General features: G+C 71.6%; 53 protein-coding genes (1 of these 53 cut by a window edge). 42 read left to right on the forward strand and 11 right to left on the reverse strand.

Annotation, left to right across the window (positions count from 1 at the left end; all coding sequences use genetic code 11):
* The 8 genes from metH to Q9S36_RS38410 form a co-directional block, all read left to right on the forward strand.
* Positions 1-3537 (forward strand): methionine synthase (gene metH, locus Q9S36_RS38375; RefSeq protein WP_311290024.1); only part of this gene is annotated, 3537 nt, incomplete at its 5' end.
* Between the two features lie 162 nt (positions 3538-3699).
* Complete coding sequence (locus tag Q9S36_RS38380) at positions 3700-5637, forward strand: PAS domain S-box protein (RefSeq protein WP_311290025.1); 1938 nt, start codon at positions 3700-3702, stop codon at positions 5635-5637.
* 33 nt (positions 5638-5670) lie between these two features.
* The gene (locus Q9S36_RS38385) at positions 5671-6411 is read left to right on the forward strand and encodes an HAD family phosphatase (RefSeq protein ID WP_311290026.1); all 741 of its coding nucleotides are present in this window, start codon (positions 5671-5673) and stop codon (positions 6409-6411) included.
* A gap of 87 nt (positions 6412-6498) precedes the next feature.
* Positions 6499-8163 carry an ABC transporter substrate-binding protein gene (locus Q9S36_RS38390; RefSeq protein WP_311290027.1) on the forward strand — a complete coding sequence of 555 codons (1665 nt, stop codon included), beginning with the start codon at positions 6499-6501 and terminating at the stop codon, positions 8161-8163.
* Positions 8164-8253: 90 nt separating this feature from the next.
* Complete coding sequence (locus tag Q9S36_RS38395) at positions 8254-9264, forward strand: ABC transporter permease (RefSeq protein ID WP_311290028.1); 1011 nt, start codon at positions 8254-8256, stop codon at positions 9262-9264.
* Between the two features lie 62 nt (positions 9265-9326).
* On the forward strand, positions 9327-10259 hold the full coding sequence (locus Q9S36_RS38400; RefSeq protein WP_396653929.1) for an ABC transporter permease: 933 nt from the start codon (positions 9327-9329) through the stop codon (positions 10257-10259).
* 4 nt (positions 10260-10263) lie between these two features.
* A complete protein-coding gene (locus tag Q9S36_RS38405) occupies positions 10264-11283 on the forward strand; it encodes an ABC transporter ATP-binding protein (RefSeq protein ID WP_311290030.1) in 1020 nt (339 codons plus the stop codon).
* Positions 11280-12422, forward strand: coding sequence for an oligopeptide/dipeptide ABC transporter ATP-binding protein (locus Q9S36_RS38410; RefSeq protein WP_311290031.1), 1143 nt, complete (start codon positions 11280-11282; stop codon positions 12420-12422). Before Q9S36_RS38405 ends, Q9S36_RS38410 begins: the two co-directional genes overlap by 4 nt.
* A 35-nt stretch (positions 12423-12457) precedes the next feature.
* On the opposite strand, the gene Q9S36_RS38415 is transcribed toward Q9S36_RS38410, so the two are convergent.
* Positions 12458-13288: a RecB family exonuclease gene (locus Q9S36_RS38415; protein WP_396653930.1), complete on the reverse strand. Its 831-nt coding sequence runs from the start codon at positions 13286-13288 to the stop codon at positions 12458-12460.
* A gap of 162 nt (positions 13289-13450) precedes the next feature.
* Between Q9S36_RS38415 and Q9S36_RS38420 the strand changes: the two genes are divergently transcribed.
* The 4 genes from Q9S36_RS38420 to Q9S36_RS38435 all read left to right on the forward strand — a co-directional run bounded on the left by Q9S36_RS38420 (position 13451) and on the right by Q9S36_RS38435 (position 17863).
* Complete coding sequence (locus Q9S36_RS38420) at positions 13451-14626, forward strand: site-2 protease family protein (protein ID WP_311290033.1); 1176 nt, start codon at positions 13451-13453, stop codon at positions 14624-14626.
* 34 nt (positions 14627-14660) lie between these two features.
* A complete protein-coding gene (locus Q9S36_RS38425) occupies positions 14661-15638 on the forward strand; it encodes a tRNA (adenine-N1)-methyltransferase (RefSeq protein ID WP_311290034.1) in 978 nt (325 codons plus the stop codon).
* Between the two features lie 124 nt (positions 15639-15762).
* A complete protein-coding gene (gene arc, locus Q9S36_RS38430) occupies positions 15763-17508 on the forward strand; it encodes a proteasome ATPase (protein ID WP_311290035.1) in 1746 nt (581 codons plus the stop codon).
* Between the two features lie 7 nt (positions 17509-17515).
* Complete coding sequence (locus Q9S36_RS38435) at positions 17516-17863, forward strand: hypothetical protein (protein WP_311290036.1); 348 nt, start codon at positions 17516-17518, stop codon at positions 17861-17863.
* Positions 17864-18017: 154 nt separating this feature from the next.
* Here Q9S36_RS38435 and Q9S36_RS38440 read toward each other — a convergent pair whose 3' ends face one another.
* Complete coding sequence (locus tag Q9S36_RS38440; protein WP_311290037.1) at positions 18018-18641, reverse strand: class I SAM-dependent methyltransferase; 624 nt, start codon at positions 18639-18641, stop codon at positions 18018-18020.
* A gap of 3 nt (positions 18642-18644) precedes the next feature.
* Between Q9S36_RS38440 and dop the strand changes: the two genes are divergently transcribed.
* The 4 genes from dop (at position 18645) to prcA (ending at position 22334) form a co-directional block, all read left to right on the forward strand.
* Complete coding sequence (dop, locus tag Q9S36_RS38445) at positions 18645-20153, forward strand: depupylase/deamidase Dop (protein WP_311290038.1); 1509 nt, start codon at positions 18645-18647, stop codon at positions 20151-20153.
* 104 nt (positions 20154-20257) lie between these two features.
* Entirely contained in the window at positions 20258-20455 is a 198-nt protein-coding gene (locus Q9S36_RS38450; RefSeq protein WP_310252572.1) for a ubiquitin-like protein Pup, read from the forward strand.
* A 5-nt stretch (positions 20456-20460) separates the two neighbouring features.
* Complete coding sequence (prcB, locus tag Q9S36_RS38455) at positions 20461-21291, forward strand: proteasome subunit beta (RefSeq protein ID WP_311290039.1); 831 nt, start codon at positions 20461-20463, stop codon at positions 21289-21291.
* Positions 21292-21314: 23 nt separating this feature from the next.
* A complete protein-coding gene (prcA, locus tag Q9S36_RS38460) occupies positions 21315-22334 on the forward strand; it encodes a proteasome subunit alpha (RefSeq protein ID WP_311290040.1) in 1020 nt (339 codons plus the stop codon).
* 7 nt (positions 22335-22341) lie between these two features.
* Here the strand turns inward: prcA and Q9S36_RS38465 are convergent, their stop codons facing one another.
* Positions 22342-22752, reverse strand: coding sequence for a hypothetical protein (locus Q9S36_RS38465; protein WP_311290041.1), 411 nt, complete (start codon positions 22750-22752; stop codon positions 22342-22344).
* A gap of 126 nt (positions 22753-22878) precedes the next feature.
* Here Q9S36_RS38465 and pafA point away from each other — a divergent pair, with 126 nt between their 5' ends.
* From pafA to Q9S36_RS38535, 14 genes are all read left to right on the forward strand, one after another.
* Positions 22879-24240 carry a Pup--protein ligase gene (gene pafA, locus Q9S36_RS38470; protein ID WP_311290042.1) on the forward strand — a complete coding sequence of 454 codons (1362 nt, stop codon included), beginning with the start codon at positions 22879-22881 and terminating at the stop codon, positions 24238-24240.
* A 109-nt stretch (positions 24241-24349) separates the two neighbouring features.
* On the forward strand, positions 24350-25309 hold the full coding sequence (locus Q9S36_RS38475; RefSeq protein ID WP_311290043.1) for an FKBP-type peptidyl-prolyl cis-trans isomerase: 960 nt from the start codon (positions 24350-24352) through the stop codon (positions 25307-25309).
* Positions 25310-25346: 37 nt separating this feature from the next.
* Complete coding sequence (locus Q9S36_RS38480) at positions 25347-26315, forward strand: WYL domain-containing protein (RefSeq protein WP_311290044.1); 969 nt, start codon at positions 25347-25349, stop codon at positions 26313-26315.
* The gene (locus tag Q9S36_RS38485; protein ID WP_311290045.1) at positions 26312-27340 is read left to right on the forward strand and encodes a WYL domain-containing protein; all 1029 of its coding nucleotides are present in this window, start codon (positions 26312-26314) and stop codon (positions 27338-27340) included. The genes Q9S36_RS38480 and Q9S36_RS38485 overlap by 4 nt, the downstream gene beginning before the upstream one ends.
* A gap of 4 nt (positions 27341-27344) precedes the next feature.
* Positions 27345-27629, forward strand: a complete 285-nt coding sequence (gene tatA / locus Q9S36_RS38490; protein WP_311290046.1) for a Sec-independent protein translocase subunit TatA — start codon at positions 27345-27347, stop codon at positions 27627-27629.
* Positions 27630-27650: 21 nt separating this feature from the next.
* Positions 27651-28487, forward strand: coding sequence for a twin-arginine translocase subunit TatC (gene tatC / locus Q9S36_RS38495; protein ID WP_311290047.1), 837 nt, complete (start codon positions 27651-27653; stop codon positions 28485-28487).
* A gap of 43 nt (positions 28488-28530) precedes the next feature.
* The gene (locus Q9S36_RS38500; protein ID WP_311290048.1) at positions 28531-28923 is read left to right on the forward strand and encodes a hypothetical protein; all 393 of its coding nucleotides are present in this window, start codon (positions 28531-28533) and stop codon (positions 28921-28923) included.
* 23 nt (positions 28924-28946) lie between these two features.
* Positions 28947-29861 (forward strand): YegS/Rv2252/BmrU family lipid kinase, encoded by a 915-nt coding sequence (locus tag Q9S36_RS38505; protein WP_311290049.1) that lies wholly within the window; start codon positions 28947-28949, stop codon positions 29859-29861.
* On the forward strand, positions 29858-32650 hold the full coding sequence (locus Q9S36_RS38510; protein ID WP_311290050.1) for a DEAD/DEAH box helicase: 2793 nt from the start codon (positions 29858-29860) through the stop codon (positions 32648-32650). The genes Q9S36_RS38505 and Q9S36_RS38510 overlap by 4 nt, the downstream gene beginning before the upstream one ends.
* 21 nt (positions 32651-32671) lie before the next feature.
* Positions 32672-33610: a 5'-3' exonuclease gene (locus tag Q9S36_RS38515; protein WP_311290051.1), complete on the forward strand. Its 939-nt coding sequence runs from the start codon at positions 32672-32674 to the stop codon at positions 33608-33610.
* 10 nt (positions 33611-33620) lie between these two features.
* Entirely contained in the window at positions 33621-34073 is a 453-nt protein-coding gene (locus Q9S36_RS38520) for an Lrp/AsnC family transcriptional regulator (protein WP_396653928.1), read from the forward strand.
* Between the two features lie 16 nt (positions 34074-34089).
* Complete coding sequence (locus Q9S36_RS38525; protein WP_311290052.1) at positions 34090-34668, forward strand: TetR family transcriptional regulator; 579 nt, start codon at positions 34090-34092, stop codon at positions 34666-34668.
* Between the two features lie 9 nt (positions 34669-34677).
* A complete protein-coding gene (locus Q9S36_RS38530; protein ID WP_311290053.1) occupies positions 34678-35232 on the forward strand; it encodes a hypothetical protein in 555 nt (184 codons plus the stop codon).
* Positions 35229-35879 carry a maleylpyruvate isomerase family mycothiol-dependent enzyme gene (locus Q9S36_RS38535; protein ID WP_311290054.1) on the forward strand — a complete coding sequence of 217 codons (651 nt, stop codon included), beginning with the start codon at positions 35229-35231 and terminating at the stop codon, positions 35877-35879. Before Q9S36_RS38530 ends, Q9S36_RS38535 begins: the two co-directional genes overlap by 4 nt.
* Before the next feature lie 99 nt (positions 35880-35978).
* On the opposite strand, the gene Q9S36_RS38540 is transcribed toward Q9S36_RS38535, so the two are convergent.
* Together Q9S36_RS38540 and Q9S36_RS38545 are read right to left on the reverse strand one after the other, a co-directional pair.
* A complete protein-coding gene (locus Q9S36_RS38540; RefSeq protein WP_311290055.1) occupies positions 35979-36938 on the reverse strand; it encodes a type IV toxin-antitoxin system AbiEi family antitoxin domain-containing protein in 960 nt (319 codons plus the stop codon).
* Between the two features lie 179 nt (positions 36939-37117).
* On the reverse strand, positions 37118-38584 hold the full coding sequence (locus Q9S36_RS38545; RefSeq protein WP_311290056.1) for a lysine 2,3-aminomutase: 1467 nt from the start codon (positions 38582-38584) through the stop codon (positions 37118-37120).
* Between the two features lie 170 nt (positions 38585-38754).
* Between Q9S36_RS38545 and Q9S36_RS38550 the strand changes: the two genes are divergently transcribed.
* The 7 genes from Q9S36_RS38550 (at position 38755) to Q9S36_RS38580 (ending at position 45907) form a co-directional block, all read left to right on the forward strand.
* Complete coding sequence (locus Q9S36_RS38550; RefSeq protein ID WP_311290057.1) at positions 38755-39822, forward strand: L-erythro-3,5-diaminohexanoate dehydrogenase; 1068 nt, start codon at positions 38755-38757, stop codon at positions 39820-39822.
* A complete protein-coding gene (locus Q9S36_RS38555; RefSeq protein WP_311290058.1) occupies positions 39822-41408 on the forward strand; it encodes a lysine 5,6-aminomutase subunit alpha in 1587 nt (528 codons plus the stop codon). Before Q9S36_RS38550 ends, Q9S36_RS38555 begins: the two co-directional genes overlap by 1 nt.
* A gap of 88 nt (positions 41409-41496) precedes the next feature.
* Positions 41497-42240: an OAM dimerization domain-containing protein gene (locus tag Q9S36_RS38560; protein WP_311290059.1), complete on the forward strand. Its 744-nt coding sequence runs from the start codon at positions 41497-41499 to the stop codon at positions 42238-42240.
* Positions 42237-42629, forward strand: coding sequence for a hotdog domain-containing protein (locus tag Q9S36_RS38565; RefSeq protein ID WP_311290060.1), 393 nt, complete (start codon positions 42237-42239; stop codon positions 42627-42629). The genes Q9S36_RS38560 and Q9S36_RS38565 overlap by 4 nt, the downstream gene beginning before the upstream one ends.
* Positions 42630-43086: 457 nt before the next feature.
* The gene (gene lnt, locus Q9S36_RS38570; RefSeq protein WP_311290061.1) at positions 43087-44649 is read left to right on the forward strand and encodes an apolipoprotein N-acyltransferase; all 1563 of its coding nucleotides are present in this window, start codon (positions 43087-43089) and stop codon (positions 44647-44649) included.
* A gap of 26 nt (positions 44650-44675) precedes the next feature.
* Positions 44676-45398, forward strand: a complete 723-nt coding sequence (locus tag Q9S36_RS38575) for a polyprenol monophosphomannose synthase (RefSeq protein ID WP_311290096.1) — start codon at positions 44676-44678, stop codon at positions 45396-45398.
* Positions 45395-45907 (forward strand): FxsA family protein, encoded by a 513-nt coding sequence (locus Q9S36_RS38580; RefSeq protein WP_311290062.1) that lies wholly within the window; start codon positions 45395-45397, stop codon positions 45905-45907. The genes Q9S36_RS38575 and Q9S36_RS38580 overlap by 4 nt, the downstream gene beginning before the upstream one ends.
* A 26-nt stretch (positions 45908-45933) precedes the next feature.
* Here the strand turns inward: Q9S36_RS38580 and Q9S36_RS38585 are convergent, their stop codons facing one another.
* The 3 genes from Q9S36_RS38585 to Q9S36_RS38595 form a co-directional block, all read right to left on the reverse strand.
* Positions 45934-46314 (reverse strand): RNA polymerase-binding protein RbpA, encoded by a 381-nt coding sequence (locus Q9S36_RS38585; RefSeq protein WP_311290063.1) that lies wholly within the window; start codon positions 46312-46314, stop codon positions 45934-45936.
* A gap of 250 nt (positions 46315-46564) precedes the next feature.
* A complete protein-coding gene (locus Q9S36_RS38590) occupies positions 46565-47917 on the reverse strand; it encodes an MFS transporter (protein WP_311290064.1) in 1353 nt (450 codons plus the stop codon).
* Entirely contained in the window at positions 47914-48726 is an 813-nt protein-coding gene (locus Q9S36_RS38595; RefSeq protein ID WP_311290065.1) for a glycerophosphodiester phosphodiesterase, read from the reverse strand. Before Q9S36_RS38595 ends, Q9S36_RS38590 begins: the two co-directional genes overlap by 4 nt.
* 44 nt (positions 48727-48770) lie before the next feature.
* On the opposite strand from Q9S36_RS38595, the gene Q9S36_RS38600 reads away from it, so the two are divergent.
* Positions 48771-49022 carry a zf-TFIIB domain-containing protein gene (locus Q9S36_RS38600; RefSeq protein WP_311290066.1) on the forward strand — a complete coding sequence of 84 codons (252 nt, stop codon included), beginning with the start codon at positions 48771-48773 and terminating at the stop codon, positions 49020-49022.
* A gap of 274 nt (positions 49023-49296) precedes the next feature.
* Here the strand turns inward: Q9S36_RS38600 and Q9S36_RS38605 are convergent, their stop codons facing one another.
* Positions 49297-50820, reverse strand: coding sequence for a UDP-N-acetylglucosamine 1-carboxyvinyltransferase (locus Q9S36_RS38605; protein WP_311290067.1), 1524 nt, complete (start codon positions 50818-50820; stop codon positions 49297-49299).
* A gap of 109 nt (positions 50821-50929) precedes the next feature.
* On the opposite strand from Q9S36_RS38605, the gene Q9S36_RS38610 reads away from it, so the two are divergent.
* The 4 genes from Q9S36_RS38610 (at position 50930) to Q9S36_RS38625 (ending at position 56076) form a co-directional block, all read left to right on the forward strand.
* Positions 50930-51946, forward strand: coding sequence for a zinc-dependent alcohol dehydrogenase family protein (locus Q9S36_RS38610; RefSeq protein WP_311290068.1), 1017 nt, complete (start codon positions 50930-50932; stop codon positions 51944-51946).
* A complete protein-coding gene (locus Q9S36_RS38615) occupies positions 51943-53724 on the forward strand; it encodes an alkaline phosphatase D family protein (protein ID WP_311290069.1) in 1782 nt (593 codons plus the stop codon). The genes Q9S36_RS38610 and Q9S36_RS38615 overlap by 4 nt, the downstream gene beginning before the upstream one ends.
* Positions 53725-54054: 330 nt before the next feature.
* Positions 54055-54957, forward strand: a complete 903-nt coding sequence (locus Q9S36_RS38620) for a cation diffusion facilitator family transporter (RefSeq protein ID WP_311290070.1) — start codon at positions 54055-54057, stop codon at positions 54955-54957.
* Between the two features lie 18 nt (positions 54958-54975).
* Entirely contained in the window at positions 54976-56076 is a 1101-nt protein-coding gene (locus Q9S36_RS38625) for a DNA glycosylase AlkZ-like family protein (RefSeq protein WP_311290071.1), read from the forward strand.
* Positions 56077-56098: 22 nt separating this feature from the next.
* Here the strand turns inward: Q9S36_RS38625 and Q9S36_RS38630 are convergent, their stop codons facing one another.
* Positions 56099-56893, reverse strand: a complete 795-nt coding sequence (locus tag Q9S36_RS38630) for an SRPBCC family protein (RefSeq protein ID WP_311290072.1) — start codon at positions 56891-56893, stop codon at positions 56099-56101.
* Positions 56894-56902: 9 nt separating this feature from the next.
* Positions 56903-56989 carry the final stretch of a pyridoxamine 5'-phosphate oxidase family protein gene (locus Q9S36_RS38635; protein ID WP_311290073.1) on the reverse strand. Its footprint extends 396 nt past the window's final position, so 87 of the gene's 483 nt are visible here — the last part of the coding sequence; its start codon lies beyond the right edge, outside the window; the stop codon is at positions 56903-56905.

A 56989-nucleotide genomic window follows, 5' to 3' on the forward strand; every position in this document is an offset into this window, starting at 1 on the left:
GCCGACGTCATCGAGACCAACACCTTCAACGCCAACGCGATCTCGCTGTCCGACTACGGCCTCGAGGACCTCGCCTACGAGCTCAACCTCGAGTCCGCCCGGCTCGCCCGCGCAGCCGCCGACGCCGTGGCCACCGCCGACCGCCCGCGCTGGGTCGCGGGCGCCCTCGGCCCCACCACCCGTACGGCGTCGATCTCGCCCGACGTCAACGACCCGGGCGCGCGCAACGTCTCCTTCGACGAGCTGGCCGACGCCTACCTCACCGCCGCGCGCGGGCTGGTCGACGGCGGCGCCGACCTGCTGATGGTCGAGACGATCTTCGACACCCTCAACGCCAAGGCCGCGATCTTCGCGGTCGAGACCCTCTTCGAGGAGCAGGGCCGCCGGTGGCCGGTGATCATCTCGGGCACGATCACCGACGCGTCCGGCCGCACGCTCTCCGGCCAGGTGACCGAGGCCTTCTGGGACTCCGTCCGCCACGCCCGGCCGCTGGCCGTCGGGCTCAACTGCGCCCTCGGCGCCCGGGAGATGCGCCCCTACGTCGCCGAGCTGTCGCGCCTCGCCGACTCCTTCGTCTCGGTCTACCCCAACGCGGGCCTGCCGAACGCCTTCGGCGAGTACGACGAGACGCCCGAGCAGACCGCGGCGGTCCTCGCCGAGTTCGCGGAGGCCGGCTTCCTCAACATCGTGGGCGGGTGCTGTGGCACCACGCCCGACCACATCGCTGCGATCGCCGGGGCCGTCGAGGGCAAGGAGCGGCGCACGCCCGTCGAGCACGAGCCGGTCATGCGGCTCTCGGGCCTCGAGCCGCTGACCATCACCGAGGACAGCCTCTTCGTCAACGTCGGCGAGCGCACCAACATCACCGGCTCCGCCCGCTTCCGCAAGCTCATCAAGGACGGCGACTACGACACCGCCCTCAGCGTGGCCGCGCAGCAGGTCGAGGCCGGCGCGCAGGTCATCGACGTCAACATGGACGAGGGCATGATCGACGGCGTCGCCGCGATGGACCGCTTCCTCAAGCTCATCGCCGCCGAGCCCGACATCAGCCGGGTGCCGGTGATGGTGGACTCCTCGAAGTGGGAGGTCATCGAGGCCGGCCTGAAGTGCGTGCAGGGCAAGGCCATCGTCAACTCCATCTCCATGAAGGAGGGGGAGGACGCGTTCCGCGACCACGCCCGGCTGTGCCGCAAGTACGGCGCCGCCGTGGTCGTGATGGCCTTCGACGAGGACGGCCAGGCCGACAACCTCGAGCGCCGCAAGGTGATCTGCGAGCGGGCCTACCGGATCCTGGTCGACGAGGTCGGCTTCCCGCCCGAGGACATCATCTTCGACCCCAACGTCTTCGCGGTCGCGACCGGCATCGAGGAGCACGCCACCTACGGCGAGGACTTCATCGAGGCCACCCGCTGGATCAAGCAGAACCTGCCGGGCGCCAAGGTCAGCGGCGGCATCTCCAACGTGTCGTTCTCGTTCCGCGGCAACAACCCCGTCCGCGAGGCGATCCACGCCGTCTTCCTCTACCACGCGATCCGCGCCGGCCTCGACATGGGCATCGTCAACGCAGGCGCGCTCGTGGTCTACGACGAGGTCGACCCCGAGCTGCGCGAGCGCATCGAGGACGTCGTGCTCAACCGCCGGCCCGACGCCGCGGAGCGGCTGCTCGAGATCGCCGAGCGCTTCAACGTCGCCGCCGGTGCCGTCGAGGAGTCCGAGGACGAGTGGCGTGCCCTTCCGCTGCGCGAGCGCATCACCCACGCGCTGGTCAAGGGCATCGACGCCCACGTCGAGGCCGACACCGAGGCGCTCCGCGCCGAGATCGCGGAGGCCGGCGGTCGCCCGATCGAGGTGATCGAGGGGCCGCTGATGGACGGCATGAACGTGGTCGGCGACCTGTTCGGCACGGGCAAGATGTTCCTGCCGCAGGTGGTCAAGAGCGCCCGCGTGATGAAGAAGGCCGTGGCCTACCTCATCCCCTTCATCGAGGAGGAGAAGGCCAACGACCCCGAGCTGGCCAAGCAGAAGGACACCAACGGCACGATCGTGATGGCGACGGTCAAGGGCGACGTCCACGACATCGGCAAGAACATCGTCGGGGTCGTCCTGCAGTGCAACAACTACGAGGTGATCGACCTCGGCGTCATGGTCCCCGCCCAGAAGATCCTCGACGCCGCGCAGGAGCACGGCGCCGACATCATCGGCCTCTCCGGGCTGATCACCCCGTCCCTCGACGAGATGGTGAACTTCGCCTCCGAGATGCAGCGCCTCGGCCTCGACATCCCGCTGCTGATCGGCGGGGCCACCACCTCCCGGGCGCACACCGCGGTGAAGATCGACCAGAAGTACGACGGCCCGGTCGTGTGGGTCAAGGACGCCTCCCGCTCCGTGCCCACGGCCGCCGCGCTGCTCCACCCCATCCAGCGCGAGCAGCTGCTCAAGGACGTTCAGGCCGACTTCGACTCGTTGCGCACCCGTCACGCCGCCAAGCACGACCGCCCGATGATCCCCCTCGAGCAGGCGCGCGCCAACGCGACACCGGTCGACTGGAGCGACTACCACCCGCCCCGGCCCCACATGCTGCTCCAGCAGGACCACGCGGTGTCGCCGGTCACCGGCACGCAGGTGACCCAGCACGTCCGGGTGCTGCGGGACCACGACCTCGAGGTGCTGCGCAGGTACATCGACTGGCAGCCGTTCTTCAACGCGTGGGAGATGAAGGGCGCGTTCCCCGACATCCTCAACAACCCGAGCTCGGGCCCCGCCGCCCGCAAGCTCTACGACGACGCCCAGTCGATGCTCGACCGGATGGTGGCGGAGAAGTGGGTCCGCGCGCACGGCGTGGTCGGCTTCTTCCCCGCCAACGCGGTCGGCGACGACGTCGAGCTCTACCTCGACGGCGACCGCAGCACCGTGCACGCGACGCTGCACCACCTGCGGCAGCAGGGCGAGCACCGCGACGGCGTACCCAACCGGTCGCTGGCCGACTACGTCGCGCCCAAGGACACCGGGCTGCGCGACCACGTCGGCGCCTTCGCCGTGACCGCCGGCGACGGCCTGGCGGAGCGGGTGCAGGCGTTCCGCGAGGAGCTGGACGACTACAACGCGATCCTGCTGGAGTCGCTGGCCGACCGGCTGGCCGAGGCCTTCGCCGAGCGGCTGCACGAGCGGGTCCGCAAGGAGCTGTGGGGCTACGCCCCCGACGAGCAGCTCGACAACGTCGGGCTGATCAAGGAGCAGTACGACGGCATCCGGCCCGCGCCCGGCTATCCCGCGTGCCCCGAGCACACCGAGAAGCAGACGCTGTGGGAGCTCCTCGACGTCGAGGAGCACACCGGCATCCGGCTCACGGAGTCGATGGCCATGTGGCCGGGCGCCTCGGTCAGCGGGTTCTACTACTCCCACCCGCAGTCGCAGTACTTCGTCGTGGGCCGGGTCAACCGGGACCAGGTCGCCGACTACGCCGAGCGCAAGGGCTGGACCCTCGCCGAGGCCGAGCGGTGGCTCTCGCCCAACCTCGGCTACGACCCCGAGGACTGATCACCGAGGACCGAGCACCGAGCACCGACGACTCGACGCGCGTCCCCCGCGTGGGCGATGCATCCCGGCGCCCGATTGTGGGAACCTGCCACCCGGGGACGGCTGGTGCTGAGCGCTCCGCCGTCCCAGCGCCATGGCCGCGAGCAGACGGAGGAGAGTCGGATGGAGACCCCCAGGGTCTCGCTGGTGCTCGTCGACGACTCGACCGACGTGCGGACGCTCGTCCGGATGCGACTGGAGTCCTCAGGCCTCTTCGACGTGCTGGGCGAGGCGGGTGACGGCGAGGAGGCCATCGAGCTCGTGGTGCGGCACCACCCCGACGCGGTGCTGCTCGACGTGTCGATGCCGGCGATGGACGGTCTCGAGACCCTTCCGGCCATCCTGGCGGTGCGACCCGAGACCTCGGTGGTGATGTTCAGCGGCTTCGGCGGCACCGACCTCACGGCCGAGCTGGGCGAGCTGGGCGCGCTCGACTACATCGAGAAGTCGATCCCGCTCGAGCAGCTCCCCGAACGGCTGTTCCGGAGCCTGCGCGGAGGGTCGAGGGCGCCCAGGCCGTCCGCTGACGAGCAGGAGCCAGTCCCGTCGCCGGACCCCGTCACGGAGCCGCTGGACGACCTGGACGTCACCCGGGTCGAGCAGTCGATCCTCGACGAGCACGTCGAGGGCTTCCGTGCCCTGTTCGACCGGGCCGCGATCGGCATGGCCACGCTCACCATCGACGCCACCATCGTGCGCGCCAACGACGCCCTGGCCGAGCTCATGTCCTGCACGCCCAGCGACCTGGTCGGGGTCGACTACGGTCGCCTGACGGTCGGGCACGGCGACGACCTCGACCACCGGCTCGCCGGGCTGCGGTCCTCGGACGCGAGCGTCGCGACCTTCGAGCACCCGATCCCCGCGCCCCCCGGTGCGACCAGCTCGCGCACCGCCCTGGTCACCCTCGTCCCGATCCGTGACTCCGTCGGCGAGCTGCTCTACGTCTTCGCGCAGGTGCAGGACATCACCGCCCAGCGCCTCGCCGAGGACGAGCTGCACCGCAGCGAGGCGTACTTCCGGCTCCTGGTGGCGGCCGTGGAGGACTACGCGATCTTCATGCTCGACCCCGACGGAACGGTGGCCAGCTGGAACGCGGGCGCCCGGCGGATCAAGGGCTACGACGCCGCCGAGGTCGTCGGCCAGCACTTCCGCATGTTCTACCCCGAGGAGCAGCAGCTCACCGGTCACCCGGAGCGCAACCTCGGGGCTGCCCTGCGCGACGGCTCGTTCGCCGAGGACGGGTGGCGCGTCCGCAAGGACGGCACGAGGTTCTGGGCGAGCGTCGTGATCAGCGCCGTCCACGACGAGAAGGGCCGCCACATCGGCTTCGCCAAGATCACCCGCGACCAGACCGAGCAGCGGCAGCACGTCGAGGACCGGCTGGAAGCGGCCACAGAGCAGGCTCGGCTCCTCGCCGTGACGGCCCACGAGCTGCGCAACCCCACCGCCGTGATCGACGGCAGCGCGCACCTGCTGGAGACGTCCCACGAGGACATGTCGGACCACGAGCGCCACCAGTTCTTCCGGGGCATCCACTCCAGCACCGAGCGGCTGCGCCGGCTGACGGCCGACCTGACGGCCGCCTCCCAGCTCCAGGGGACGGGCATCCGGTTCGAGTCGGGGAGCGTGTCGCTGGCCGAGCTGGTCAGGAACGCCGCCGCCCGCCGCGCCAGCTCCGGACACGGCGTGCACGTCGAGGTGGACGTGCCGGAGGAGGCCGTCGTCGAGGGTGACGAGGTCCGCCTGGCACAGGTGCTCGACAACCTGCTGGACAACGCCGTGCGCCACGGCTCGCCTCCCATCTCGGTCGTCGCACGCCCGAACGACGACGAGGTCGTGGTCCGGGTGACCGACTCGGGCCGCGGGGTCCCGGCCGACCTGGTGCCCCGGCTCTTCAACAGGTACGCGACGAGCGGGACGGCGGGCGGCTCGGGACTGGGGCTCTACCTCGTCCGCGAGATCGTCCGAGGCCACGGCGGCGACGTGGTCTACGAACCCCCGACGGCGGAGGGGCCAGCCACGTTCGTCGTACGCCTGCCGGTGCGGATGCCGAATCACTGATCCCGCTCGCCGCCGTCTAGGCTGGCGACCACGATGACTGGTCAGGTGGAGACGGGCAGCGCGCTCGAGGGCGCAGTGGCATCGACCGATCCGGGAGCACCTGTCCCGCGTCCGGACGGCTTCCCCGCCGCCGTGCTGTGGGACATGGACGGCACGCTCGTCGACACCGAGCCGTACTGGATCGCCACCGAGTTCGCGATGGCCGAGAAGTACGGCGGCACGTGGTCGGAGGAGCACGCCCTCAACCTCGTCGGCAAGGCACTGCTCGACTCCGGCGAGTACATCCGGGCCCACATGGGCATCGACCGCACCCCCCACCAGATCGTCGAGGAGCTGCTCGACGGCGTGGTGGCACGCGTGGAGGCCGAGGTGCCGTGGCGGCCCGGTGCCCGGGAGCTGCTGGTCGACCTCGAGGCCCACGGCATCCCGTGCGCACTCGTCACCATGTCGTGGCAGCGCTTCGTGGCACCGATCCTCGCCCAGCTGCCCGAGCGCACCTTCGTGTCGGTGGTGACCGGCGACCGCGTCGAGCTCGGCAAGCCGCACCCCGAGCCCTACCTCACCGCGGCGGCCGAGCTCGGGCTGCGGGCCGAGGACTGCGTCGCCATCGAGGACTCGAACACCGGGGCCACGTCGGGGGAGGCGGCCGGCTGCACCGTGCTCTGCGTGCCCCACCACGTGCCGATCCTCGAGGGCGAGCGCCGGGTCTTCGTCGACACCCTCGTCGGGATCGACACCGCTCGCCTCGCCGAGCTCACCCGCCCGAAGGTGTGACACGACCGTGACCCTGACGTTGTGGCCCAGCCCACATCGTCCGGTCTAGGGTGCGTGGACGAACGCATTCCGGACGGAAGGACCCCGATGTCTTCGAGACGAACTGTGGCGACCTGGACCATGGCCGTGCTCGCGGCCGCCACCTTGGCGAGCTGCGCCGACAGCGAGCGCGACAGCGAGAGCAGCGGGGGAGGTGACGACGGGACCTTCGTCTTCGGCGCCGCCGGCGCCCCCGAGATGTTCGACCCGTTCTACGCCACCGACGGCGAGACCTTCCGCGTCACCCGTCAGATGTTCGAGGGTCTCGTCGGCATCAAGCCCGGCACCGCCGAGGTCGTGCCCGAGCTGGCGACCGAGTGGACCCCCAACGACGACGGCACCGAGTGGACCTTCCAGCTCCGCGACGACGTGACGTTCCACGACGGCGAGCCGTTCGACGCGGAGGCCGTCTGCTACAACTTCGAGCGGATGTTCGACCAGAACGAGGCCGGTCAGACCGCCGGCGAGTACTGGGGCTACGTCATGGGCGCGTTCTCCAACGACGCCGAGAACTCGCTCTACCAGGGCTGCGAGGCCACCGGTGACTACGAGGCCACGATCACGATCTCCGGCCCCACGTCCGGCTTCCCGACGATGCTCTCCCTCGAGTCCCTCTCCATGCAGTCGCCCAAGGCGCTCGAGGAGGGCGACGCCAACGGCATCGCCGCGGAGGGCGAGGGCTTCAGCTTCCCCGACTACGCCAACAACCCGGTCGGCACCGGTCCGTTCACCTTCGGCGAGTACGACGAGGCCAACGGCGAGATCTCGCTGGAGCGCAACGACGACTACTGGGGCGAGGCGGCGAAGACCAGCGAGATCGTGTTCCGCGTGATCCCCGACGAGAGCACCCGTCGCCAGGAGCTCGAGGCCGGCAGCATCAACGGCTACGACCTGCCCAACCCCGTCGACTGGGCCGGGCTCGAGGAGGACGGCAACAGCGTCGAGGTCCGCGACCCGTTCAACATCCTCTACCTCGGCCTGAACCCCGAGGCGAACCCGCAGCTGAAGGACCTCAAGGTCCGCCAGGCGCTCTACCACGCGCTCAACCGCGAGCAGCTCGTCCAGACGCAGCTGCCCGAGGGCGCCGCGGTCGCGACGCAGTTCATGCCCGACACGGTCAGCGGCTACAACACCGAGCTGCAGCCCTACGAGTACAACCCCGACGAGGCCAAGAAGCTCCTCGCCGAGGCCGGCGCGGAGGGCATGACGCTCAACTTCGCCTACCCGACCGAGGTCAGCCGGCCCTACATGCCGGACCCGGAGAAGATCTTCGAGGCCCTGCGCACCGACCTCGAGGCCGTGGGCGTCAAGGTCAACGTCAAGACCGCGTCCTGGAACGGTGGCTACCTCGACAACGTCACCGCGGGCAAGTACGACGCCTACATCCTCGGCTGGACCGGTGACTACGACTCGCCGTTCAACTTCATCGGGACGTTCTTCGGCAACCTCAAGGAGAACGACTTCGGCACCGAGGTCATGCCGTGGGGCAAGCAGCTCGCCGACGACCTCAAGGCCGCCGACGCCATCGTCGACGACGCCGAGCGGGGCGCCGCGTTCGAGGAGATCAACCAGCAGATCATGGAGGAGTACCTCCCGGGCCTGCCGATCAGCCACTCCCCGCCGGCCCTCGTGGTCGGTCCCGGCGTCGAGGGCGTGATCCCCAGCCCGCTGACCGCCGAGGAGTTCGACACGGTCACGGTGGGCGGGGAGTGACCCCCACCCGCTGACCGATCGACGTGCACGACGTCCGGGGGCCGTCCCACCGACGGCCCCCGGACCCGTGCTCACGTGTGAGGAGAACGCGTGATCCGCTTCGTCGTACGACGACTGCTGCAGATGTGCCTGGTGGTCCTCGTGCTGTCCATGCTCGTCTTCGGGTGGCTGCGCTCACTCCCGGGCGGACCGGTGTCCGCCATCCTGGGGGAGCGGCAGACGCCCGCCCGTCGGGCAGCGCTCGAGGCCGCCCTCGGGCTCGACCAGCCCCTGCCGGTGCAGTACCTCAAGTTCATGGAGCGGGCGCTGCAGGGCAACTTCGGCGTCTCGACCAAGGTGCTGCCCGGTGAGGACGCCCTCCAGATCTTCCTCGACCGACTGCCGGCCACGATCGAGCTGTCGTTCCTCGCCCTGGTCCTCGCCATCGCGCTGGGCATCCCGCTCGGCTACCTCGCCGCCCGCAGGAAGGGGTCCCCGGTCGACACCGGCGCGGTGATCTTCTCCCTCGTCGGCGTGGCGGTGCCGGTCTTCTTCACCGCGTTCCTTCTCAAGTACTTCTTCGCCGTGGAGTGGAACCTGCTCCCGGTGTCGGGGCGCCAGTCGACCGGGATCGACGCGACGCGGGTCACCGGGATGTTCGTCCTCGACGGCATCCTCACCCGCGAGTGGGACGCCTCCTGGGACGCCCTCAAGCACCTGATCCTCCCGGCCGTGGCGCTCTCCACCATCCCGTTCGCCGTGATCTTCCGGATCACCCGGGCCTCGGTCCTCGACGTGCTCGACGAGGACTACGTCCGCACCGCGGAGGCCAAGGGCCTCACGTCCCGCGTGATCCGGGCCCGTCACGTGCTGCGCAACGCGATGCTGCCCGTCGTCACCACCATCGGCCTGCAGGTCGGCGGCCTGCTCGCCGGGGCGATCCTGACCGAGACGGTCTTCTCCTACCGCGGGGTCGGCGAAGCCCTCTTCATCTCGTTCCAGCAGAAGGACTACCCGGTCCTGCAGGTGCTCATCATGGCCGCCGCCGCGATCTACGTCGTGGTCAACCTGCTGGTCGACATCACCTATGCGGTCATCGACCCACGGATCAGGACGAGGTGACCGGCGTGAGCGACCAGACCCCCGGACCCGAGCACACCCCGCGCCGGCCCACGCTCCGCGGGATGCGCAAGGAGCGCATCGACCAGCTGGCGACCGCGCGCACCACCACCCTCGACGAGGAGCCGGGTGTCTCGCTGATCCGCAGCGCCTGGCAGCGGCTGCGACGCAACCCCGTCTTCATCCTCGGCCTGGTGATCACGATCGCCTTCATCGTGCTGGCGATCATCTCGCCGTGGCTCGCTCCCTGGGACCCCACCGCACGGCCGCTGCTCGACAAGGTGCGGCCGCAGTCCAACCCGGTGCCGGGGCCGGAGGCGGGTCACCTGCTCGGCGCCGACGACCGGGGCCGGGACCTGCTGTCGCGGCTGCTCGTCGGGAGCCGGCAGACCCTCATCGTGGGCGTGTTCGCCACGCTGTTCGGCCTGGTCGGCGGGGTCACCCTCGGCACGATCGCCGGCGCCATCGGCGGCTGGGTCGACTCCCTGGTGATGCGCATCGTCGACGTCATGCTGTCGATCCCGTCGCTGCTGCTCGCCTTCACCGTCGCCTCGCTCGCCCGCGAACCCAGCCAGTGGACGCTCATCATCTCCATCGCGATCGTGCAGGTGCCGATCTTCGCGCGGCTGCTGCGCGGGTCGATGCTCGCCCAGCGCGGGAGCGACCACGTGCTCGCCGCCCGGTCGCTCGGCGTGCGCCCGCGCGCGATCGTGTTCCGGCACATGCTGCCCAACTCGCTCGGCCCGGTCATCGTCCAGGCGACGCTGTCCCTGGCCGTGGCCATCGTCGACGCGGCAGCGCTGTCGTTCCTCGGGCTCGGCAACCCCGACCAGCGACAGCCCGAGTGGGGACAGATGCTGGGACTCGCCCAGGACTACATCACCGAGGCCCCGCACCTCGCCTTCTGGCCCGCGGGGTGCATCATCGTCGTCGCGCTCGGGTTCACGCTCATGGGCGAGTCGCTGCGCGAGGCGCTCGACCCGAAGTCGAGGAGATGACCAGATGACCCAGTCCGTGCACCAGACCCGCGCGTCCGCGACGTCCGGCGAGCCGCTGCTCTCCGTGCGCGACCTCCGGGTCGCGTTCACCCGTCACGGTGAGCAGCCGTTCCGGGCGGTCGACGGCGTCAGCTTCGACGTACGACCGGGGCAGACCGTCGGCCTCGTGGGAGAGTCCGGCTGCGGCAAGTCGGTGACGTCGCTGGCGATCATGGGGCTGCTCCCCAAGCGTGGCAACACCGTGGAGGGCACGGCCGTCTTCGACGGCGAGGACCTCCTCTCGCTCTCGCCGTCGCAGATGCGCGACCGCCGCGGGGCCGAGGTCGCGATGATCTTCCAGGACCCGCTGTCCTCGCTCAACCCGGTCGTCACGATCGGGCGCCAGGTCACCGAGGTCATGGAGCGTCACCAGGGCCTGAGCCGCAAGGAGGCCATGCCGAAGGCCGCCGAGCTGCTCGACCGGGTCGGCATCCCCGACCCGAAGGCCCGGCTGGTCAACTACCCCCACCAGCTCAGCGGCGGCATGCGCCAGCGCGCGCTCATCGCGATGGCACTGGCCTGCAACCCGCGGCTGCTGATCGCCGACGAGCCGACCACCGCCCTCGACGTCACCATCCAGGCGCAGATCCTCGCGCTGCTCAAGGAGCTCGTCGTCGACACCGGCACGGCCCTGGTGATGATCACCCACGACCTGGGCGTCGTCGCCGGGCTCTGCGACGAGGTCAACGTGCTCTACGCGGGCAAGGTGGTCGAGCGGGGCGGGCGCCACGGGCTGTTCCGGCAGCCTCGCCACCCCTACACCGTGGGCCTGCTCGAGTCGATCCCGCGCCTCGACGCCCCGCGTGGCGAGAAGCTCAACCCGGTGCCCGGCTCGGTCGCCGACAACCTGCCGTGGGACTCCGCCTGTGCGTTCGCCCCGCGCTGCGCCAACCGGATCGCAGTATGCACGCAGAAGACGCCCCAGTGGGAGGGCGACCAGGTCGTCGGCTTCCGCTGCTTCAACCCCGTGAGAGGCCCGCGATGACCGAGCCGGAACAGACGCCTGCCGACTCGGACGTCCTCGTCGACGTTCGCGGCCTGGAGGTCCACTTCCCGATCAAGAGCGGACTGGTCTTCGACCGCACCGTCGGTCACGTCCGCGCCGTGGACGGCGTCGACCTCCGGATCAGGCGCGGCGAGACCTACGGGCTCGTGGGGGAGTCCGGGTGCGGGAAGTCGACCCTCGGCAAGGCGATCCTCAACCTCGAACCGCCGACGGCCGGGTCGGTCGTCTTCGACGGCACCGACATCGCCTCGCTCAAGGGCGAGGCCCTCCGACGCGAGCGCAAGCGGTTCCAGATGGTCTTCCAGGACCCGATGTCGAGCCTCGACCCGCGCCAGACGGTCGAGTCGATCCTCGTCGAGGGCATGCGCGCCCATGGGCTCGCCGACGACAAGGCTGCCACGCAGGCGCGGCTGCGCGAGCTGATGTCCGCGGTGGGGCTGCCGCCGGCAGGGCTCTCGAAGTACCCCCACGAGTTCTCCGGCGGCCAGCGCCAGCGCATCGGCATCGCCCGGGCGCTGTCGGTCGGCCCCGACCTCATCGTCGCCGACGAGCCGGTGAGCGCCCTCGACGTGTCGATCCAGGCGCAGGTGATCAACCTGCTCCAGGACCTGCAGCACGAGCTCGGGCTCACCTACCTCGTCGTCGCCCACGACCTCGCGGTGGTGCGCCACATCAGCGACCGCATCGGCGTGATGTACCTCGGCGGGCTGGTCGAGGAGTCGGGTGCCGCCGAGCTCTACGACGTACCGCTCCATCCCTACACGCGGGCCCTCATGTCGGCCGTTCCCGTCCCGGACCCCCAGGTGGAGGACTCCCGCGAGCAGATCCTGCTCACCGGCGACCTGCCGTCGCCGGCCAGCCCGCCGTCCGGGTGCCGCTTCCACACCCGATGCCCCTGGCGGCAGGAGACGCGCTGCGACACCGAGCGTCCCGAGCTCCGGGTCGTCGAGGTCGAGGGGGTCTCGTCGGGGCACCGGGTGGCGTGCCACTTCGCAGAGGAGATCGCCTCGGGTGCGATCGCCATGCACGAGGTGGCGCCCGAGCTGGTCACCCCCAGTGGCTTCAGCGGCCCGGACGACACCGAGCCGCCCCACCAGCAGCAGATCGAGATCGCCTAGGCCGACTGCGTGGGGCGACCCTCGACCAGCGGTCGTCAGTCGGTGGACTCGTCGGTCGAGGCGTCGGCGACCTGGGGCACGGGCTCGGGCAGCGGTGGGACCGTGCCACCCTTGGTCGGGCAGAACTGGTGGTAGGAGCACCAGTCGCACAGCCGCGACGGGCTCGGCCGCCAGTCGCCCGTGCGCTGGGCGAGCTGGATCGCCGCCCACAGCGCCTCGACCTTGCGCTCGGTGGCCCGCAGGTCGTCCTCGTCGGGCTCGTAGCGGACGATCTCGCCGTTGCCGAGGTAGATCAGCTGCAGCATCGACGGCACGACCCCGCGCAGGCGCCAGACCACCAGCGCGTAGAACTTCATCTGGAACAGCGCCTTGGCCTCGAAGCCCTCGCCCGGGCTGCGTCCCGTCTTGTAGTCGCTGATCCTGATGCGGCCGTCGGGGGCGATGTCGATGCGGTCGACGAAGCCGCGCAGCAGCAGCCGCGAGTCGAGCAGCGCCTCGACGTAGAGCTCGCGCTCGGCGGGCTCGAGGCGGCGCGGGTCCTCGAGGTCGAAGTAGCGGTCCAGCACCGTCCGGCACGACGCGAGCCAGGACGCGACGTCGGGCCCCTCGCCGCCGAACATCTCCGCCAGCGCCGGCTCGGCCTCGAGGAGCGCGTCCCAGGCGGGGACCAGCATGTCGGCGGCGCGGTCGGGGGTGCGGTCGAGCGCGGGCAGGTCGAAGAGGTCCTCGAGGACCTTGTGCACCACGGTGCCGCGCACGGCGTCGGGGGAGGGCTCCTCCGGGAGCCGGTCGATGGTGCGGAAGCGGTACATCAGCGGGCACGTCATGAAGTCCCCGGCGCGGCTCGGCGAGAGGGCTCCGAGCACGTCGACGCCGTCCACCGGGGTGGAGACCCGCTCCGCGGGGGACCCGGAGGCGGGGGACAGTGGTGCGGCGGGGATCGACATGACGCGGCAACCCTAGGCGAGGCGTACGACAGCCCCGTGCAGGCGGCAACCGGGTCGGGTGCCATTCGTTAGGGTCGTGTCGTGCCCGATGACACCCCTGGCCCGCCTGCTCCCGAGGGGCCGGCGTCCCGACGCGCCCCCCGCCCGCCGGGGACGCTCCGGATCGGGTCGATCGCGGGCATCGACGTGCTCATCACGAGCTCGTGGTTCATCGTCGCGCTGCTGATCTCGCTGACCTTCGCCCCGCGCATCGAGCAGGTGGAGCCCGGCCTGGGCGTCTGGAAGTACGTCGCAGGGCTGGTCTTCGCCGTCGTCCTCTACCTCTCGGTGCTGCTGCACGAGGCCTCGCACGCCGTGACCGCACAGCGGCTTGGCTACGGCGTCACCTCGATCACGCTGCACTTCCTCGGCGGCATGACCGAGATCGACGGGCAGTCGCGACGGCCTCGCCACGAGTTCTGGATCGCGGTGGTCGGCCCGCTGACCTCGATCGCGGTCGGGCTCGCCGCCGCCGGCGTGTGGTTCGTGGTCCCCGAGGGCCTGGTGCGCGAGGCCGTCTGGAGCCTGGCGGCGGCGAACCTGGTGATCGGGGTCCTCAACCTCGTGCCCGGCCTGCCGCTCGACGGCGGGCGCGTGCTCAAGGCCCTCGTGTGGGGTGCCTCCGGCAACCAGCACCGGGCCACGATCGTGGCCGGCTGGGGCGGCCGGCTGGCGGCCCTGGCCCTGCTCGCCTGGCCGGTGGTGCAGGAGCCGCTGACCGGGGTCGAGACGACCGTCCTGGACGTGGTCCTCGTCTTCATCCTCGGCCTCTTCCTCTGGACCGGCGCGACGGCCGCGATGGCCCATGCCCGGCTCCGCCAGCGACTGCCCGCCCTCGTCGCGCGCCCGCTCGCGCGTCGTACGCTCACCGTGCCCGCGGACCTGCCGCTCGCCGAGGCCGTGCGCCAGGCCCAGGAGGCGCAGGCCGGCAGCATCGTCACGGTCTCGCCCGACGGGCGCCCCCTCGGCATCGTCAGCGAGGCGGCGGTGACCGCCATGCCGGCCGAGCGCCGCCCGTGGGTGCCGGTGTCGGCGGTCGCGCGGGCGATGGAGGACGGGCTGACCCTGCCGGCGACGGTCGCGGGGGAGGAGCTCATCCTCGCGATCAGCCGGCGGCCCGCGGAGGAGTACCTCCTCGTCGAGGACGACGGGCGGATCTACGGCGTGCTCTCCACCGCCGACGTCGACCGGGCGTTCCGGGAGAACGCCGCCGGCTGAGTGAAACCCGCCCTCGGCCACTAGTCTGCGCGGCATGTCCGAGCAGTCTCCCGACGTCCCCGCCGAGGCGTGGTCCGGCGTCCACCGTGGCCCCCTGCGTGAGGGGGAGTGGGTCCGGCTGACCGACCAGAAGGGTCGCAAGCACAACTTCGAGCTGGTCGCCGGCAAGCGGTTCTTCTCCAACAAGGGACACCTCGACCACGACGACCTCATCGGCCGCGACGAGGGCTTCACGGTGACCTCGTCGGCGGGCGGTCAGTACCTCGTGTTCCGCCCTCTGCTCAACGAGTTCGTCGTCTCGATGCCGCGCGGCGCGGCGGTCGTCTACCCCAAGGACGCGGCGCAGATCGTGTCCCTGGCCGACATCTACCCGGGCGCACGGGTCGTCGAGGCGGGCGCCGGGTCCGGTGCCCTCACCTGCTCCCTGCTGCGGGCCGTGGGGCCCTGGGGCCGGGTGACGTCCTTCGAGCTGCGCGAGGAGTTCGCCGACGTCGCCCGGCGCAACGTCGACCAGTTCTTCTCGGCCCCCGAGGGCTCGACCCACCCCGCCTGGGACCTGCGCCTCGGCGACCTCAAGGACGGGCTCCCGGCGCTCGGCACCCAGGTCGACCGCATCATCCTCGACATGCTCGACCCGTGGAGCTGCGTTGACGCGGTCGCCGACGCGCTGGTCCCCGGCGGCATCGTGTGCGCCTACGTCGCGACGACCACCCAGCTCTCCCGCGTCGTCGAGACGCTGCGCGCGCACGGCGGCTTCACCGAGCCGCAGCCCTGGGAGTCGCTCGTCCGCGACTGGCACGTCGAGGGCCTCGCGGTCCGGCCCGGTCACAAGATGATCGGCCACACGGCCTTCCTCGTCACCGCCCGGCGCATGGCGCCGGGGGAGAAGCCGCCCCGCAAGACCCGCCGACCCGCGCCCGGGGCCTACGGACCCGACTACACCGGCCCCCGCCCCGCCGACGTACCTCCGCTCGAGGCGACCGACGGGCACCCCGACACCGAGCCCGCCTGAGCCCGCCTGAGCCCGCCTGGGCCCTGGAGCCCCCACCGCAGCGTTGCGAAACGGTGACCAACTCACGCGTGTAACCACTTCCGTCCCGTGCGTTCATGGGTAGTGTCGAAACAGGAGGTGCGAGATGTCCGAGCCGACACGCGAGCAACTTGCCACTCAGGTGCGCTACCTGGAGGCCGAGGTCACTGACCTGCGCCGCCGCCTCGACGACGTACCGGGGCAGGCCCGCGGCCTGGAGACCCGGCTGGCGGACGCCCAGCGGTCGCTGGCCGCCGTCTCCAGCCAGAACGAGCGCCTCGCGCAGACGCTGCGCGACGCCCGCGACCAGATCACCACGCTCAAGGAGGAGGTCGACCGGCTGGCCCAGCCGCCCGCCGGCTTCGGCACCTTCCTCGCGCGCAACGACGACGACTCCGTCGACGTGTTCACCGGCGGGCGCAAGCTACGGGTGAGCGTCAGCCCGGCCATCGACCTCGACGGGCTGGTGCGTGGCCAGGAGGTCATGCTCAACGAAGCCCTCAACGTCGTCGCCGCGCTCGACTTCGAGCAGGTCGGCGAGGTCGTGATGCTCAAGGAGATCCTGGCCGACGGCGAGCGTGCCCTGGTCATCGCGAACGCCGACGAGGAGCGCGTCGTGCGCCTCGCCGAGCCGCTGCGGGCCGAGGACGTCACCATCCGCGCCGGCGACTCGCTGCTGCTCGACACGCGGGCGGGCTACGTCTACGAGGTCGTGCCCAAGTCCGAGGTCGAGGAGCTCGTGCTCGAGGAGGTGCCCGACATCGAGTACGGCTCGATCGGCGGGCTCACCACCCAGATCGACGCGATCCGCGACGCGGTCGAGCTGCCCTACCTCCACCCGGAGCTGTTCAAGGACCACGAGCTCAAGCCGCCGAAGGGCGTGCTGCTCTACGGGCCTCCCGGCTGCGGCAAGACGCTGATCGCCAAGGCGGTCGCCAACTCGCTGGCCAAGAAGGTCGCCGAGCGCACGGGCGCGTCGGGGAAGTCGTACTTCCTCAACATCAAGGGCCCCGAGCTGCTCAACAAGTACGTCGGCGAGACCGAGCGCCACATCCGCCTGGTGTTCCAGCGGGCGCGCGAGAAGGCGTCGCTGGGCACCCCGGTGATCGTGTTCTTCGACGAGATGGACTCGCTGTTCCGCACCCGCGGCTCCGGCGTCTCCTCCGACGTGGAGAACACGATCGTCCCGCAGCTGCTGAGCGAGATCGACGGCGTCGAGGCACTGGAGAACGTCCTGGTCATCGGCGCCTCCAACCGCGAGGACATGATCGACCCGGCGATCCTGCGCCCGGGCCGCCTCGACGTGAAGATCAAGATCGAGCGGCCGGACGCCGAGTCCGCGCGCGACATCTTCTCCAAGTACCTCACCCCGACGCTGCCGCTGCACGCCGAGGACCTCGCCGAGTTCCACGGCGACCGGGAGGCGACCGTCAACGCGATGATCCGCGCCACGGTGGAGCGGATGTACACCGAGTCGGAGGAGAACCGCTTCCTCGAGGTCACCTACGCCAACGGCGACAAGGAGGTCCTGTACTTCAAGGACTTCAACTCCGGCGCGATGATCCAGAACATCGTCGACCGCGCCAAGAAGATGGCGATCAAGGACTTCCTCGACAGCGACCTCAACCCCGCGCAGCGCGGCCTGCGGGTCCAGCACATGCTCCAGGCGTGCGTCGACGAGTTCAAGGAGAACGAGGACCTGCCCAACACCACCAACCCCGACGACTGGGCGCGGATCTCGGGCAAGAAGGGTGAGCGCATCGTGTTCATCCGCACCCTCATCACCGGCAAGCAGGGCACCGAGCCGGGCCGCTCGATCGACACCGTGGCCAACACCGGCCAGTACCTGTGAGCCGGGCGTGACGCGGGAGGACGACCTCGGTCACAGCGACATCGAGGCGGCGCTGGCCACGCGTCGCGAGCTCGGCGCCCGCTACGACGCCGAGCTGGTCGAGGGCTTCGCCGAGCGCATCGAGCGTGCCGTCGACCGCCGGGTGGCGGACCAGGTCGCCCTCCAGCGCGGACGTACGGCGGCGGTGGCCGGTGCCGGCGCCCGCCAGCTCGCGCTCGGCATCGTCTCCCTGGTCGCCTTCATCCCGATCAGCATCGCGCTGGGCGTGAACGGCCAGTTCTCCGCGCTGCTCATCACCCTGGCCGGCATCGTCGCGGTCAACCTCGCCCACGCCTGGCAGTCCCGGCAACCCTGAGGCGACCCACCCCCCGGGAGGGGCGCGCCGAGGGCCACTGAGGACTAGGTTGGGCAGATGAGAACCCTTCTGATCATCGTCGTCGTCGTCATCGTCGTCATCTTCCTGCTGGGATTCCTGCGCCGCGGCCGCTGAGCCGTCCCGGCTCGATCCCTCAGTCCGCCAGCACCCGGTAGCCGTAGGTCCACGGCCGGCTGGCGGCCGGGCCCGGCAGGTAGTCCTGCTGGGTCTCCAGGACGTGCCACCCCGCTTCGGCGACCATGGCAGGGACGTCGCGGGTGAGGTGGCACCCGCCCGCGACCGCGCGCTGCACCGGCTCGAGGCGCCGCTGCCAGCGGCGTACGGACTCGTCGGGCGCCAGCCCGTGCTCCAGCACGTGGATGCGCCCGCCCTCCCGCACGACCCGACGCGCCTCGCGCAGCGCCCGCACCGGGTCGGGGATCGTGCACAGGCTGAACGTGACCAGTGCGCTGTCGTGCGAGGCGGCGGGCAGGTCGAGCCGTTGCCCGTCGAGCCCGCCGCGGACCACGGGCAGCGTGGAGCGGGCGCGGCGCCGCTCGGACAGCCGCCACCCCGCGTCCGATGGCTCGATCGCGGTGACGCCGGTGACCTCGGGCGGGTACCACCGGACGTTCAGCCCGCTGCCGAAGCCGATCTCGAGCACGCGACCGGTCAGACCGGCGCACGCGACCTCCCGCAGCTCGCCGACCTCGGTGCCGCGCAGGCTCAGGTCGGTCAGACGCGGCACGACGTGTTCGTCCCACAGCCGTAGGCTCATCGCATGAGCGTACGACGGGTGATGGGCACGGAGGTCGAGTACGGCATCTCGGTGCAGGGGCAGCCCGCGGCGAACCCGATGGTGGCGTCGTCGCAGATCGTGAACGCCTACGCCTCGTCCACGGTGAAGGCGCGACGTGCCCGGTGGGACTTCGAAGAGGAGTCGCCGCTGCGCGACGCACGCGGCTTCGACATGGCGCGCCAGGTCGCCGACCCCAGCCAGCTGACCGACGAGGACCTCGGGCTGGCCAACGTGATCCTGGGCAACGGCGCCCGGCTCTACGTCGACCACGCCCACCCGGAGTACTCCTCGCCGGAGGTGACCACGCCGCTCGACGTGGTGCGGTGGGAGAAGGCCGGGGAGCAGGTCATGCTCGACGCGTCGCGGATGGCCGCCCAGATCCCCGGCAGCGCACCGATCCTGCTCTACAAGAACAACACCGACAACAAGGGCGCCTCCTACGGCGCCCACGAGAACTACCTGATGCGCCGCTCGACGCAGTTCGCCGAGATCGTGCGGCACCTGACGCCGTTCTTCGTCTCCCGCCAGGTCGTCACCGGCGCCGGACGGGTGGGCATCGGCCAGGACGGCCGCGACCACGGCTTCCAGATCAGCCAGCGCGCGGACTACTTCGAGGTCGAGGTGGGGCTCGAGACGACGCTGAAGCGACCGATCATCAACACCCGCGACGAGCCGCACGCCGACCCGGCGGTCTACCGCCGTCTGCACGTGATCCTGGGCGACGCCAACCTCACGGAGGTCTCGATCTACCTCAAGTCCGGCACCACGTCGCTGGTGCTGGCGATGATCGAGGACGGCTTCATCGACGCCGACCTGTCCGTGGAGGGTGCCGTCCGGGCGCTGCGCGACGTCTCGCACGACCCGACGCTGCGCCACCTGATCACCCTCCGCGACGGTCGCCGGCTCACCGCGGTCCAGCTGCAGCTGGAGTACCTCGACCTCGCCCGCAAGTTCGTCGAGGACCGCGACGGCGCCGACGCCGACGAGCAGACGCTCGACGTGCTGCAGCGCTGGGAGTCGGTGCTGACCCGCCTCGAGCGCGACCCGATGGAGTGCGCGAGCGAGCTGGACTGGGTCGCCAAGCTCAAGCTCCTCAACCAGTACCGCGACCGCGACGGCCTCGACTGGGACGACGCCAAGCTCCACCTCATCGACCTGCAGTACGCCGACATCCGTCCCGACAAGGGGCTCTACCACCGCCTTGCCGCCTCCGGACGCATCGAGCGGCTGCTCGACGACGCGACGATCGAGGCGGCCATGCACGAGCCGCCGACCGACACCCGTGCGTACTTCCGTGGCCGCTGCCTCGACAAGTACGCCGACTCGGTGGCCGCGGCGTCGTGGGACTCGGTGATCTTCGACCTGCCGGGGCGCGAGTCCCTCCAGCGCGTCCCCACCATCGACCCCCTCCGGGGCACGCAGGCGCACGTCGGCGAGCTCATCGACCGCAGCGACACCGCCCAGGCGCTCGTCGCCGCCATCACCCGCTGACGACGGCCGCTGGTCGAGCAGCGAGCCCCAGCGCGCGTGTCCGAAACCGAGGCCCGCCGTGAACGGTCCTTGTGGCGTCGGCGCGAGTGGATAGGGTCATGGGTATGGCCCAGGAGCAGAAGCAGCCACGCAAGTCCTCGCAGGAGGAGACGGCGACCGAGGAGGTCGTCGAGAGCGACGTGGCCGAGCGCAAGGAGATGATCGACGAGGACGTCGACGCGATCCTCGACGAGATCGACGAGGTCCTCGAGACCAACGCCGAGGACTTCGTGAAGTCGTTCATCCAGAAGGGCGGGGAGTAGTCCGGATGGGCGACACCCGCCTGCCGGCGTCGTACATGACTCCCGGCACGTCCAGCTTCGCGGACTTCCTCGGCGCCCAGGCGCCCGAGCTGCTGCCGTCGCGCCGCGCCGTGCCGAGCGGCGACGCCGGCGACCTGGCGCCGCACGGCACCACCATCGTCGCCGCCACCTTCGAGGGCGGCGTCGTGATGGCCGGCGACCGGCGCGCCACGATGGGCAACATCATCGCCCAGCGCGACATCCAGAAGGTCTTCCCGGCCGACGAGTTCTCCGTGGTCGGCATCGCCGGCACCGCCGGGCTCGCCGTCGAGATGGTGCGCCTGTTCCAGACCGAGCTCGAGCACTACGAGAAGATCGAGGGCACCACGCTGTCGATGGACGGCAAGGCCAACCGCCTCGCCGCCCTGATCCGCGCCAACCTCGGCCTCGCGATGCAGGGCCTCGCGGTCGTCCCGCTGTTCGCCGGCTTCGACCTCGCTGCCGGCCAGGGACGCATCTTCAGCTACGACGTGACCGGCGGCCGCTACGAGGAGACCGCCTTCCACTCGGTCGGCTCGGGATCGTTGTTCGCCCGCGGCTCGCTGAAGAAGCTCTATCGCGACGACCTCGACGAGGAGGGGGCGGTGACGGCCGTCATCCAGGCGCTCTACGACGCCGCCGACGACGACTCCGCGACCGGAGGCCCCGACCTGACCCGCCGGATCTTCCCGGTCGTCCACGTCATCACGCCCGCGGGCGGTCGCCGCATGCCCGACGACGAGGTCTCCGCGATCGCCGACCGCATGATCGCCGCCCGCATGCAGCGTCCCGACGGCCCCGCCGCCGCGCTGACCTGACCTGACGTAGGAGTCACCGCCCCATGAGTATGCCGTTCTACGTCTCGCCCGAGCAGCTGATGAAGGACCGGGCCGACTTCGCGCGCAAGGGCATCGCCCGCGGGCGGTCCGTCGTCGCGATCCAGTACGCCGACGGGATCCTCTTCGTCTCGGAGAACCCGTCCCAGGCGCTGCACAAGGTGAGCGAGATCTACGACCGCATCGCCTTCGCGGCGGTCGGGCGCTACAACGAGTTCGAGAACCTCCGCATCGCCGGCGTACGCCTCGCCGACATGCGCGGCTACGCCTACGACCGCCGCGACGTCACCGGGCGCGGCCTCGCCAACGCCTACGCCCAGACCCTCGGCACGATCTTCTCCTCGGGCGGCGAGAAGCCCTACGAGGTGGAGATCTTCGTCGCCGAGATCGGCGACCGAGCCGAGGACGACCAGCTCTACCGCCTCACCTACGACGGTCAGGTCGCCGACGAGCACGGGTTCGCCGTGATGGGGGGAGCAGCCGACGTGGTCGCCGGACACCTCCGCGAGCACTACCGGCCGGGCGCCCCGCTGGAGGACGCCCTGCGGCTGGCCGTCGCGGCGCTGGGCCACAGCGAGACCGACGACCGGGTGATCCCGGCCGACGACCTCGAGGTCGCCGCCCTCGACCGCACCCGCACCCAGCCGCGCAAGTTCCTGCGACTGCGTGAGCCGCGACTCACCGAGATCCTCGGCGAGCGCGGTGCGGCCGAGCCGGCCGCGCCCCAGCCGGAGGACGCGGTGGCCGGCGCCGGCCCACGGCACGGCGCCCAGGACGACCCGGCCGACCCCACCGACCAGGTCAGCGGCAACACGCCGCCGTTGGAGAACCCGGTCACCGGCGAGCCGCCCGTCGCCCCGCCCGTCGCCCCGCCGGTGGCCCCGCCGACGCATCCGGCGGACCCGACCCCGACCGACCCGACCCCGACCGACCCGGCCGCGCCGGGCGAGGCCCCGCCACCGGCACCCCAGCCGCCGGTCGACCCCACCCGCCCCGCGACTCCGCCGACCGACCCACTCGGCTGAGCCCGGCTCAGCGCAGGTTGAGCCCGGGCCAGTCGGCCGTCGCGACGGTGGGGATGCCGCGCAGGCGCCGCTGGTAGCGCACGAGCGTCCCGAACTCGTCGAGCGCGCGCCGCAGCCGCTGGTGTGCCGCCCAGGGCAGCGGGCCGGTGGGCCGGACGTTGCCGTCGGGGCCGAACTCGTGCCACGCGTCGCCGAAGCCGATCCAGACCGGGGTCCACCCGGCCGCGTCGTCCCACTCGCCGCGCCGCTGCTCGACGAGCCGCCGCCGCAGCTGGAACTCCAGCCGCGGCCCGTCCACGACGACGGGTGCGGTGCGCACCGGCCACAGCCACAGGTCGTCGGTCATCACCCGCAGCTCGAGGTCCGCCATCACGCTCGGCTCGACCAGCACGGTCGCGACGAGGTGGCGGGGTCCCATGGAGGAACGCTCACCCGCGCACGGGCGGCCCGTCAAGGCCGGCCGGACATCGTTCGTCCGACCCCGCCGGGTGTCGTAGTCGCGGAGGTCCACGGTGGATGACCGTGGCGAGACTAGGGTGGAGGCGTGGACCGGCGGATCTTCGGCATCGAGAACGAGTACGGCGTGACGTGCACGTTCAAGGGACAGCGCCGCCTGAGCCCCGACGAGGTCGCGCGCTACCTCTTCCGCAAGGTGGTCAGCTGGGGTCGCTCGTCCAACGTGTTCCTCCGCAACGGCGCCCGCCTCTACCTCGACGTGGGCAGCCACCCGGAGTACGCCACGCCCGAGTGCGACGACATCGTCGACCTCGTCACCCACGACAAGGCCGGAGAACGCATCCTCGAGGGGCTGCTCCTCGACGCCGAGAACCGCCTCCACGAGGAGGGCATCGCCGGCGACATCTACCTGTTCAAGAACAACACCGACTCCGCCGGCAACTCCTACGGCTGCCACGAGAACTACCTCGTGGGGCGGGCCGGCGAGTTCAGCCGCCTCGCCGACATCCTCATCCCCTTCCTCGTGACCCGGCAGATCGTGGTGGGCGCGGGCAAGGTCGTGATGACCCCGCGCGGGGCGTCGTACAGCGTGAGCCAGCGCGCCGAGCACATCTGGGAGGGCGTCAGCAGCGCCACCACCCGCAGCCGGCCGATCATCAACACGCGCGACGAGCCGCACTCCGACGCGGAGCGGTTCCGGCGGCTGCACGTCATCGTCGGCGACTCCAACATGAGCGAGACGACCACGCTGCTGAAGGTGGCGTCCTGCGACCTCGTGCTGCGGATGATCGAGGAGGGCGTGGTGATGCGCGACCTCACGATGGAGAACCCGATCCGCGCGATCCGCGAGATCAGCCACGACACCACCGGGCGCCGCAAGGTCCGCCTCGCCAACGGCCGCGAGGCCAGCGCGCTGGAGATCCAGGGCGAGTACCTCGCCAAGGCACGCGACTTCGTCGACCGTCGCCAGATCTCCACGCCGACCATCGAGCGCGCGCTCGACCTGTGGGAGCGCGGGCTGAAGGCGGTGGAGTCCGACGACCTCGGGCTGGTGGACCGCGAGATCGACTGGGTCATCAAGCTCAAGCTGCTCGAGCGCTACCGCGCCAAGCACGGGCTCTCGCTCGGCGACGCGCGCATCGCGCAGCTCGACCTCGCCTACCACGACATCCACCGCGGACGCGGCCTCTACTACCTGCTGGAGAAGCGCGGCGCCGTCGCGCGCGTCACCACCGACCTCAAGATCTTCGAGGCCAAGAGCGTCCCGCCCCAGAACACCCGCGCCCGGTTGCGCGGCGAGTTCATCCGCAAGGCGCAGGAGCGGCGTCGCGACTTCACCGTCGACTGGGTGCACCTCAAGCTCAACGACCAGGCGCAGCGCACCGTGCTCTGCAAGGACCCCTTCAAGGCCTACGACGAGCGCGTGCAGCGGCTCATCGACGGGATGTGACCGACCGGCCACCCAGCCCCGACCCGGTCCGCGACGTGTCCTGCCGCCGCGGGTGGGGCCCGCTGGATAGGGTGTCCCGGCAACGCCGACCGATCGATTAGGTGAACCAGTGTCTCGTGTACGTTCCGCTGCCCTCAGCGGTGTCCTCACCCTCAGCCTGCTCGGGCTCGCCGCCTGCGGCTCCGCCTCCAGCGACACCGAGGAGGGCGGCAAGTCGCTCAGCTCCGTGACGATCGAGGGCAAGCAGGGCGAGGAGCCCAAGGTGACCTTCGACGGCCGCCTCGACGGCTCGCAGGAGGAGACCGAGGTCCTCGTCGAGGGCGACGGCGAGACGGTGGCCGACGGCGACACCGTGTCGGCCAACTGGTGGATCGGCAACGGGTTCACCGAGAAGGAGGCGCAGAGCACCTACACCAAGGACGGCGCGACCCAGTCGGTCGAGCTGTCCGACGAGGTGCTGCCGATCCTGCGCGAGGCGATGATCGGCAACCAGGTCGGTGACCGCGTGGTGCTGCTGACCTCGGCTGCGAAGGCCTACGGCGAGTCGGGCAACCCCACCATCGGCATCGGCAACAAGGACTCCGTCCTCGCGATCGTCGACATCATGGACCGCTCGGAGACGGTGCCCGTCCTCGACGGCCCGCAGGGCGAGGAGAAGAAGCCGGCGGCCTGGGCGCCCACGCTCATCGAGAAGGACGGCGTGATCACCGGCCTCGACTTCACCGACGCCCACGAGCCCACGGGCAAGCTCATCGCCACCACGCTGGTCAAGGGCGACGGCGCCAAGGTCAAGGCGGGCCAGACCCTGACGGTCGACTACCTCGGGCAGGTCTACGACGCCGAGAAGCCGTTCGACGAGTCCTACAGCGGCGAGCCCGCGGAGTTCCCGATCGGCGTCGGCCAGGTCATCAAGGGCTGGGACGAGCGCCTCGTTGGCCGCACGGTCGGCTCGCGGGTGATCCTGGAGATCCCGCCGGCCGACGGCTACGGCAAGACGGGCAACGAGCAGGCCGGGATCAAGGGCACCGACACGCTCTTCTTCGTGGTCGACATCCTCAAGGCCTCCTGACCGGCCACGACCACACGGACGACAGGGGGAGCGGAGGATGGCGCAGCCACGTGCAGAGCGGCTGATGAACCTGCACATCCTGCTGCTCGGGGCGAAGCGCTTCATCAGCAAGGACGCGATCCGCGACGCCTGCTACGCCGAGTACCCGCGCGGCGGCACCGGCGACGAGGCGTTCGAGCGTGCCTTCGAGCGCGACAAGGACGCCCTGCGCCAGATCGGTGCGGTGATCGAGGTCGGCAGCGCCGACGCCCTCTTCGACGACGAGATCGGCTACCGCATCCCCACCGAGCAGACCTCCCTGCCGGAGATCCGCTTCGAGTCCGACGAGGCGGCCGTGCTCGGCCTGGCCGCCCAGGTCTGGCAGCAGGCGACGCTCGCCAAGGCGACCGGCCGCGCGCTGGCCAAGCTGAAGGGCCAGGGCGTCGAGATCGACCCGTCCCGCCTGGAGGTGGTCGCCCCGTCGATCACGGCCGACGAGCCGGCGTTCGAGCCGCTCTGGGACGCCGTCGGCAAGCGTCGCCAGGTCAGCTTCCCCTACCAGCGCGCCGACGAGACCGAGCCGACCACGCGTCGCGTCCAGCCGTGGGGCCTGGCCCGCTCGTCGGGCCGCTGGTACGTCGTCGGCCACGACGTCGACCGCGGGGCCGAGCGGGTCTTCCGCCTCTCCCGCATCGTCGGCCCGGTCCGCGCGACGGGAAAGTCCGGCGCGTACGACGTCCCGCCCGGCACCGACGTCCGATCGGTCGCACGTCGCCTCACGCCGTCCTTCCCGACGGTGCGGGCCGAAGTGCGCGTGCGGCAGGGGACCGGCGTGGGGCTGCGCCGGCGTGCGGAGTCGGTCGCGTCCGACGCGTCCGGCTGGGACACGCTCGTGGTCGAGGGCCCGCTCCAGGAGCTGGCCGACGAGGTGCTCACCTCCGGCTCCGGCGCCGTCGTCCTGGGCCCGCAGGCGCTGCGCGACGAGGTCGTCTCAAGGCTCCGCTCGATCGTGGAGGCGCACGCGTGACCACCCAGCCGACCGACACCGCCCCCGACCAGGTGGCCCGCCTCCTGGCGCTGGTGCCGTACCTCCTCGCCCGCGGCGAGGTGCGCCTCGACGACGCGGCCGCCCACTTCGGCACCGACGCCGCGCAGATCGAGCGCGACCTGCGCCTCCTCTTCATGACCGGCCTGTCCCCGGGCCTGCCCGGCGACCTGATCGAGGTCGACCTCGACGCGCTCGAGGGCGACCGGATGATCCGGGTCGACAACGCCGACTACCTCGCCCGGCCGGTGCGGTTCTCGCCCGCCGAGGCGACGGCGCTGGTGGTCGCGCTGCGCACGATGGCCGTCTCGGCGCCCGAGGGGGCGGCCGACGTGATCGAGCGGACCCTGGCCAAGCTCGAGGAGGCGGCCGGCGCGGACGGTGAGGACCTCCTGCGCCTGCACGTGTCGCCCACCCCTCTGGAGGCGAGCGCGGTGGTCCCCGTCCTCGAGTCGGCGATCGCGCACGGCCACCAGGTCGAGATCACCTACCACGTGCCCTCACGCGACGAGGAGTCGCGCCGCACGGTCGACCCGCGCGGGCTGGCGCGGGTCGAGGACCTGCTCTACCTCGACGCGTGGTGCCACACCGCGCAGGGCGACCGCGCCTTCCGGGTGGACCGCATCGTCGCGGCACGCGAGCTCGACACGGCGGTGGCCGACAAGGGCGCACGTCCCCGCGACCTGACCGGCGGCTGGTTCACCGACGCCGAGACCACGACGGTGACGCTGCGGCTCGCGCCGCCGGCCCGGTGGGTGATCGAGTACTTCCAAGTCACCGACCAGCGCCCGGGACCGAACGGCACCATCGACGTCGACCTCGAGGTGGCCAGCGAGCCGTGGGTGCAGTCGCTGCTGTTCCGGCTCGCACCCCACGCGACGCTCCTCGCCCCCGAGTCGTACGCCGAGACGCTGCGGGCCGTTGCCCGCGAAGCGCTCCGCCTCTACGAGGATGACGGCGTAGACTCGACACGCACACCGCAGGACCGACCCCACACAACGGAGTGACCTCATGATCAACCCCCTGATCGGCATGCCACAGGGTCTGGAGTGGCTGGTGATCCTCGCGATCGTCGTGCTGGTGTTCGGTGCCGCGAAGCTCCCCGACCTGGCGCGCAGCTCGGGCCAGGCGCTGCGCATCTTCAAGACCGAGACCAAGGGCCTGCGCGACGAGGACGACGCCACGGCGACGCCCGAGCAGCGTGAGATCCAGACCCGCAACGAGGCGGGCACCGAGACGCGCAACGAGACCTCGGGCGAGGTCCTCCGCGAGCGTCGCGACGACACCACCGCCTGAGCGCGGGAGCACCCACCAGCCGTGAGGATCGCGGGTCTCGTCGGCCTGTTCAACGGCCGGCCGCACCATGCTGTCGGCCCGGACGGCCGGATGGCGCTCTCCGACCACTTCCGGGAATTCCGCGCCCGCCTGCTGCGGTGCCTGCTGGTGTTCTCGATCGCGCTCGTGGTGGCGATCTTCTTCCGCCACGCGCTCTACGACGCGGTCTACGGCCCCTACCAGGACGCGCAGGAGACCTTGGCCGAGGGCACGTCGATCGCCACCACCAGTGGTGCCGGCGCGGGCCTGCTGCTGTGGCTGACGCTGTGCGGGTTCGCCTCCGCGATCGTGACGGCGCCCTACTGGCTCTACCAGGTGTGGGCCTTCGTGCTGCCCGGGCTCTACGCCCAGGAGCGGAAGATGACCCGCGTCTTCGTCGCCGTCGCGGGGCCGCTGTTCATCACCGGGGTCGTGCTCGGCTACGTCACGCTGCCGCTGGCGCTGGAGGTGCTGATCGGGTTCAACCCCGACGGTGTGACCAACCTGATCGACTTCAACGACTACCTCCAGTTCTTCACCCGCACGCTCTTCGTCTTCGGGCTCGCGTTCAACATCCCGGTCTTCGTCGTGCTGCTGAACTTCGCCGGCGTCGTGAAGGGCTCCGCGCTCAAGGCCTACCGGCCCTGGATCGTCATCGGGACCTTCATCTTCGCCGCAGTCGCCACGCCGTCGGCCGACCCGTTCACGATGACGCTCATGGCCGTGCCGATGGTGGTGCTGTTCTTCGCGTCGGAGGCGATCGCACGGGTCAACGACCGCCGGCGGGCCGCGCGCTCGGTCAACCGCGGGCTGGGTCCGGACGAGCTCTCGCAGATCTGACGGGGCCGGTCGGCACCCTTTGGGGGTCTGACAGGGTGGACCCATGCAGGCGACGATCACCGACATCGATCCGTTCGACCTGCCCGACTGGCTCGGCACGCTCGAGGTGGTGTGGCGGGCCGACGCCGGGCTCCGCACCGGGCACCTCGTCCGAGGGCGGCTGACGGCCGACGGCGAGCCCGACCTGGCTTGTGACCTGCTGGCGGTCGACGAGGCCTACCCGGAGCCGGTCGTCGACGACGCGGCGCGGCTGCGGGTGCACCAGGCATGGCGCCACGGGCAGGTCGTGGTCGGCGACGTGGGCGGTCGGATGGTGCTGGCGGTCCCCGGCACCGGCTTCGGCCCCGAGCTGGTCCTCGAGGCACTGGCGCGCCTCGCACGTGCGGTCGGTGCGCGGGCCGAGCGCTACGCCGCGTTGCTGCGGCTCGGCACGTAGGGCACCGGGATAGGGTCGCGCTCATGCACGACCCGTCGCCGCCCTCCTCCGTGCGTGGCCGTGAGGTCGCGCTGCTGACCAACCCGACCTCGGGCAAGGGCAGGGGCGCCCGCCACCGTGACGTGGCGCTCGCCCGGCTCCGCGAGAGCGGCTTCGTCGTGCGCAACCTCCAGGGGCGCGACGCCGACGAGGCCGCCGACCTCGCCCGCGCCTGCGTGGCCGATGGGGTCGAGGCGCTGGTCGTGTGCGGTGGGGACGGGTTGGTCCACCTGGGCGCGCAGGCCGTCGCCGGCACCGGAGTGCCGCTCGGGCTGATCCCCAGCGGCACCGGCAACGACGTCGCCCGCTACCTCGGCCTGCCGCGCACCGACCCGGTCGCCGCGGCCGACCGGGTCATCGCCTCGCGGCGGCGCACCATCGACCTCGCGCGCGCCGGCGACCGCTACTTCGTGACCGTGCTGGCTGCCGGCTTCGACGCGATCGTCAACGAGCGCGCCAACGCCATGCGCTGGCCCAGGGGCCAGATGCGCTACAACGTGGCCACGCTCGCCGAGCTGCGCACCTTCCGGCCGATCCCGTACGTGCTCCAGCTCGACACCGACTCGGGGGCCGAGACGATCCAGCACGAGGCGATGCTCGTGGCGGTCGGCAACGGCCCGTCCTTCGGCGGTGGACTGCGGATCACCGAGGGGGCGCTGCTCGACGACGGTCTGCTCGACGTCGTGGTCATCACGCGGATGAGCAAGCCCAAGCTGGTGCGCTCCTACCCACGGCTGTTCACCGGGAGGATCGACGGGGTGACGGAGTACGTCCACCGGCGGGTGCGGTCGGTGACCGTGGCCGCGCCGGGCATCGTGTCGTACGCCGACGGCGAGCGCTTCGGGCCGTTGCCGCTCACCGTGGAGTGCGTGCCCGGCGCGTTGGAGGTGATCGCATGAGCGAGGAGCAGTCGCACGCCGAGCGCTACGCCGCGTTCCAGCGCGACAAGGACTACCCGATGCTGAAGGACTTCGCTGGTCTCTACGGCTTCGAGCTCGACGACTTCCAGGTGCGGGCGTGCCGGGAGATCGAGGACGGCCGCGGGGTGCTCGTCGCCGCACCGACCGGCTCCGGCAAGACCATCGTGGGCGAGTTCGCCATCCACCTCGCGCTCCAGACCGGGCGCAAGGCGTTCTACACGACGCCGATCAAGGCGCTCTCCAACCAGAAGTACCACGACCTGGTCAAGCGCTACGGCCCCGACAACGTCGGCCTGCTCACCGGCGACAACGTCGTCAACGGGGAGGCACCGGTGGTCGTGATGACCACCGAGGTGCTCCGCAACATGCTCTACGCCGGGTCGCGGACGCTCCTCGGCCTGGGCTACGTCGTGATGGACGAGGTGCACTACCTCGCCGACCGGATGCGCGGCGCGGTCTGGGAGGAGGTGATCATCCACCTGCCGGAGTCGGTGACCCTGGTGTCGCTGTCGGCGACGGTGTCCAACGCCGAGGAGTTCGGCGAGTGGCTGGCCACCGTGCGTGGCGAGACGACCACGGTGCTGGAGGAGAAGCGTCCCGTCCCGCTCTTCCAGCACGTCATGGTCGGACGCCGCCTCCTGGACCTCTTCGCCTCGTCCGACGTCGACGCCAGCGCGGGCTTCGTCAAGGAGGGCGCGCCCGTCAACGACGAGCTGACCCGCATCGCCCGGGACGACTGGGCGAGCACCCGGTTGATGCGCGACCGGCGCTCGCCACGCAAGGGCAAGCCGGGGTCCTCGAAGAACCCGCGTGCCGTCGGCAACGGTCGCCGGGTGTGGATCCCCAGCCGGGTCGAGGTGGTCGACCGGCTCGACCGCGAGGGCCTGCTGCCCGCCATCGTGTTCATCTTCAGCCGGGCGGGCTGCGACGCCGCGGTCACGCAGCTGGTGCAGGCCAACACCCGGCTCACCACGGCCGCGGAGCGCGACGAGATCTTCGCCCGGGTCGAGGAGGCGGCACGCACCCTGCCCGAGGAGGACCTGCACGTCCTCGGCTACCACGAGTTCCTCGACGGGCTCACGCGCGGCGTCGCGGCCCACCACGCCGGGCTGCTGCCGGCCTTCAAGCAGGTGGTCGAGGAGCTCTTCCAGGAAGGGCTGGTGAAGGTCGTCTTCGCCACCGAGACCCTCGCCCTCGGCATCAACATGCCTGCTCGCACCGTCGTCATCGAGAAGCTCTCGAAGTGGAACGGCGAGTCGCACGCCGACCTGACGCCGGGGGAGTACACCCAGCTGACCGGTCGTGCGGGCCGCCGCGGCCTCGACATCGAGGGTCACGGCGTCGTGCTCTACCAGCCCGGGATGAACCCGCGCGAGGTTGCCGGCCTCGCCTCGACGCGCACCTACCCGCTGCGGTCCTCGTTCCGGCCGTCGTACAACATGGCGGTCAACCTGGTCCACCAGTTCGGCCGGGCCCGCTCGCGTGAACTGCTCGAGCAGTCCTTCGCGCAGTTCCAGGCCGACAAGGCCGTCGTCGGGCTCGCCCGGCAGGTGCACAAGGCCGAGGAGGCGCTCGACGGCTACCGCGAGGCGGCGACGTGCCACCTCGGCGACTTCATGGAGTACGCCGCCCTGCGCCGGCGCATCTCCGACCTCGAGAAGGGCGCCGCGCGCGAGCGCCGCCAGGACCGTCGTGGCGAGGCCGCGGCGTCCCTCGGCAGGCTGCGCCCGGGCGACGTGATCCAGGTGCCGGCGGGCAAGTTCAGCGGGCTTGCCGTGGTCATCGACCCCGGCACGTCCGGCGACGAGCCCCGTCCCTACGTCGTCACCGCGGACCGCCAGGCGCGCCGGCTGGCGATGATGGACTTCCCGGTGCCCGTGGCGTCGATCGGGCGCCTGCGCATCCCGAAGTCGTTCAACGGCCGCAACCCCGCGCAGCGACGCGAGCTCGCCAACGCGCTGCGCTCGCGGGCGGACTCCTTCGCCACGCCCGAGCGGCGTACCCAGCAGCGCGAGTCATTCAGCGACACGCCCACCGACCGTGAGATCGGCCGCCTGCGGGCCGACCTCAAGTCGCACCCGTGCCACCAGTGCCCCGACCGCGAGGACCACGCGCGGTGGGCCGAGCGGTGGTTCAGGCTCCAGCGCGACACCGAGACGCTCAAGCGCCGCGTGGAGAACCGCACCAACACGGTGGCGCGCACCTTCGACCGGGTCTGCGACGTGCTGACCGCCCTGGGCTACCTCGAGGGCGACCGGGTCACCGAGCAGGGGGGCCACCTGCGCCGGATCTACACCGACATGGACCTCGTCGCCGCGGAGGCGATCCGCGCCGGCGTCCTCGACGAGCTCGCACCCTCCGAGCTCGCCGCGGTGCTGTCCGCGCTGGTCTTCGAGGCGCGCCGCGCTGACGACGCCTCCTCGCCGCGGCTGCCCGGCGGACGGGTGCAGCCTGCGCTGGGTGAGCTGGTGCGCCTGTGGGGCCAGCTCGACGCGCTCGAGCGCGAGCACAAGCTGGACTTCCTCCGCGAGCCCGACCTCGGCTTCGCCTGGGCCGCCTGGCGCTGGGCCGAGGGCGACGACCTCGACGACGTGCTGATGGTCACCGGCCTGTCCGCCGGCGACTTCGTGCGGTGGATGAAGCAGCTGCTCGACCTCTGCGGCCAGGTCGCGGACGCAGCCGGCGACGCGCCGCTGCGGTCCACGGCACGCGCGACTGCCGCGGCCATCAAGCGGGGCGTGGTCGCCTACAGCGTGCTGGCGGAGTAGCGCTGTGGCAGGCTCACCCGCGTGACCGACTCCGGCCAGCGCCTGCTGCTCCTCGACACCGCGTCCCTCTACTTCCGCGCGTTCTTCGGCGTCCCGGACTCGATGAAGGCGCCGGACGGCACGCCGGTCAACGCCGTGCGCGGCCTCATGGACTTCATCAGCCGCCTGGTGGGGGAGTACGACCCGACGCATTTCGCCTGCTGCTGGGACGACGACTGGCGCCCGCAGTGGCGCGTCGACCTGATCCCGTCCTACAAGGCGCACCGGGTGGTCCGCGCGATCCCCGGCCCGCGGCCCGACGTCGAGGAGGTCCCGGACCCCCTCGAGGCGCAGGTCCCGATCATCCGGGAAGTGCTCGGTGCCTACGGCATCCCGGTCGTGGGGCACGCCGAGATGGAGGCCGACGACGTCATCGGCACCCTCGCCACCGACGCCGGGCTGCCGGTGGACATCGTCACCGGCGACCGCGACCTGTTCCAGCTCGTCGACGACGACGCCGCCGTGCGGGTCCTCTACGTCGCTCGTGGCGTGAGCAGGCACGAGCGCGTCGACAACGCGTGGGTGCGTGGCAAGTACGGCGTCGACGCGCGGCAGTACGCCGACCTCGCCACGCTGCGCGGCGACGCGTCCGACGGCCTGCCGGGCGTCGCCGGCGTGGGGGACAAGACCGCTGCCACCCTGCTCAACCGGTTCGGCACGATCAGGTCGATCATCGAGGCCGCGCACGATCCCGAATCCGACATGGGCCCCGGCCCGCGCGGGAAGATCAAGGCCGCGGCCGACTACCTCGCCGTCGCGCCCCGGGTCGTCGCCGTACGCCGTGACCTCGACCTCGGGTCGCCCGACCTCACCCGCCCCCGGACGCCCGCCGACCACGCGGCGGTCGTGGCCCTGGACGAGAGGTGGGGACTCGGCTCATCTGCTGTGCGCCTCGTGGAGGCCCTGTCCGGATCGCACTAGTCTGAGCGCCGTGAGCACTTCCGAGGTCGAGTCCAAGGACCGGCAGATCCTCTCGCTGCTGGCCGCCGACGGGCGCATGTCCTTCACCGACCTCGGCAAGGCGACCGACCTGTCCACGTCGGCGGTGCACCAGCGCGTCAAGCGCCTCGAGCAGCGTGGCCTGATCAAGGGCTACGGCGCGACGGTCGACCACGACCAGCTCGGCCGGCCGCTGACCGCGTTCATCTCCATCACGCCGATCGACCCTTCCCAGCCCGACGACTACCCGGAGCGGCTGGTCGACATCCCGGAGATCGAGTCGTGCTGGTCGGTGGCGGGCGAGGAGTCCTACATCCTCAAGATCCGGGTGGCCACGCCGCTCGCCCTCGAGGAGCTCCTGGCCCGGATTCGCGGCGCGGCCAGCGTGTCGACCCGCACCACGATCGTGCTCTCGACGCCCTACGAGAACCGCCCGATCGCCTGAGCGCCGTCCCGCTGACATGGCCGACCGCCGCACCACGATCCTCGACGCTGCCCTGGAGATCGTCGGCACCCAGGGCATGCGGGGGCTCACCCACCGCGCGGTCGACGCCGCTGCGGCGCTCCCGCCCGGCTCGACGTCGAACCACTTCCGGACCCGGGAGGCGCTCGTCCTCGGGATCGTCGAGCGCTTCATCGCCCGCGAGCGCGCCATGGCGACCGGGCCGCGCGACGACGTCGACTCGACGCCCGACGGCGTGGCCACGGCGCTGGGCCGCTTCGTCGAGCGCGCCGTCGGGCCGGACCGGGCCGTCACCCTGGCGCGGTACGCCATCCTGGTGGAGACCGCGCAGAACCCGTCGTTGCGGGAGGGGATGGCCGTGGGCGCCGACGTGGTGGACACCTGGGCCCTCGACCTGGTCACCCGCTCCGGGTCGTCCGACCCGGAGCGCGACCTCGGGATCCTCGCCAACTACGTCACCGGGCTCGTCCTGCACGAGCTGGCGTTGCCGTCGGCCGACCTCGACGCACCCGCCCGGATCCGGGGCGTGATCGACACCTTGGGCTGGACCCTTGACGGCGGTGCACTACAGGCGTAGTTTCCGGTCATGGACGACCTCGTGCTCCTCGACGCGGCACTCGGGGTCGTCGCGGACCGGGGGCTGAACGGGCTGACGCACGAGGCGGTCGACGCGGCGGCCGGGGTTCCGCCCGGCGCCACCGAGGTGTCGTACCCGACACGCGGGGCGCTGGTCGAGGCCGTGACGCGACGCTGCATCGAGCGGGAGCTCACGATGGTGAGCGGGCCGCAGGACGGGGTCGACCCGTCGCCGGCAGGTCTCGCCGCTGCCCTCGGCGACTTCGTCCGGCGTGCCCTCGACGCCGACCGCGTCGTCACCCTCGCCCGCTACCAGCTGCAGGCCGAGGCGGCCCGCACGCCGTCGCTGCGTGCCGCCTACGCCGTCGGCGCGGGCACGGTCGACACGTGGGTCCTCGACCTCGTCCGCCGGGCCGGGTCGCCCGCGCCGGAGCGCGACCTCGGCATCGTGGCGAACTACGTGACCGGCCTGGTCTTCCACGAGCTCGCCCTGCCCACGCCGGACCTCGACCCAGCGGACCGGGTCCGGGAGCTCCTCGACGCGCTCGGCTGGCCCGCCGCATGAGCGGGTCGACAGCGCTCGCCGAGCTCACCCGCACCCACCGGGACGGGTTCGTCGACACGCTCGAGGGACTCGCCCCGGAGGAGTGGGACGTACCGTCGCTGTGCGCGGGGTGGCGGGTCGTCGACGTCGCCGCCCACCTCGCGTGGGCACCCGTCCTGGGCGCCGCCTCCGGCGCGGCGACGCTGGCGCGCCACGGCTTCTCGGTGAACCGCATGATCGCGCGCTCCGCCGTCGGGTGGTCCGCGCGCGGTCGCGACGCGATCCTCGACCAGTTGCGCGCCAACGTCCGGAGCGGGGCGACTCCGGTCGGGATGCCTCCGGTCGCCGCACTGGCCGACGCGGTGGTCCACGGGCTCGACGTACGCCGTCCGCTCGGCCTGCCCGGCCAGGTCCCCGCCGCGGCCCTCGCGCCGCTCGCCGAGTTCACCCTCGGCACGCCGTGGCCGATGAACGTGGTCGTCGGCGGGAGCGCGCGACGCCGCGTCGCCGGCGTACGGCTCGTCGCCACCGATGCCGACTGGACCCACGGCACCGGGCCCGAGGTCCGCGCCACCGCCGAGGACCTGCTGCTCCTCCTCTACGGCCGCCGCGTGGAGGCGGGCAGGCTCTCCGGACCGGGCGCGGCCACCCTCCTCGCCCGCCTCTGACCTCGCCGAGGTGATCTCTCGCCCGCCCTCCGTTGTGTTGGTTTCCCCGCTCGAGCGGGGAAACCCACGCCTGCCGCGCGTTGCAACGCGTGGCAGGAGTCAGATTCCCGCGGCAAGTCCGAGGACCGTGGCGCGCGCTGCCAGTGCGGCACGGATGCGGTGTGCGAGCGCGACCGGTCGCGCGAGGTCGGCCCACGTGATGCGGATGCACACCCAGCCGGTGTCGGTGCAGATCTGCTCCTCCCGACGCTTCTCGCGCATGAGGTAGTCGGCGAGCGACTCGCCCGGCAAGCGGTGCTGCTCGTACTTGATGCGCCCATCGAACTCCAGGAACACCCCGAGTGACCGCCACAGGAAGTCGACGATGCCGAGCAGGTTGCCCGAGTCATCGCGCACCTCCACCTGCGGCTCGGGGCGGGGGATCCGCTGCGCAAAGAAGAAGTGCCACGTGCGGGCCTCCGCGACGTTCGTCAGCCGGGCGTCGGCGCGGGCCAGGATGAGCCTGGTGTTCAAGTTCCCCGGCCAGTGCCGCGCCAGGCCGGCTGCCTCGTGCAGCCCGGACGAGGTGGTCAGACCCAGGTGCAGGACGCCGCACGCGGCGACGAGGCCCGCCTCGGCGCCGTACGTCGCCGCCACCTCGATCGCGGCCAGTGCCGGATGGACGACAGGGACGCCCGCCTTCACCAGCCACCAGCGACTGCCGAGCGCCGCTCGGTGGTGGACCACGCCGGCCTCACGCCGGCCGGCACATCCGTCCGTCCGGTCGATGTGCACCTCGTCGAGCCCGACACCCCAGAGCGGGACCTCGAACTCGGCGAGCGCGCACTGGTGGGACAGGACCGACGTGTGATGAGCCGTGCGCAGCACGGCGCGTGACCGAGCCCGGAGCATGCCGACGGCGTCGAGGTCCTTCGACAGGTCCGAAGACAGGTAGGCGCCGTGCCGCAGCTTGATCAGTGCGCCGGCTCGCACCTGCGTGCTGATGTCGCGGTCAGTCCACCCCTCGGCGATGAGGTCGCGGCGGAGCCAGATGTCGTCGAGCGTGACCGGAAACAGCATGCCCATGGAGTTCCCGGCCGGGACCGGGTGCGAAACGGCGACTCGATGACCTGTGGATCACGGCTACCTGCCGCGGCGTACTGGCACCTGCCGGGCGTTGCAACGGGCGGCAGGTGCCGGTTTCCCCGCTCGAGCGGGGAAACCGACACAGAGCCGGCCGTGAGGTGGAGTGCGGAAGCTCAGTAGGCCTGGAGGGCGGCGGTGCGGCGGGAGGCCTCGGCCATCTCGGCGGCCTTGAGGGAGGCCTCGTCGAGGCGGCCGTGCTCCTCCCACCACTGCTGGCCGGCCTCGGGGAGGGTGTGGATCGGGTCGTAGTACTCGTAGTGGCGCGAGAGGGCCTCGGCGTCGTCGGCCTCGATCGAGGTGCGGTAGTTCTTCGTCCAGTACGAGATGCCGTGCTCGGTGTCGTAGTCGGCGTTCTGGTGGACCCAGCGCTTGCCGACGAACGGCACGTCGCACACGATGCGCGGCGTCGCGAAGCCGGGGAGGTAGCCCATGATGTGGTGCTGCAGGCGCTGCGCGTCGGCCAGCGAGACCCGCCAGTGCTCCGAGAACGGGATCATGTCGCACATGTAGAAGTAGTAGGGCATGATCTGCGCCCCGTCGAGCAGGCGGAAGCACAGGTCGAGCAGCGCGTCGGGGGCGGCGTTGACGCCGTTGAGCAGCACTCCCTGGTTGCGTACGTCGCGCAGGCCGGCGTCGAGCATCGCCCGCGAGGCCTCGGCCACGATCGGCGTGACGGAGTTCGCGTGGTTGGCGTGGGTGTGCATGGCCAGCGAGACGCCTCGCGAGCGGGCCACGGCGGCGACGCGGGCGACGCCCTCGACCACGTCGGGCTGGAGCCAGTGCTGGGGGAGTCCGATGAGGGCCTTGGTGGCGAGCCGGATGTCGCGGATGTTCTCCACCTCGAGCACCGACATGAGGAACGCCTCGAGGCGCGGCCAGGGCATGTTGGCCACGTCGCCGCCGGAGACGACCACGTCGCGCACCGACGGGGTGCGGCGCAGGTAGTCGAGCATGTCGCCGAGGCGGTCGTTGGGCTTGCCGGCGAACTTCAGCTTGTCGATGACCGGCGTGGAGTTGCCGACGAGGTCCATGCGGGTGCAGTGGCCGCAGTACTGCGGGCAGGTCGGGAGCAGCTCGGCGAGCACCTTGGTGGGGTAGCGGTGGGTGAGCCCCTCGGTGGCCCACATGTCGTGCTCGTGCAGCGAGTCGCGGGCGGCGTGCGGGTGCGAGGGCCAGTCCGTGCGGCGGTCGCTGAAGACCGGGACCATGTAGTGGCGCACCGGGTCGGCGTAGAACGCCTCGGTCATCGAGCCCGCGCCGGCCGGCTCGAAGGTCGGGACCATCGTGTTCATCATCTGCGGGGGCACGAGCATCGACATCGTGGCCCGCTCGGCCTGGTCGCGCTCGAGGTCGGCGTAGAAGCGCTCGTCGAGGAGGTCGCCCATGAGCTCGCGCAGCTGCTTGACGTTCTTGATGCAGTGGGCGCGCTGCCACTGCACGGAGGCCCACTCCTCCGCGGTCACGCCGGCCCAGCCGGGGAACCGCGTCCAGTCGGGCTCGACGAGCTCGACCCGCTGGTAGGGGTAGGGCTGTCCGGTCTCGAGTGCCAGTCCGAGGGGGGAGGCGGTCTCGATGCTCATGCGTTTCTCCTTGGAGCTTGCCCCGGGGTCGACCCGGGGTGAGGCCTGACGGCGCGCCGGTTGTGTGGGCGGCGCCACATCTGGAAGAGTACGTGGAGAACGTGCGGCGAGTCCAATGCCACGCCGCAAGATTTACGGCTCTCGCCCGAGAACCTAGAAGGATGACCTGCATGACACCCCCCTCGGACATCCAGACCGGACGCCGCGCCGGCGATCCGACAGGCCTGCACCGCGTCCTCGACGAGGCCGTCGTGCTGCCCCAGGCGGCCCAGCGCCTCGACACCCGTGCCGAGCTCTGGCCCGACGAGGTGCGCGTGCGCGTCGAGCGCCTCAACCTCGACGCCGCGTCCTTCCGCCAGCTCGAGCGCAAGCACCAGCACGACGGCGACGCCGTCCGCGCCGAGGTGCTCGACATCGTCGCCACCCGCGGCAAGATGCAGAACCCCGAGACCGGCTCCGGCGGCATGCTGGTCGGCACCGTCGAGGAGGTCGGCCCGGAGTCACCCCTCGGCCTGCGCGTCGGCGACCGGGTCGCCACCCTCGTCAGCCTCACCCTGACCCCGCTGGTCGTCGAGGACGGCCTGGCGCAGTGGGACGGCCGCTCCGAGCAGGTGCCGTGCGACGGCTACGCCGTGCTCTTCGGCCGCTCGATCGCCGCCGTCGTCCCCGACGACCTCGACCCGGCGCTCTCGCTCAGCGTGATGGACGTCTGCGGCGCACCCGCCCTCACCGCCCGCGTCGTGGGCGAGTACGCCGCCCGCGGCACCCGGCCGACCGTCGCGGTGATCGGCGGCGCCGGGAAGTCCGGCTCGCTCAGCCTCGCCGCCGCCCGTCAGGCAGGCGCGGCGCGCACGATCGGCGTCGTCCCGCACGAGGCCGAGCGCGACCTCCTCACCGGAGCCGGCCTCGCGGACGTCGTCGCGGTCGCGGACGCCCGCGACCCCATCGCCCTGCGCGACGCCGTGACCGCCGCCGGCGGCCCGGCCGACGTCACCGTCGTCTGCGTCGACGTCCCCGGCTGCGAGGGCGGCGCCGTCCTCGCCACCGCCGATGGGGGCACGGTCATCTTCTTCTCCATGGCCACCAGCTTCAGCGCCGCCGCGCTGGGCGCCGAGGGGCTCGCCGCCGACGTCCGGATGCTCGTCGGCAACGGCTACGTCCCCGGCCACGCCGCCTACGCGATGGGGCTGCTGCGCGCCGACGCCGGCGTGCGCGGTCTGTTCGAGCGGAGGCTCTGATGGCACGACCCACCAGCCGGCTCGGCCTCGACCGCGCCGACGTACGCCGCGCGCGCACGCTCGCACGCCAGGTCGGCAAGCCGATCGTGGACCTCGCCCAGCGCCACACCACCGTCAGCGTCGAGCGGGCCACGCTGCGCCTGGCCGGCCTGGCGGGCGCCGACCCCGACGGCACGCCGTGGGTGAACCGGCTCGCCGACGCCGTGCGTGCCGACGTCGGGCTCGAGCACGGCGTCAGCCTGCCGGTCTGGGACGCGCTCCTGCGCGGCGAGGGCGACGACCTGCTGACGCTCGCCCAGAAGGCCGCCGCCGGCTCGGTGACCTTCCGCGTGCCCGAGGGCCGGGACGCCACCCGCGCGACCGCGGCGTCGCGCAAGGCCGTCGGCGCCGGCATCGAGCAGATCGATCGCCAGCGCGTCGCACGCGAGAAGATGATCGCCCGCGTCGGGGACGCGCCGAGCAAGCCATGGATCTACCTCATCGTCGCGACCGGCGACATCCACGAGGACATCCCGCAGGCGCAGGCTGCGGCCCGCGAGGGCGCCGACGTGATCGCGGTGATCCGCTCCACCGGCCAGTCCCTGCTCGACTTCGTCCCCGAGGGTGCCACGCGCGAGGGCTTCGCCGGCACCTACGCCACGCAGGAGAACTTCCGCCTGATGCGCGCCGCCCTCGACGAGACGTCGAAGGAGCTCGGCCGCTACGTCCGGCTGACCAACTACGCCTCCGGCCTCTGCATGCCCGAGATCGCCGCGCTGGCCGGCCTCGAGCGGCTCGACATGATGCTGAACGACTCGATGTACGGCATCCTCTTCCGCGACATCAACCCGGTCCGCACCTTCGTGGACCAGCGGTTCAGCCGCCAGGTTCACGCCCGGGCGGGCATCATCATCAACACCGGCGAGGACAACTACCTCACCACCGCCGACGCGATCGACGCCGCGCACACGGTCACCACGAGCCAGCTGCTGAACGAGTACTTCGCCAAGGAGGCCGGGCTCGAGGACTGGCAGCTCGGCCTGGGCCACGCCTTCGAGATCGACCCCGGCGTCCCGGACTCGTTCCGCCTCGAGCTCGCCCACGCGATGCTGGCGCGCGAGCTGTTCCCCGATGCGCCCCTGAAGTGGATGCCCCCGACCCGCCACATGACCGGCGACATCTTCAAGGGCTACCTCCTCGACGGCTTCTTCAACCTCGTCGGCGCCCTCACCGGGCAGGGGATCCTGCTGGTGGGCATGATGACGGAGGCCGTCGTGACGCCGTGGCTGTCCGACCGCGACCTGGCCCTGCAGAACGTCCGCTACGTCATGAACGCCGCCGGCAACCTGCACGAGGACTTCAACCCCGCCCCCGACGGCTTCATCGCGAACCGGGCCCGTGAGGTGCTCGGGGAGTCGATCTCCCTCCTCGAGGAGATCAAGGCCGACCGCAGCGTGCCGGGCGAGCCGCCGCTGCTCTCCGCGATCGCCGACGGCACCTTCGGGCTGATGAAGCGTCCGGCTGACAAGGGCAAGGGACTCGACGGCGTGGCCCGCAAGGCGGACGGCTACTACAACCCCGCGACCGAGATCCTGGAGGCGAAGTGATGGGTTTCGAGGCTCGCTGCGCTCGCACCTCAACCATCGAGCGCGAGGCTCGCTGCGCTCGCACCTCAACCGACGAGAGGGGTCAGCGATGAGCCTGATCCGCCCCTACGGCGACACCACCGGCGACGGCATGGTGCAGCTGTCGTTCACCTTGCCCATCGAGCACTCCAAGGTCGCCGAGGGCGCCGCGGTGCAGCTCGCGAACAAGATGGGCATGGACCCGGCGCTGGTGGTCCACGCCAAGCCGATGGGGGAGGGCTTCACCTTCTTCGTCGTCTACGGTCGCGTGCACCACCTCGTCGACCCCAGCACCGTCGAGGTCGTCGAGCGCGACTTCCCGCTGCTCACGCCCAAGGAGGCCAACGCCGCGATCAAGCGGTCGCTGCGCCGCCGCCTGGTCGTCGTGGGCGGCTGCATCGGCACCGACGCCCACACGGTCGGCATCGACGCGATCCTCAACATCAAGGGCTTCGCCGGCGAGAAGGGCCTGGAATACTACCGCGAGCTCAAGGTGGTCAACCTCGGCGCCCAGGTCTCGGTGCCGCAGCTCGTCGAGGCGGCCCGCGAGGAGAAGGCCGATGCGGTCCTGGTGTCGCAGGTCGTCACCCAGCGCGACGCCCACCTCCTCAACACGCGCGAGATGTCGGCGGCCTTCCGGGAGGCCTATCCGGCCGCGAAGCGGCCGCTGCTGGTCGTCGGCGGTCCCCGCTTCGACGAGACGATGGCCGACGAGCTCGGGGTCGACCGCGTCTTCAGCCGCGGTACGACGCCCGGCGAGGTCGCCTCGTTCATCGTGCACCGGCTCGCCCCGACCAAGGAGAAGGCCTCATGAGCGACAGCCGCGTCGGCACCGTGGTGACCCACCGCCGCTACGTCCCGTACTCGCACGCCCACTACGCCGGCAACCTCGTGGACGGGGCCTACAGCCTGGGCCTGTTCGGTGACGTGGCCACCGAGATGTGCATCCTGCTCGACGGCGACGAGGGGCTCTTCGCGTCCTACTCCGACGTCCAGTTCCGGGCGCCGGTGCGCGCCGGCGACGTCCTCGAGATCACCGCCACGCTCGTCCGCGAGGGCACCCGCAGCCGCGTCATGGACTTCGCCGTCCTCGTCGTCGGCCGCGGAGCCCCCACCGCCGAGGCGCCCGGCGCGGCCGAGGTCCTCGACCCGCCGGTGGTGGCCACGACGGCCACGGGGACGGTCGTCGTACCCCCCAAGTAGGGCACGCCTACGACAGGCCCTCGGCGTGTCGTCGCCGACACGCCGGACGTGGGCAAAGTTTGTCCGACGACTTTCAACCGGATGCCGGCGCGTTGACCTGCATGAACGCGCGTCCATGCAGGTCAGGGCCGTGTTGACAGCGTGGTCGTCGAGAGGGAGGGTTCCGGGGTCCGCCTGTGCAGCCCGCGGGTGGCGCCTTCGGCAGTGGGGAGTTCGACGTGTGGGACGCGGAGCCAGCGATGCCCACCCTCGCACGATCCGTCGACGGTGCCCCGCGGTGGCTGGATGCGGGAGGGACCTCGGGGCGTTAGACAACTTCGTGCGACCGTCAGCCAGACGATCGCGTGTCGGTCCGAAGCCCCCTCGTCCCTCCCGCACCGCTGCAGGCCTGCCCCGTGGTGGGCAGCCGTCAGCACGTCGTGAACAGCCGTGAGCAGCCGTCGGCTACGGTCTGTGCGTGCCGCTGCGCTGCCTCCTCGCCCTGGTCGGCGGACTCGTCCTGGCAGCGGGCTTCGAGCCGATCGGCCTCGCCTGGCTGATGCCGCCGGCGGTCGCGGCGCTGGTGCTCTCCGTCCGCGGGCTGCGCCCGGGCCGGGCCTGGCTGCCGAGCCTGCTCTTCGGGATCACGTTCACCTATGCCGTCATGGTGTGGATGCGCTCGGTGGGCACCGACGCGTGGCTCGCGATGTGCGCGATGGAGTCGGCGTTCTTCGTGCCCCTCGGGGTGGGCCTGTCGTGGAGCCTGCGCCTGCGCGCGTGGCCGGTCTGGACGTCGCTGTGGTGGGTCGGCATCGAGACGTGGCGCAGCGGCTTCCCGTTCTCCGGCATGCCGTTCGGGCGCCTGGCCTACGCCACCGCCGACACCCCCTGGGGCGACGCGCTCCCGTGGATCGGGATGACCGGCGTCAGCCTCCTGGTGGCCCTCACCGGCACCACGCTCGCGTGGCTGCTGGTCTCCCTGCCCGACGCCCGGCGCCAGCCCCCGCGTCGGGCGTACGTCGCCGTGGCCGCGCTGGCCGTCGTCACCCTCGCGCCGGCGCTCGTGCCGTACCCCCTCGAGCGCAGCGGCACCGCCACGGTCGCGGCCGTGCAGGGTGACGTCCCCGGCACCGGGCTCAACGTCCCCGCCGTCCACCGCGAGGTGACCGCCAACCACGTGCGGCTGACGGAAGACCTCGCCGCCGCGGTCGAGGCGGGGGAGCGGCCGCGACCCGACTTCGTGGTCTGGCCGGAGAACTCGACCGCCGTCGACCCGTTCCTCGACGCCGGGGTCCACGCCGGCATCGTCGCCGCCTCCGACGCGATCGACGTGCCGATCCTCGTCGGCGGCACCAACGGCGACCCCCTCGACGACACGCTGGTCCTCAACCAGGGGATCGTCTTCGAGCCGGGCCTCGGCGGGGCCGACCGCTACACCAAGCGCCACCCGGTGCCGTACGGCGAGTACATCCCCTTCCGCGGCAGCAGCTGGATGCCGTCGACCTACGGGCGCCTCACCGAGGTCCCGCGCGACATGGTCCGCGGCACCAGCCTCGAGCCGCTGCGCATCGGCGACGTGCGGGTGGCCGACGCGATCTGCTTCGACGTCGCCTACGACGAGGGCATCGCCGGCCAGGTGGCCCGCGGCGCCGAGCTCGTCACCGTCCAGACCAGCAATGCGATGTTCAGCCGCACCAGCCAGCTCGACCAGCAGTTCGAGATCAGCCGGCTGCGCGCGCTGGAGACCGGTCGCTGGGTGGTCGTGGCGGCGATCAACGGCATCTCCGGCGTCGTGGGGCCCGACGGGACCGTCGTGGCGTCGGTCCCCGCCCGGGGCCAGGAGGTGCTGGTCGAGGAGGTCGCGCTGAGCACGACGCTCACCCCCGCGGTGCGCGCGGGCGTCTGGCCCGCCAGGTTCACCCTGGTGTTCCTCGTCTGTCACACGGTGTGGGCGTTCGTGGCCTATCGTCGTCGGCGACGTGGCGAGCGCCCGTCCCGCCAGCCGTCCCAGGAAACCGTGGAACGAGGTAGCACCGCGTGAGTTTCGAAGGCCTCGGCCGTGTCGTCATGGTCGTGCCGACCTACAACGAGTCCGAGAACATCGAGTGGATCGTCGGCCGGCTCCGGGCGGCACAACCCGGTGTCGACGTCCTGGTCGTCGACGACAACAGCCCCGACGGCACCGGTGCGATCGCCGACCGGCTCGCGGCTGCCGACGACGCCGTCAGCGTCGTGCACCGCACGGAGAAAGCGGGCCTCGGAGCGGCCTACCTGCACGGCTTCGACGTGGCGCTGAAGGCCGGGTACGACGTCATCGGCGAGATGGACGCCGACGGATCGCACCAGCCCGAGCAGCTGCAGCGGCTGCTCGACGCCCTGCACACCGCCGACCTCGTCATCGGCTCGCGCTACGTGCCCGGCGGTTCGGTGGCGAACTGGCCCGTCCAGCGGCTCGCTCTCTCACGCGGCGGCAACCTCTACGTCCGCCTCCTGCTCGGCATCAAGGTGAAGGACGCGACAGCCGGCTACCGGCTCTTCCGGCGCACCACGCTGGAGAAGATCGACCTTGGCACGGTGAGGTCTACTGGGTACGTGTTCCAGACCGACCTCGCCTACCGCACCCTCACCCAGGGTCTGCGGCTCACCGAGGTGCCCATCCAGTTCGTCGAGCGCGAGCGCGGTGACTCCAAGATGAGCGGCCAGGTCGCGCGCGAGTCACTGCAGCTGATCACCCGCTGGGGGCTCGCGGAGCGTCGCGCCCAGCTGCGTCGCCGCCGGGTCGGGCCGTGACCCACCCCGCTGCACCGCGCCGCAGCCCGGCCCGCAGGCGGGGGTGGCTGCGCCCGCTGCTGGCCGTCGCCTTCGTGGTCGTGCCGCTCGCGGAGATCTGGGCGATCCTCCAGGTCGGCCAGCTCGTGGGCCCGTGGTGGACCATCGTGCTGCTCGTGCTCGACAGCATGCTCGGGGCGTGGCTGATCAAGCGCGAGGGCGGTCGCGCCTGGCGGGCGCTGCGGGAGGCGCTCCAGGGCGGGCGGATGCCCGCGCGCGAGATCGCCGACGGGGCGCTGATCCTCATCGGCGGCACGCTGATGCTCAGCCCCGGGTTCCTCCTCGACGCGGTCGGGATCCTGCTGGTCCTGCCGTTCACCCGACCGGTCGCCCGGCGGCTGCTCACGACCGTCGTGGAGCGCCGGCTCGTCGTCGTACCCGCTGCGGGCAGGTTCGGGCCGATGCCCGGAAATGGACGACGCCCCGGACCGGGCGAGGGGCCCGTGGTCCAGGGCGACGTGGTCGAGTAGTCGACCGGCTGGTGCGCGAGGAGGGGTCAGCTGACCCGCTTCTTCTTGTTCGCGCGGTGCAGGTGCGCGGGGCCGATCTCGCCGCCGCGGAGCAGCTCGAGGCGCTCCTTGAGGATGTCCTCGAGCTCCTTCTCGGAACGACGCTCCAAGAGCATGTCCCAGTGCGTGCGAGCCGGCTTCTCGACCTTCTCCTCGGGCTGGATGCCCGCCGTGCTCAGCGCCTCGGCTCCGCAGCGCGGGCACTCCCAGACGGCCGGGATGTCGGCCTCGACCGACATCGTGACCTCGAAGTCGTGCCCCTGCTTGCATCGATATCCGACCTGCTGACGGGCGGCGAACTCGATGCCGCGCTCGTCCTCAAAGCTCTGGCCGCCGAGCCTCGCGCCACGCAGTGTGCGCTCCGCCACAGTGCCCACCTCCAATGGGTTGCTGACACCCGTTCGTGTTTGTGTACCGGGTCAAGGGTGAGACGGACCAGAACCGGGTTCGTGACGCCGCTCGTGACGACGTGGTCCATCCCCTGTGATCCTTCAACGGTAGCGGGAGCGCCCACATTCCGCGGATTCGATGGCTGCGGACCCACGCTCAGGCGAGACCAACTTCACCCCCAGGGGTGCAGCTCGCCGAGGTCACGGCCGGATCCTTGGCTCGAGGCGCTCAGATCACGGCCGGTACGTCGTTGCCCGCCTCGCGGATGCCGCGAGCGGTGTCGACGCGCCACAGGAGCAGCCCACCGACCACGAAGAAGATGATCAGCGCGAAGATCGCTGGTCGGTAGGAGTCGGTGAACGTGTAGACGAGGCCGAACACGAGGGTGCCGAACCACGAGGTGCCGCGCTCCATGGCGTGGTAGAAGCTGAAGAACTCTGCTTCCTTCCCGCGCGGGATCAGCAGGGAGAAGTACGACCTCGCGAGGGCCTGCGTCCCGCCGAGCACCAGACCGATGGCGACACCCAGCACCAGCAGCGGGATGAGCGACTCCTCGGGGATCACCAGCCCCGCGGTGACGATGCCCATCCAGATGACCAGGCCACCGAGGATGGTGTTCTTCGCGCCCCGCCTCGCCGCGATGCGACCGAAGAGCAGCGCGCCGCCGACCGCGACGAACTGGACGAGCAGGTAGACGCCCAGCATGGTGCCCTGCGGGAATCCGAGCTCCTCGACGCCGTATACCGACGCCTGGCTGATGACGGTCTGGATGCCGTCGTTGAAGAAGAGGTAGGCGAGCAGGAACGTCAGGGCCACGGGGTAGTTGCGCAGCTCCTTGAGCGTGATCCACAGCTGTCCGAAGCTGCGCTGCACCACCCCGCCCTCGACGTGCTCCACGTCGGCGGGCGGGTGGTTGCGGAGACCGCGGAAGGGGATGAACGTGAACGCGGCCCACCACACCGCGGCGGACAGGAGCGAGATCCGCACCGCCATGCCCTCGGTCAGGCCGAAGGTGTCGTGGAAGCTGACGAGGACGAAGTTCAGGGCCAGAAGCAGCCCGCCGCCGGCGTAGCCGTAGGCCCAGCCGCGCGAGGAGACCCGGTCGCGGTCGGACTCCGAGGAGATGATCGGCAGGATCGAGTCGTTGACCACCGCGGACGCGGCAAAGCAGAGGTTGGCCAGGACGAACGTGGTGGCGCCGAGCTGCCAGTTGTCGCCGGTCATGAAGAACAGCAGCCCCGCGAAGAACGCGCCGGCCCAGGCGAAGCCCGCCAGCAGGTCCTTCTTGCGGGAGGTGCGGTCGGCCACCGCACCCAGCAGCGGCAGCACCAGCGCGGAGATCAGCGTCGAGAAGGTGATGACGTACGCCGGCAGGGCGCCCGGGGCGACCGACAGGCCGAGGACCGACACACGGTCGTCGACCGCGGCCTCCTCCGCGATGGCGATCAGGTAGGGGCCGAAGAGGACGCCGGACACGGTCGTGGCGAAGGCGCTGTTGGCCCAGTCGTAGAAGTACCAGGCGCGCTGCTCCTTGGCCCGCGCCAGCGGCGTCAGGTCGGCGATCCCACTCACCTCGGTCATGCCTCATCCTCCACGTGGCCGTTCCACTGCCCGCGGGCGCGGAGCACGTCCCTGAGTATGTCCGTGCGATCGGTCATGATGCCGTCGACACCACGGTCCAGGAGGACGTTCATCTCAATTGGGTCGTCGATCGTCCAGACGTGCACCTGCACGCCCGCCGCGTGCGCCCGTCGTACGAGCCCGCGCGTGGTCACCGGGAGCCGGCCGTGGCGGTGGGGGACCTGCAGCGCGACGGGGTGCCCCCGCGTCAGCAGCCGGGCCAGCCTGCCGCTGGGCGCGAGGAGGAAGGCGGCCACCTCGAGCGGGCCTGCCGAGGTCGCGACGCGTCCGCGCGTGCGCCGGCGGAACGCCCGCATCCGTCGTCCGGAGAACGACCCGACCAGGACCCGGTCCCACGCCCCACGCTCCTCGATGAAGTCGGCGAGCGCCTCCACCGCGCCGTCCGACTTGAGATCGATGTTGAACCGGGCGCCGGGGAAGGCGTCGAACAGCGCGCCCAGGGTCGGCACCCGCTCCGCACCGCCGATGAGCGCCTGCTGGACCTCCTCCCAGGTGCTGTCGGCGATGCTCCCGGTCCGGTCGGTGACCCGGTCCAGGACGGTGTCGTGGAACGCCAGCAGCACGCCGTCGCTCGTGACGTGCACGTCGGTCTCGAGGTAGGTGTAGCCGAGGTCCACTGCGTGCGCGAACGCCACCAGCGTGTTCTCCAGGCCCTCGATCTCGGGGTGGTAGGCGCCGCCGCGGTGGGCGAAGGCGAGCGGACGGGGCGCGTCGAGGTAGCCCGTCGTGGAGGGGCCGGGTGTGTTCACGGGGAAAGTATGGGGGCGCGGAGTACCGTCGGGGGATGGAGAGCATGACGTGTCCCCGGTGCGGCGCCGAGATGCAGGAGCGGAACCTCGGCGAGGCCACCGTCGCCCAGTGCCCCGACGGCCACGGCGTGTTCCTGTCCCGTGCCGACCTGGGCCTGCTGATCGAGGCCGAGAACGACTGGCACCGCAACGCCGGGCAGCACACCGCACCGATGCCGCGCATCACCGCCGACATGACCGCGCCGCCCTCCATGGGCAAGGTCTCGCGAGCCTGGGTGGAGACGCTGTTCAACTAGCTCGCTCCGCCACCGCTGGTTGAGGTGCGAGCGCAGCGAGCCTCGAAACCGCATCACCCGCGCGCGGGGCCCGGAGATCGTGGTTTCGAGGCTCGTCGCTGGCGCTCCTCGCACCTCAACCAACGGCGGTGGGGTTGGTGGTTGAGGTGCGAGCGCAGCGAGCCTCGAAACCACGTCACCCGCGCGACGGTGTCGAGGCTCGTCGCTGGCGCTCCTCGCACCTCAACCAGCGGTGATGGCCGTGGGTTTCGCCCTCACCCGGTGGGGGAGCGGGCTAGATGTCCCTGAAGGTCTCGATGTTGGCGCCCAGCTCGTTGAGGCGCTCGGCGAGGTCCTCGTAGCCGCGGTGGATGACGTACGTCGAGCGGAGCACGCTGCGGCCCTTGGAGGCCAGCATCGCGATCAGCAGGACGACTGCCGGGCGGAGGGCGGGCGGGCAGACGATCTCGGCACCGGAGAAGTGGGTCGGGCCCTCGACGAGCACGCGGTGCGGGTCGAGCAGCTTGACCTGGGCACCGAGCTTGTTGAGCTCGGTGAGGTAGATCGCCCGGTTCTCGTAGACCCAGTCGTGGAGGAGGGTCTGGCCGTCCGCGACCGCAGCGATGACGGCGAAGAAGGGCAGGTTGTCGATGTTGAGGCCCGGGAACGGCATCGGGTGGATCTTGTCGAGGGGCGCCCGGAGGTCGGAGGGGTGCGTGGTGATGTCGACCAGCCGGGTCTCGCCGTTGTTGGCGACGTACTCCTCGGACCGGTCGTACTGGAAGCCCATCTCCTCCAGCGTCGCGAGCTCGATCTCGAGGAACTCGATCGGCACCCGGCGGATGGTGATCGAGGAGCGGGTCACGATCGCCGCGGCGAGCAGCGACATCGCCTCGATCGGGTCCTCGGAGGGGGCGTAGTCGACGTCGACGTCGATCGAGGACTTGCCCGTCACCTTCAGCGTCGTGGTGCCGATGCCCTCGACCCCGACGCCGAGCTTGCGGAGGAAGAAGCAGAGGTCCTGGACCATGTAGTTGGACGAGGCGTTGCGGATGACCGTGGTGCCCGGGTGCAGCCCGGCGGCCATGAGGGCGTTCTCGGTGACGGTGTCGCCCCGCTCGGTGAGCACGATCGGCCGGCCCGGCTCGATCGCCCGGTTGACGCTGGCGTGGTAGGCGCCGTCGGTGGCCTTCACCTCGAGGCCGAAGGGACGCAGCGCCGACATGTGCGGCTCGACGGTGCGCTCGCCGAGGTTGCAGCCGCCGGCGTAGGGGAGCTCGAACTGGTCGACGCGGTGCAGCAGGGGACCGAGGAACATGATCACCGACCGGGTGCGGCGGGCCGCGCCCTCGTCGATGTCGGCCAGGTTGAGCTCGGCGGGCGGGATGATCTCGAGGTCGTTGTCGTCGCCGACCCACCGGGTGGCCACGCCGAGCGAGTTCAGCACCTCGAGGAGCCGGTTGACCTCCTCGATGCGTGCGACCTTGCGCAGCGTCGTACGTCCCTTGTTGAGCAGCGACGCGCACAGCAGCGCGACGCCGGCGTTCTTGCTGGTCTTGACGTCGATCGACCCGGAGAGCGTGGTGGGGCCGTCGACGCGCAGGTGCGTGGGGCCCGCGCCCAGGGCGACGATCTCGGAGTCGAGCGCCGCACCGATGCGGGCGAGCATCTCCAGCGAGAGGTTCTGGTGGCCCTTCTCGATGCGGTTGATCGCGCTCTGGCTCGTGCCGAGCAACTCCGCGAGCTGGTGCTGGGTGAGACCGCGGTGCTTGCGCGCGTCGCGGATCAGGTTGCCGATGCGGCCCTTGTAGTCAGCCATGCCGACCACGGTATCTCAAATATGAGATAAAGCCATTCGGCCGCGCCGGGTCGGTCCACTCGCCCCTGAGGGGGAGGGGGCCTGTGCCGCGCGTGGCAGTATCCCGACCATGCGCGCAACCACCATCCACGCCCCCGGTGACATCCGCTTCGAGGAGGTCCCCGACCCGACGATCGAGGAGCCCACGGACGCGATCGTGAAGGTGGTCGCCGGCTGCATCTGCGGGTCCGACCTCTGGCCCTACCGCGGGGCCAACGACGTCACGGCCGGGGACACCATCGGCCACGAGTGCGTGGGCGTGGTCGAGGAGGTGGGTGCGGACGTCAGGGACTTCGCGCCCGGCGACTTCGTGATCGTGCCGTTCTGCCACAGCGACAACACCTGCGCCCACTGCCGCGCCGGGGTGCAGTCGGCGTGCGAGCACGGCGGCTTCACCCAGAGCGGACAGGGCGAGTACGCCCGGGTGACCCAGGCCGACGGCAGCCTGGTGAAGACCGAGTCGATGCCCGACGAGTCGCAGATCCCGTCGCTGCTGACGCTCTCCGACGTGCTCCCGACAGGTTGGCACGCCGCGGTCGCCGCGGGTGTGCGGCCGGGCGGCACCGCGGTCGTCATCGGGGACGGTGCCGTCGGGCTCTGCGGCGTGCTGGCCGCCGCGCAGCTCGGGGCCGAGCGGGTGGTGGCGATGTCGCGCCACGAGCCCCGCCAGGAGATCGCGCGCGCCTTCGGCGCCACCGACATCGTCCCAGAGCGCGGCAAGGAGGGCAGCGCCCGCATCGCCGACCTGACGAACGGCGTCGGGGCCGACGCGGTCCTGGAGTGCGTCGGCACCGACGAGTCGATGAAGACGGCGTTCTCCGTCGCGCGGCCCGGCTCGACGGTTGGGTTCGTCGGGGTCCCGCACGGCGTGGAGCTGCCGGTGCGACGGATGTTCCAGAAGAACGTCGGCCTCGCGGGCGGCATGGCCCCGGTCCGCCGCTACCTCCCCGACCTGCTCGAGCGGGTGCTCGCGGGCACCATCGACCCGGGGCGCGTCTTCGACCTCACCCTCCCGATGTCGGAGTCACCCGAGGGCTACCGCGCCATGGACGAGCGCCGCGCGATCAAGGTCCTGCTCCAGCCGTGACGAGCCCCGAGGGCACCGACGGCCCGCTGGTCCTGGGTCCGCTGCTGAGGTACGTCGACGAGACCTCCGCGGCGGTGTGGGTGGAGACCCGCGGCGCCGCGAGCGTCACCGTCGCCCGCGGGGGCGCCTCCGCGACTGCCCGGACCTTCGCGGTGCACGGCCACCACTACGCGCTGGTCGAGCTCGCCGGCCTCGAGCCCGGCAGCAGCGAGCCCTACACGGTCGAGGTGGACGGGGCGCAGGTCTGGCCGGAGCCGGACTCGCCGTTCCCCGCCCCCGTCATCGCGACGCTCAAGCGCGGGCGCCCGCTCCGCCTCGCGTTCGGCTCGTGCCGCACGTCGGTGACCCACGACGAGGCCGGCAACCGGATGCACGGGGTCGACGCGCTGCGGGCCTGGGCGCTGCGGATGGCCGACCAGGTCGAGCCGGCCGAGAGCGCGGATCCCGACGACCCCGACCTCGCGCCGCAGCTGCCCGACCTCCTGCTCTTCCTCGGCGACCAGGTCTACGCCGACGAGACCACCGACGAGATGCGGGCCTTCATCGAGGCCCGTCGCGACATCGACCAGCCGCCGTGGACCGAGCTCCAGGACTACGAGGAGTACGCCCACCTCTACAGCCTGGCGTGGTCCGACCGTGCCAACCGGTGGCTGCTGTCGACCGTGCCGAGCGCGATGGTCTTCGACGACCACGACATCCGCGACGACTGGAACACCTCGCTCGACTGGCGCCGGGAGATGGAGGCCACGTCGTGGTGGCACGGGCGCATCGTGGCCGGCCTGTCGTCGTACTGGGTCCACCAGCACCTCGGCAACCTCTCACCCGCGCAGCGGGCCGCGGACGAGCTGTGGCAGCAGGTGCTGGCGCACGAGGGCGACGCGGAGCACGACCTCGGGCCGGTCATCGACGCCTTCGCCGAGCGCGTCGACCAGGAGCCGCAGACCTACCGGTGGAGCTATGTCCGCGACTTCGACACCCAGGCGCGTCTCGTCGTGGTGGACTCGCGCGCCGCGCGCGACCTCCGGCCCGAGTCGCGGGCCATGCTCGACCCCGACGAGGCGAGGTGGCTCGACGAGCAGCTGCGCGGCGACGTCGACCACCTGCTGGTGGCCACGTCGCTGCCCTTCCTGCTCGCGCGCGGGCTGCACCACCTCGAGGCGTTCAGCGAGGCTCTCGCCCAGGGCGCCTGGGGCGGCCCCGGCTCGCGCGCCGGGGAGAAGCTGCGCCAGACCGTCGACCTCGAGCACTGGGGCGCGTTCCAGAAGAGCTTCCAGGAGGTCGCCCGTCAGGTCATCGAGGTGGCAGCGGGGGAGCGGGGGCGCGCACCGTCGACCGTCACGTTCCTCTCCGGCGACGTGCACCACAGCTACGTGAGCGAGGCGTGGCCCACCGACGGCCGCGCGGTGCAGTCCACGCTCCTGCAAGCGGTTTGCTCACCGATCCGCAACCCGCTCTCGCGCAACATGCGCTTCGCGACGGCCGTGCTGTCGTACGGCGTCGCGGGCCCGGTGGGACGGCTCGCCTCCCGCTCGGCGCGAGTGCCCGACGGGCCCCTGACCTGGCGCTACGCCGAGGGGCCGTGGTTCGACAACAACCTCGCCTGCCTGCAGGTGTCGGGACGGAGCCTGCGGATGTGGTGGGTCACCGGCAAGGTGGTCGACGACGACGCCCGGCCGCGCCTGGCCAAGGTGGCCGCCTACGAGTTGGACGAGCAGGGCAACCCGCCGCCGCGCGAGGGCGCGGTCGCGAAGCTCCGGCGTCGCGTCAGACGGCGCTGAGCGACCGGTCGCGCCCGTGGGCGCAGTCGCAGGTGTCCGAGCACGGGAGGTAGGTGTGCTTCCCGTGGCCGCACCCGGCGCACGGAAGGTCGTGCGAGAGATGGACCGAGCTGGTCTCGACGGTGTCCCACATGGTCTGCCCCCATGGCATGTTGCTGGCGTTGCGCGGTGTCCTACCTGTGACGTCGAGACTCGCACCGCATGACGCGGCGCAGGCGCGAATGCGGACGAAGTGCCTGATATTGGGGCACGAATGACCCGAACGGGCCATCGCCCCCTGGTCCGTCGACACCGCATCGGGCTGTCGCACCGGTGTCCTACGATCGCAGCATGGGTGCGGGTCACGGTCACGGTCACGGACACGCCGGGGCGCGCCACCGGTGGCGGCTCGCGGTCGCGTTCGGGCTGGTCTCCGCCTTCCTGCTCGTCGAGCTCGCCGCCGGCCTCTGGTCCGGCTCGCTCGCCCTGCTCTCCGACGCCGGTCACATGGCCGCCGATGTCGTGGCGCTCGGCGCCGCCCTGGCGGCCACCCGCATCGCCACCCGGCCGGACACGACCGGGCGCCGGACCTACGGCTCCTACCGCGCGGAGGTGTTCGCCTCCGGCTTCACCGTCCTCGTGATGCTCGGCACCGCCTTCTACGTCGCCCTCGAGGCCGTACGCCGCGCGGGACGCGACGTCGAGCCCGCCACCACCCCGATGCTGGTCGTCGGCGCCCTGGGCCTGCTCGTCAACCTGGTGGCGCTCGCGCTGCTGCGCGGCGGCGCGACCGAGAGCCTGGCCGTCAAGGGTGCCTACCTCGAGGTCGTCGCCGACAGCCTCGGCTCGGTGGGCGTGATGGCGGCCGCGGCGCTCGTCCTGGTCACCGGCCAGGGCTGGTGGGACACCGTGGTGGCGGTGGCCATCGCGCTCTTCGTCGCGGTCCGTGCGGTCGTGCTGGGCCGCGAGGTGCTCACCGTGCTGGGCCAGCACGCGCCGTCGGGGGTCGACCCCGACGTGGTCGCCGCCGAGCTCGAGGCGATGAGGGGAGTCACGGGCGTCCACGACCTGCACCTGTGGACCCTCACCTCGGGCATGCACGTCGCGACCGCGCACCTGGTGGCCGACTCGTCGAGCGACCGGGAGGCAGTGCTCGACGCGGCGCGGACGCTGCTGCGCGAGCGCCACGGCATCGACCACGCCACGGTGCAGGTCGAGACCGACGCCGCCGCGTGTGCCGAGCTGTCCTGGTGACGTCCGCATGAGGACCGCATGAGGGCGCACGAGCTCTCCCCGGTCCAGGCGCGGCGCATCGCCGTACGCGCACAGCTGCTCGACGCCGAGCGTCCTGACGACGTCCTCGAGGTGCTGCGGCACCTGGGCCACCTCCAGGTCGACCTCACCCGGGTCGTCGCGGAGCACGCCGACCTCGCGCTCTGGACGCGGATCGGGGCGCGTTACGACCCCGAGGACCTTGCCGGGCTGGTGGGCGACGGCGCCGTGGTCGAGCATCGCGGGATGCTCGTGCCGAGCGAGGACGTCGCGCTGTTCCAGGCGGACATGGACGCCTGGCCGGGCGAGCCGCCGCTCAAGGAGTGGCAGGAGGAGCTCCGCGACTGGGTCCGGGCCAACGACGCAGCGCGCCGCGAGGTCCTCGCGCTGCTGCGCAGCGAGGGCCCGACCGCCGCCCGTGACCTCCCCGACCGCTGCGAGGTCCCCTGGCGGTCGTCGGGGTGGACCAACAACAAGAACGTGATGCGGCTCCTGGAGTGCATGGAGGCGCGGGGCGAGGTCGCCGTCGCCTCCCGCGAGGGACGCGAGCGCCGCTGGGACCTCGCCGAACGGGTCCACCCCGGGGACCCGGCGGTGCCGGGGGAGGAGGCGCACCGCACGCTGGCCCGCCGGCGGCTGCGCGCGCTGGGCCTGGCTCGTCCTCGCGCCCTCGAGGCCTGGCACGAGCCCTACGACGTACGGGACACGGGAGAGCCGGCGCGGGTCGAGGGGGTCCGCGGCCTCTGGCGGGTCGACCCGGAGCTGCTCGACGACCGGTTCGAGGGGCGCACCGCGATCCTCTCGCCGCTCGACCGGCTGGTCTTCGACCGCAAGCGGATGGCCGACTTGTTCGACTTCGACTACCAGCTGGAGATGTACAAGCCCGCCGACCAGAGGATCTGGGGCTACTGGGCGATGCCGGTGCTCGACGGCGACGAGCTGGTCGGCAAGGTCGACGCCACCGCCGAGCGGGACGGTGGCGTGCTCGTCGTCGACGCCGTCCACGAGGACGGCGACTGGTCGCCGAGCCGCCGCGCCCGGGTCGACGCGGAGCTGCACTCCCTGGCCGAGTGGCTGGGGCTGGAGCTCGTCCGCAGCTGACGGGCGTGCCGGCCGCGGACCCTCAGAGCTCGAGCCCGAGCGCCTCCGCCAGGCCCTCGGGGTCGGCGACCGAGATGGTGGCTCCGGGGTGGGTGATCGTCGCCGTCGGGTCGATGGAGGGCACCGGCTCGTGGAACGTGACACACAACGCCCGATCGCCGTTGGTCGTGAAGGAGATCCCGCGGTCCTCCAGCGACAGGTGCGGCGGACCGGCCGTCTTGAGCCAGGCGAAGCCGCCGGTGATCTCCGCCGAGGCGACGTTGTCGACCGGGGTGACCAGGCGCCACGGACCGTAGGCGATGTAGAGCCACTGCGGGCCCACCTCGACGGTGGCGGTGGCGGGCGTGATCCCGAACGCACGCCCTGCCGCCGCGTAGGACGGCGCGAAGGCGAAGTCGAACGCACGGACGTCCTCGACGGTTCCCGACCCACCCGGTTCGGCGACGAGACGTCGCAGGGCGCGGGTGGCGGGGAGCCGGTAGGGCTGGAGCAGCGCCGAGGAGCGGCCGGGCACCCGCAGCACCGCGCGGGTGCTGCCGCCGGGGGCGGGCAGGACGAAGTGGTCCATGGCCGCGCCGCCGAAGCGTCCGCCCACCGTCCACGACCACGACCTCAGCTCAGGGTCGAGGTCGGTGACGGTGAACGCCACCGGGACTCCGGCGGGTCCGTGGACCGTGCCGGTGGTGCCCGGGGCGAGGACGTCGTCGGAGGACTCCACGCCCTGGATCAGGTGCGCCCAGGTGCGCCAGGTGTCCGGCTGGGTGAACCGACGCCAGACGTCGTCGGGGTGGGCGGGTCCGTGTGCGTCGACGAGCATGCCGAAGGCTTACAGGTCGACGGTGTCGTTGTCCCCGAGATCGGGGCGACCGTCGCCGATCAGTCCCTTCGCGACCTGGATGGCCGCCTTCACCTT

It is taken from the genome of Microbacterium sp. ARD31 (genome assembly GCF_031844425.1).

Bases quoted from the DNA above. Each gene is read 5' to 3' on its own strand.
- Q9S36_RS38610 (WP_311290068.1), top strand. From the start codon at position 50,930: ATGCGCGCAACCACCATCCACGCCCCCGGTGACATCCGCTTCGAGGAG.
- arc (WP_311290035.1), top strand. From the start codon at position 15,763: ATGTCCGAGCCGACACGCGAGCAACTTGCCACTCAGGTGCGCTACCTG.
- Q9S36_RS38525 (WP_311290052.1), top strand. From the start codon at position 34,090: ATGGCCGACCGCCGCACCACGATCCTCGACGCTGCCCTGGAGATCGTC.
- Q9S36_RS38450 (WP_310252572.1), top strand. From the start codon at position 20,258: ATGGCCCAGGAGCAGAAGCAGCCACGCAAGTCCTCGCAGGAGGAGACG.
- Q9S36_RS38565 (WP_311290060.1), top strand. From the start codon at position 42,237: ATGAGCGACAGCCGCGTCGGCACCGTGGTGACCCACCGCCGCTACGTC.
- Q9S36_RS38555 (WP_311290058.1), top strand. From the start codon at position 39,822: ATGGCACGACCCACCAGCCGGCTCGGCCTCGACCGCGCCGACGTACGC.
- prcA (WP_311290040.1), top strand. From the start codon at position 21,315: ATGAGTATGCCGTTCTACGTCTCGCCCGAGCAGCTGATGAAGGACCGG.
- Q9S36_RS38400 (WP_396653929.1), top strand. From the start codon at position 9,327: ATGCGCAAGGAGCGCATCGACCAGCTGGCGACCGCGCGCACCACCACC.
- Q9S36_RS38500 (WP_311290048.1), top strand. From the start codon at position 28,531: ATGCAGGCGACGATCACCGACATCGATCCGTTCGACCTGCCCGACTGG.
- Q9S36_RS38385 (WP_311290026.1), top strand. From the start codon at position 5,671: ATGACTGGTCAGGTGGAGACGGGCAGCGCGCTCGAGGGCGCAGTGGCA.
- Q9S36_RS38505 (WP_311290049.1), top strand. From the start codon at position 28,947: ATGCACGACCCGTCGCCGCCCTCCTCCGTGCGTGGCCGTGAGGTCGCG.
- Q9S36_RS38630 (WP_311290072.1), bottom strand. From the start codon at position 56,893: ATGCTCGTCGACGCACACGGACCCGCCCACCCCGACGACGTCTGGCGT.
- Q9S36_RS38465 (WP_311290041.1), bottom strand. From the start codon at position 22,752: ATGGGACCCCGCCACCTCGTCGCGACCGTGCTGGTCGAGCCGAGCGTG.
- Q9S36_RS38440 (WP_311290037.1), bottom strand. From the start codon at position 18,641: ATGAGCCTACGGCTGTGGGACGAACACGTCGTGCCGCGTCTGACCGAC.
- Q9S36_RS38540 (WP_311290055.1), bottom strand. From the start codon at position 36,938: ATGCTGTTTCCGGTCACGCTCGACGACATCTGGCTCCGCCGCGACCTC.
- Q9S36_RS38625 (WP_311290071.1), top strand. From the start codon at position 54,976: ATGAGGGCGCACGAGCTCTCCCCGGTCCAGGCGCGGCGCATCGCCGTA.
- prcB (WP_311290039.1), top strand. From the start codon at position 20,461: ATGGGCGACACCCGCCTGCCGGCGTCGTACATGACTCCCGGCACGTCC.
- Q9S36_RS38390 (WP_311290027.1), top strand. From the start codon at position 6,499: ATGTCTTCGAGACGAACTGTGGCGACCTGGACCATGGCCGTGCTCGCG.
- Q9S36_RS38575 (WP_311290096.1), top strand. From the start codon at position 44,676: ATGGTCGTGCCGACCTACAACGAGTCCGAGAACATCGAGTGGATCGTC.
- Q9S36_RS38405 (WP_311290030.1), top strand. From the start codon at position 10,264: ATGACCCAGTCCGTGCACCAGACCCGCGCGTCCGCGACGTCCGGCGAG.
- tatA (WP_311290046.1), top strand. From the start codon at position 27,345: ATGATCAACCCCCTGATCGGCATGCCACAGGGTCTGGAGTGGCTGGTG.
- Q9S36_RS38605 (WP_311290067.1), bottom strand. From the start codon at position 50,820: ATGGCTGACTACAAGGGCCGCATCGGCAACCTGATCCGCGACGCGCGC.
- Q9S36_RS38560 (WP_311290059.1), top strand. From the start codon at position 41,497: ATGAGCCTGATCCGCCCCTACGGCGACACCACCGGCGACGGCATGGTG.
- dop (WP_311290038.1), top strand. From the start codon at position 18,645: ATGAGCGTACGACGGGTGATGGGCACGGAGGTCGAGTACGGCATCTCG.
- Q9S36_RS38380 (WP_311290025.1), top strand. From the start codon at position 3,700: ATGGAGACCCCCAGGGTCTCGCTGGTGCTCGTCGACGACTCGACCGAC.
- Q9S36_RS38600 (WP_311290066.1), top strand. From the start codon at position 48,771: ATGACGTGTCCCCGGTGCGGCGCCGAGATGCAGGAGCGGAACCTCGGC.
- Q9S36_RS38510 (WP_311290050.1), top strand. From the start codon at position 29,858: ATGAGCGAGGAGCAGTCGCACGCCGAGCGCTACGCCGCGTTCCAGCGC.
- Q9S36_RS38530 (WP_311290053.1), top strand. From the start codon at position 34,678: ATGGACGACCTCGTGCTCCTCGACGCGGCACTCGGGGTCGTCGCGGAC.
- Q9S36_RS38550 (WP_311290057.1), top strand. From the start codon at position 38,755: ATGACACCCCCCTCGGACATCCAGACCGGACGCCGCGCCGGCGATCCG.
- Q9S36_RS38535 (WP_311290054.1), top strand. From the start codon at position 35,229: ATGAGCGGGTCGACAGCGCTCGCCGAGCTCACCCGCACCCACCGGGAC.
- Q9S36_RS38620 (WP_311290070.1), top strand. From the start codon at position 54,055: ATGGGTGCGGGTCACGGTCACGGTCACGGACACGCCGGGGCGCGCCAC.
- Q9S36_RS38425 (WP_311290034.1), top strand. From the start codon at position 14,661: ATGTCCGAGCAGTCTCCCGACGTCCCCGCCGAGGCGTGGTCCGGCGTC.
- Q9S36_RS38480 (WP_311290044.1), top strand. From the start codon at position 25,347: ATGGCGCAGCCACGTGCAGAGCGGCTGATGAACCTGCACATCCTGCTG.
- Q9S36_RS38590 (WP_311290064.1), bottom strand. From the start codon at position 47,917: ATGACCGAGGTGAGTGGGATCGCCGACCTGACGCCGCTGGCGCGGGCC.
- Q9S36_RS38410 (WP_311290031.1), top strand. From the start codon at position 11,280: ATGACCGAGCCGGAACAGACGCCTGCCGACTCGGACGTCCTCGTCGAC.
- Q9S36_RS38545 (WP_311290056.1), bottom strand. From the start codon at position 38,584: ATGAGCATCGAGACCGCCTCCCCCCTCGGACTGGCACTCGAGACCGGA.